The following is a 56,760-nucleotide window of genomic DNA, read 5'->3' on the forward strand; positions in this document are numbered from 1 at the left end:
ATATTAATTGTGCTGACCATTCCGCTGGTACTGAAGTTGATGCCAATTGTGCAAACGCGCTACATCATTGCGTTCGGCTTTACCTGCCTTGCCTGTGCCTTCTTCTACTCCTCCACGCTTACGCCTGACGTCGATTTCAAAACGTTGGTGATGATGCGAAGCGCGCAGTCAATCGGACTTGGCTTCCTGTTTGTGCCGCTCACCACCATTGCGTTTATTACCGTGCCGCAACGGTTAAATGCCGATGCCTCGGCGCTGTTCACTATGTTCCGTAACGTCGCCGGTTCGATCGGGATTTCGCTCTCAACCGCGGGGATTACGGAACGCATGCAGACGCAATCGGCAAACATGGTGCACAACATGTCGCCGCTGAATGAGCCTTACAACCTCACGCTACAACACTGGGCCGATGCCATCCGTAACTTCACCACGGCGGTAGGCGACCCGCTGACGCTGGCGGGCGGACAGCTCTACCAGGAGATGATTGCCCAGGCGCGTATTCTGGCGTATATCGACGTCTTTATGGGCTTGAGTATCGTGGCTTTGCTATTGATTCCATTTTGTTGGTTGCTTTCGCCGATTAAGAGCGAAGGCGGTGCAGGAGCACATTAAAATGAACAAGTTTTCGCGATTTCAGCCGTCGCTGACGTTGCTGGCGCTGTCATTGCTGCTGGCCGGTTGCGCCGTTGGGCCGGATTATCAGCCACCGCAGGCGCATACGCCGGGCGGTTACCATGACTTACCTTCACAACAGGCGTCAAAGCCGCTGGCGGCAGCGACCAATCCGCTGTGGTGGAAAAGCTTTAACGATCCCCAGCTGGACAGCCTGATTGAGCGCGCCATTGCCGGTAACTTAACGCTGCAGCAATCCGTGCTGCGCATTGCCGGCGCACGCGAACAGCTGGCGCAAGCGCGCGGAGGGTTATTCCCCTCGCTTAACGGCTCGGCAAAAGTCACGCGGCAGCAGTTGGGATTAAAAGGCCTGCTGAAGTCGAACGGCGTTTACGATCAGGTGGACAGCGATGTTGCTAATCAACTGAATGGATTAGATCACTCGGTCACCTTGTATCAGGGCAGTTTTGATGCCAGCTGGGAGCTCGATTTATGGGGCAAAGTTCGTCGCCAGATGGAAGCGGCGGACGCACAACAGCAGGCGGCTATCGAGCAGCGTAACGATGCGCTGGTTTCACTGGAAGCCGAAGTCGCGCGTGCCTATCTCCAGTTACGTGGTTCGCAGGCGGTGTTAACGACCTTGCAGCAACAGATTGCGGTGGCGCAGCAAACCTGGGAACTGACGCAAAGCCAGCAGAGGAACGGTTTGGCACCCACCACGGATGTGGAAAATGCCCGGGCACAGTTAGCCTCGCTTAACGCGCAGCTGCCGCAATACCAGGCGCAGCAGTTACAGGCGATGAACGGCCTGGCAGTGCTGCTGGGCAAAACGCCGGGGGCGCTGGATAACGAGTTAATGTCGGAAAAACCGCTGCCCGCGTTGCCGAAAATGGTGCCGGTCGGTATTCCTTCTACGCTGGCGCGGCGCCGTCCGGATATTCGTCAGGCGGAAGCCACGCTGCATGCACAAACGGCCAATATTGGCGTGTCGGTGGCCGATCTGTTCCCAAGCCTTTCGCTCACCGGGCAGCTCGGTGTGCGCAACACCGATGCCAGCTATCTGGATGACTGGAGCAGTCACTTCTTCAGCGTTGGGCCGTCACTCTCGATTCCCATCTTCCAGGGCGGGCGTTTAGTCTCCAGCGTTAAACTGGCGCGCGCTCAGCAGGCAAATGCGGCGCTGGACTATCGCCAAACGGTGTTAACCGCGCTGCAGGATGTTGAGAATGCGCTGGTGAGCTATCGCGCCGATCAGCAACAGGTCATCGCGCTGGATGAGACCACAGGTGCACTGCAACGCGCCTTCGATCTTGCCAGCGACAGTTATCGCCAGGGCATCTCAACCTTCCTTGATGTGTTAGATGCACAGCGTCAGCTGGCGCAGGCTAAAGCGCAATCGACGCAGGCGCGGATGCAAAGTGCGCTTGATCTGGTGGCGTTATATAAAGCGCTGGGCGGCGGCTGGGAGCCTTATCAAAACGTCAACCTTCCCGACTATTCTGTGTTTGGTCCTGCAACGGAAGTGCATTAATTTTTGTTTGATAGCCGGTTAACCACCGGCTTTTTTTCACCGCAACGAAAAAAAATGAGATTTCTCTCTCATCCTCCGCAATATAATAAACGCCTATATCATGGGGTTTTCCGTTACACCATTAATCCTTTTTTACCTTTATGCTCACTTATGCTGCAGCGCGCAATAGTAGCTAAATGGTTGTTTATAACCTGGGAATATTGGTTTGAAATCGATTCCAGTTCTGCTTAAGCAACAAAGAAGGCGTGTTAATTCATGGTTAATTAAAGCCAACCTCGTCGGCATAACCCTCAACGTAAGTAATATGTAAGCGACTTCAGATTAATCCAGGCTATAAAATTAATTTATTTTTTTATTTGAATTAGGTAATCTTGCCACTACAGTTTATTTAACCCCTTAAGCAAGGACATTGTGATGAGTGATGCATTTAAAGTTCTGAACAACATTCGCACATTACGTGCGCAAGCTCGTGAGCTGCCATTGACCGATCTGGAAGAAATTCTGGAAAAATTAACCGTTGTTGTGACCGAGCGTCGTGACGAAGTTCATGCAGAAGAAGCGCAGAACCGCGAAAAAGAAGAGAAACTGTCTAAATATCGCGAAATGCTGCTGGCTGATGGCATTGATCCGAACGAATTACTGGGCGCTTTAGAAGTTGGTAAAAAACGCGCTAAGCGTGCACCACGTCCAGCAAAATATTCTTACACCGACGAAAACGGTGAAGTAAAATCATGGACTGGCCAGGGCCGTACTCCAGCAGCGATTAAGAAAGCGCTGGATTCCGGTAAGAGCCTGGATACTTTCCTGATCAAATAATCCGCACAATCCTTGTAAGTGGGAGCCGAAGGCAAATGTCTTCGGCTTTTTTTATTTATTTAATTCACTTTATTCTTCACATTGCAGCTGTGTTAGCTGCAGATGCTCGTCCCTGTCGCTTACTGCTGCAAGCCCCCGGCGACTCACCTATGGTAACGCGAATTATTTTGTGTATCAGCTCAACACGTTCAGTGGATTACGCTCTCTGCTTCAGGCGCAGAGGTAGCGCCCAGGTGCCCGCTTCTGGCATAATGCCCGCTGTTTTTTCCTCCACTGCGTAACAAAGGTCAATGCCGTGTTAGTTTCCAGCAATATCACCATGCAGTTCGGCAGTAAGCCGCTGTTCGAAAATATCTCCGTTAAATTTGGCGGCGGTAATCGTTACGGTTTAATCGGTGCGAACGGCAGCGGTAAATCTACCTTTATGAAAATACTGGGCGGCGACCTGGTGCCGACGGGTGGAAATGTTTCCCTCGATCCGAATGAGCGTATCGGTAAGTTACGCCAGGACCAATTTGCCTTTGAGCAATATAGTGTGCTGGATACCGTTATCATGGGCCACAATGAATTGTGGGCGGTGAAGCAAGAGCGCGATCGTATATATGCCTTGCCAGAAATGAGCGAAGAGGAAGGCTATAAAGTGGCCGACCTGGAAGTCGAATACGGCGAGATGGATGGTTACAGTTCTGAATCACGTGCCGGCGAATTATTACTGGGCGTTGGCATTCCGGTGGAGCAGCATTACGGCCCAATGAGTGAAATTGCGCCAGGCTGGAAATTGCGTGTGCTGTTAGCACAGGCATTATTCGCCAATCCAGATATTTTGTTGCTCGATGAACCGACCAACAACCTGGATATAGATACCATTCGTTGGTTGGAGCAAGTGCTCAACGAACGTAACAGCACCATGATCATCATTTCGCATGACCGCCATTTCCTGAATATGGTTTGTACGCATATGGCCGATCTGGATTACGGTGAGCTGCGCGTTTATCCGGGTAATTATGACGAATATATGACCGCGGCGACCCAATCGCGTGAACGTTTATTATCAGATAACGCGAAGAAGAAAGCGCAAATTGCCGATCTGCAATCGTTTGTGAGTCGCTTCAGCGCCAACGCCTCTAAATCGCGTCAGGCGACTTCGCGTGCCAAGCAGATTGATAAAATTAAACTGGAAGAGGTAAAAGCATCCAGCCGTCAAAACCCGTTTATCCGATTTGATCAGGATAAAAAGCTGTTCCGTAATGCGCTGGAAGTCGAAGCGCTGACCAAAGGTTTTGATAACGGCCCGCTGTTTAATAAACTTAACCTGATGCTAGAAGTCGGCGAAAAATTAGCGATTTTGGGCGCCAACGGTATTGGTAAAACCACGCTGTTAAAAACGCTGGTGGGTGAACTGGCACCCGATAACGGCACGGTGAAATGGTCTGAGAATGCGCGTATTGGTTATTACGCACAGGATCATGCGGAAGATTTTGCCGATGATCTGACGGTGTTCGACTGGATGAGCCAGTGGAAGCAGGAAGGCGATGACGAGCAGGCGGTGCGCAGCATTCTGGGGCGTCTGCTGTTTGGGCATGATGAGATCAACAAGCCCGCTAAGGTGCTGTCAGGTGGTGAGAAGGGCCGCATGCTGTTTGGCAAGCTGATGATGCAGAAGCCGAACATCCTGATTATGGATGAACCGACTAACCACCTTGATATGGAATCGATTGAGTCGCTCAACATGGCGCTTGAGATGTATGAAGGTACGTTGGTCTTCGTCTCACATGACCGTGAGTTTGTCAGCTCGCTGGCTACGCGCGTAATGGAGATGAAAGGTGATCGTATTGTCGACTTCACCGGCAACTATGAAGATTACCTGCGCAGTCAGGGTATTGTGTAAACCGTAATAGCCAGGTGCGCAGAGATGCGCACCTGGCTATTGAATTATCGCCTCTTAACCCGATAAACGCGTTAACCGATTTGCCCAATATTCACATACTGGGTCTCAAGATACTCCTCCAGCCCAACGTCCGCACCTTCGCGTCCCAGCCCCGAGGCTTTCACGCCGCCAAACGGCGCCACTTCGGTGGATATCATGCCTTCATTCACCCCGACCATTCCGCTCTCCAGCTGCGGTGTAACGCGCAGCGCACGCGCCAGATCGCGGGTAAACAGATAAGCGGCCAACCCATAAGGTGTGTTATTCGCGCGCTTAATGACTTCCTCCTCCGTGCTGAAACGAAAACACGCGGCCACCGGACCAAAGGTCTCTTCCTGTGCCAAACGCATATTTTCATTCGCATCGGCTAGCACCGTTGGCTGGTAAAAATTGCCACCCAGCGCATGGCGTTCTCCACCGCAAACCAGACGCGCTCCCTGCTGCAATGCATCTTGCACATGTGCTTCAACCTTCTCGACAGCACGATGATGGATAAGCGGTCCCTGCTGCGCGTTGGGTGTCAGGCCGGGCGCGACCTTCAACGCACTCGCCGCATCAGCCAGCCGGGTGACGAAGCGATCGTAGATCCCATCCTGCAGGTAAAAGCGATTCACGCAGATACAGGTTTGGCCGCTGTTGCGGAATTTCGCCGCCATTGCGCTCTCCACTGCAGCATCAAGGTCGGCATCATCAAACACAATAAAGGGCGCGTTGCCACCGAGCTCGAGCGAGAGTTTTTTCACCGAACTCGCCGCATCACGCATCAGTAACTTGCCCACCGCTGTCGAGCCGGTGAACGATATCTTACGCACCACATCGCTATGGGTTAGCGTATGACCAATCTCCACCGTTTCGCCGCTGACTGCATTCAACACGCCCGGCGGCACGCCAGCCTGTTCGGCCAGTACCAGCAGAGCAAATGCCGAAAGCGGCGTTTCGTTGGCCGGTTTTACAACGGCGGTACAGCCAGCAGCCAGTGCTGGACCGAGTTTGCGCGTGAGCATCGCCAGCGGGAAATTCCACGGCGTAATCGCGGCGACAACGCCCACCGGTTGTTTCAGCGTCAGGATCAGGTTGCCCGGTTTGGTGGTGGGAATCGTTTTGCCGTTGGCCCGTTTGCCTTCTTCGGCAAACCACTCAATAAAACTGGCGGCATACAGCACTTCGCCACGCGCTTCTGCCAGCACTTTGCCCTGTTCCTGCACCACTAATTGGGCCAGCGCTTCCTGGTTTTCGACGATCAGCTGATACCAGCGCTGCAAAATAGCGGCGCGTGCTTTGGCCGTCTGCGCCCGCCAGGCGGGCAGGGCGGCGGCGGCAGCCTCAATGGCGCGCGTGGTCTCTGCTGCACCCACGCAGGCGACCTGCGCCACCCGGGTGTCATCGGCGGGGTTGGTCACTTCGTAAGTACGATCGCTCTCCAGCCATTGTCCATTGCAATACCAGCCGCTACGCAGCAGTGATGTTGTCATGCGAAACTCCTTGCAGATCGGGATTGGCAAACAGGGTGCGTGCTGCGCGGCTATGGCGCGCGATGCGTTTTCCTGCGGTGTAATCGTTGATGAGATCGCAAGGCGTATAATTGCGTTCCAGTTCAAAACGCTCCTCGCTATCCAGCGGGGTATGTAACGCCGCAATGGCGCTATCGAGTTGGGCGACGCTATCGGCTCCCACCAGCATCGCATCAACGCCGGGATGAGACAGCACCCACGCTTGCGCAACCTGCGCACTCGACATACCGCGCGCGGCGGCCACGCGAGCCACCGATTCTGCAATCTGCAACGAGGTTTCGTCGGCGTACATTTCGCGAGTGAAGAAGTCGGTTTGATTACGCACGGATTGCACATCGCCGCTGAGTAAGCCGCGCGCCAGCGGGCTGAACACCGACACGCCCAGTCCCTGATCGTGACAGAAGGGCATCATCTCGCGCTCTTCTTCACGGTAGGCGCAGTTAAGCTGTAGCTGCATATTGATTGGCTTGACGAAGCCGTTGCGCTCGCAGCACCACAGAATCTTCGCCAGTTGCCAGCAATACATGGTGGAGACACCCACATAACGCGCTTTACCACTGCGCACGATGCTGTTCATCGCCTCCCAGGTCTCTTCAATCGGGGTATTCACGTCGAAATAATGCAGCATGTAGATGTCGACATAATCGGTGCCGAGGCGGCGCAGGCTGCCGTCGATGCTATCGAGAATGTGCTTACGTGAATGGCCCTGATTATTCTGACCACCGCCCAGCGGATACCCGACTTTGGTGGTCAGCACCAGCTCATCGCGCTGGGCGAGGCGTTTAAGTACGCGGCCTACCACTTCTTCACCCGCACCGCTGGAGTAGAAGTCCGCCAGATCGATAAAGTTGATGCCCTTTTCCAGCGCGTGGCGAATGATAGGCTCGCTTTGCGCTTCGTCGAAAATCCACGGTTTCCAGTTTTTACTGCCCATGTTCATGGTACCGAGGCAGAGGCGTGATACCTTTAAACCGCTGTGGCCCAGTTTGATATATTCCATGGTTGCAACTCCTGTCACTTCGGGGAATAGAATGGATTGCCCAGCTCGGGCAACGCGCGGATCAGCTGCTGACGCCCCGGCAGTTTCTCCATCGCCGCCGCAATCGCCACCGTGCAGGCGCGATAATTATTGGCGAACACTTCATCCAGATCGCTACAGCCGGGATTGACCCAGTTGGCGGTAACGATGCACCACTCATCTTCGGCTTCCGGCGGCAGCGTGCCCTGCAGCTGAGCTTCGGTAACCGCTTTCGCAATTGCCGCTTGCGATGCGCCCCACGTGGCGTTGCCGTGTAAATCACTGTCGATGGCCGCTTTGTTGACATACAGCGTCATGGGTTTCGCGGGGACGTTGGGTTTGATCACCACCATAAACGGACAATGTCCCTGCGATGGCGTGGCCAGACTCGTGGCGAACGCCTGGCCCACCACGCCATTGCGCGGTCCAATCATGATATTGATGTGTGAGGCATTTACGCCGTCGCCTGCGAAGCCTTCACCGATATACATTTCCATCATTGCCTCTCGTTACAGATGTTGCGTTGAAGTTGAAGGGGGTGGATTGAGCGTAGGCTCAGCCGCTGGGGTTTCCTGCGATGCATCGGTGAGCGTCAACCCTTTGGTTTCCGGCGCCCAGGCAATGGAAACCAGCGCACCCAGAACCAGAATGGCGGCCAGCAGCGCCATGGTGCCGGCAATGCCATAATTGACGATGGCAAGTGGCAGCAGCAGCGTACCCACGGCCGAGCCGAGTCGACTCATTGACGTGGCGAAGCCTACGCCACGGGAGCGAACATCGGTGGGGAAGCTCTCGGCCGGGAAGACGCCAACCAGATTGCTTACCGCCGACATCACCAGCGTGAAAGCGGCAAACAGCACAATCAGCCAGATGCCCGCGCTGTTATGCAGCAGGCTCAGAAGCAGTAGGCAAGCCGCGAGAAACACAAATGAGCCAATCAGGAAACCGCGGCGAGAACAAAGCGCGGTCAACACAATGCCAAGCACGGCACCAACCAGCAGCAGGCCGCTCAGCAGCAGATCGGTTGCGAAGCCCTGATCCAGTCCCATCTGGCGCAAAATGGCCGGCAGAAAGGTGTAGATGGCGAAATAGGGGATCACCAGGCAAACAAAAAACAGGCAGTTAAATGCGGTGCGGCGGCGATAGCGCGGACGGAACAGGGCGCTCAGGCTGCCATCCTGGGTCTGTTGGCGCTCCTCCTGGAGCGTGACGTTTGGGCCGAAAAGGCGATGCACAATTTTCACTGCTTCGTCTCGACGGCCGCGCCGCAGCAGCCAGCGCGGTGATTCTGGCGTACCAATACGCAGCAGCAAAATGGCAAAGGCGGGCAGCGCCGACGATGCCAGCAGCCAGCGCCAACCTTCTGCGTCGGTTTGCAGCGCCAGATGGCCGACAAAACTTGCCGCCACGTAGCCGACAGTCCACAGCACGCTAAACGCGCCAAGCAGCACGCCGCGATGTTTGCGTGGTGCAAATTCAGCCAGAATGGTGTGGCCCACGGCGAAGTCTCCGCCGAGCCCAAAGCCGATCAGCATGCGTAACAGGAAAAGCTGTTCTGCCGACTCGACAAAAAACTGCATACCGGATGCCAGCGTAATAAGGATAAAGCTAAAGCAGAAGATCTTCTGGCGACCGACGGTATCGGCGATCCAGCCCAAAATCAGGCTGCCGAGAAACAGGCCTAGCAGCGCTGAACTGCCGATCATGCCTTGCCAGAACGGGGTCAGGGCCATCTGCGGCGTCATTTGCGTCAGCGCGAAGCCAACCGAACCGAGAATGTAGCCATCAGTAAGATGGGCGCCAAACGTCAGCCCGGTGATTTTCAGGTGAAAGCGATTTAAGGGTACATCATCCATCAGAGTCGTTTGCGTCATGTTCCTTCCTCCTTCGGGGAGAGATGGTTGTTATTTTATTGTTATCTGGATGAGAAATTACTGTGACACTTGCTTAAGGGGCAGGCCAGTGCGAAAAAGTCATACCCCTATTCCGCAATTTCCTGTGATTGCACTCATAAAATTGCATGTCGGTTCTCCGTGTTAGTAAGGGCTGTGATTAGATTGGCGCTCTGTTTTGCTGCCATGTCTGCCGGAGGCAGGGATGAGAAAATTACCTTCTCTCAGTATGTTGCGACTGTTTGAAGAGACCTGCCGCACGTTGAGTTTCAGTAAATCTGCCGATGCGTTGTTCATGACGCAAAGTGCCGCCAGCCGGCAGATGCGGCAGCTGGAGACCTTTCTAGGTAAGGATCTGTTCGTGCGCAGCCACAGCGGTTTGCTGCTTACGCCAGAAGCGATCCAGCTGCTGCCGGTGGTACGCCAGTCTTTGGATCTGCTGGAGGAGGGCGTGCGCAACGTACAGCAGCACAATCCGCGTCAGCATCTGCGTCTGCAGGTTGCGCCGACTTTTGCCACCCGCTGGTTGGCCCCGCGCCTGGTTACGCTGCGGCAACAGCATCGCCAGCTGCAAATTATGCTGATCAGTGAGGCGCGCCAGAAATACAGCGATTTCGATTGCGCCATCCGCTTTGGATCGCAGGAGGAAGCGCACGCGGCGGGCACCACCGGTGAGTGGCTGTGCCATGAAACGCTGGTGCTGGTGGGCAGTCCGCTGTTGATGCTGGATGGCCTGTGGCCAGAGATCAGCCTGATGCCGCAGCTGCACGTGCTGAATGGCGACAGCCGTCTGGATAACTGGTCGCGCTGGTATCAGGCGTGCGGTGCAGCCCCACCGCTGGAAGATAACGGGCTGGCTTTTAGCACGCAGGATCAGGTGATCAATGCCTGTGTGACCGGCGCCGGTTACGCGGTGCTCGATCGTGCGATGGTGCGCAATGAACTTAACAGTGGCGTGCTGGCGCTGGTATCGCCCCATTTGCTCTCCAGCGCCAATGGCTACTGGCTGGAAGTGCCGGGCGGCAAGCAAACGCTGCCGCGCGTCACGGTATTTCGCGACTGGTTGCTGGCGGAGATGCAGCGTTTTACCGCTGCGATGCCAGCGGCCAGTCTTACGCTTTAAACGAAAGGGTGGTGTGCAGTGGAGTTAATTGATTTGTTAAAGAACGCGCCAATGGTGGCAGCGGTAAAGGATGCTCAGAGCCTGCAACTGGCGCTTGATTCACCCTGCCAGGTGGTCTCGGTGCTCTATGGCAATATTTGCAACATTGGACGCATCGTCGGCCAGATCAAACAGGCCGGGAAAATCGCTTTCGTTCATGTCGATCTGCTGGAAGGCAGCTCGCGTCAGGAAGTGGTCATCCAGTTTTTGAAAATCGTCACCCAGGCGGACGGCATCATCAGCACGAAACCGGCGATGCTCAAAGCGGCGCGTCAGCATGGTTTTTGGGCTATTCACCGCCTATTTGTGCTGGATTCCATCTCGTTTAATAACATCGATAAACAGGTGGCGCAGTCGTCGCCGGATATCGTGGAGATCCTGCCTGGCTGTATGCCTAAAGTGCTGGGCTGGATCACTGAACGCATCAGCCAGCCAATTATTGCGGGCGGTCTGGTGTGTGATGAAGAAGATGCGCGGCTGGCGCTGGCGGCCGGGGCGCTGGCGGTGTCTACCACCAACGCCAGCGTTTGGCCGCTGGCGCAGCGGCGCTAAACGTTAGCCAGCGGGCTTAAGCGCTGAAGCAGCGGATCGAGTACCGCGTGCAGCTGCTGATAAACCTGCTGGTTAAGCCGTTGATAATGCGCATGATGGCGAGCATCTGGCGTAAAGGTCTCGCCAGGTTTCACCAGCGCCGCCACGGCATCCTGATAATTCTGCCAAACCCCAACGGCCATACCGGCATTGATGGCGCAGCCAATCGCCGCCGAGCTGCGCATGGCATTGCGCCGTGCCGGGACACCAAAGATGTCAGCAAACAGCTGCATAAACAGATCGCTGTTAGCACCACCACCTGAAATCACCAGTTGCGTTAACGGTCGATCAAGGGCTTGCATCATCGGATCCACATGGTTCTTCATCGTCAGTACAATGCCTTCGAGCAGCGAACGGAACAGGTGCGCCCGCGTGTGGCGTCCGTCAAAACCGATGATGGCGCCCTTGCGCCAGGGCGCTTCTGCTGGCGCGGCCCAGTCGTGCAGGGTGATCAAGCCATCACTGCCAGGCGGCACCGTGCTGGCCTCAGCACTGAGCAGGCTTTCGATATCCACGCCCTTATCGCGCGCATCCTGTACCGCAGCGGCACCAAATTGATCGCGGAACCAGCTGACGGTCCACATGCCACGCCGCACGCCCATGCATTCATAAAGAAACCGTCCCGGCAGCGCGGCCTGGAAGGGCCAGAAGCGATCGCTGCTGCGCGGTTCTGCGTCGCCATGCACCATTGCGCCAATGTAGGTGCCGAGTGATATCAGCGCTTCACCGCCTGCCAGCGCCCCGGAACCCAAAGCTTCTACCGCTTTATCATGCGCGGTGGCGATAATCGGTAACCCCGCGGGCAATCCACTGGCCTGCGCGGCGGCCGAGGTGACCTCACCCAGGATTTCGCCCGGCCGCACCACGTCGAACAGCTGAGCGCGCTGCAGGTTACACGCCGTCATTTTACCGGCATCCCAATCCTGGCGGAGATCGTCCATCGGCCACCAGCCAATGTAGTTGGCGCTGGTATCCTGCGTCTGGCCGGTTAAACGGTGCGTAATGTAACCTGAGGTGGTGGTCACCCAGCGCACGTTACCGTATTCATCGGCATGCTGATAAGGCTGATTAAGACGCGCATCCATCCAGTTGATGACCGGCCATGCCAGTTCGCCATCGGCACGCATTAATACGCGACAGCAACGAATGACGCATAATCCGGCGGCCAGCAGCTGATGGTCCTGGCCGCCCAGCTGATGAAAGCGAGCCATGGCTGCGCGACACGCCTGCTGCACCGCTGTCCAGAGATCGTCATCCGGATGCTCCGCACGGTTCGTCTGTGGAATTTCCAGCGTGCGAAGCGGCTGCTGCGCGCTGCACATCACGTCGCCATGAGTGTGGAAGATCACCACTTTGGCACTTTGGGTACCGACATCAATTCCCATTAAATAACGCGCTGACATAGTTACACTCCTTTTACTGGCGCGGTGCTAGCGGCGGGGCTTACCCGCTTAATCTGGCCCATCAATAATGCGGTAAACAGCAACACCAACAGGCAGGCAATGCCGCCCATCATCCACATATTTCGATAGGCGAGGGCGGGGGGCAATGCGTCCTGCCAGTAGCCAACGATGGGATAGACAAACACATCTGGCAAGAAGCCGATCACCGAGCAGATGCCAATGGTGGTGCCAAGAATCTGTTTTGGCGTATTCACTTCGCCGATGCAGGCAAAATAAAGGCCACGTGAGGCGTAACAGGTAAATCCCATCAGCAGGATTAAACCAATCGCCAGCGCCAGGCTCACGGGTGTCCGCGTGACCATATATAACAGTGCCACCACGACAAGGCAGATCGCGGCGAAAAATTGGATCACTCGCGTAGGTGAACGCCAGCGGCTGTAGCTGGTGACCATGCCGCCAAGCGGGCCGCAGATAGCGCGAAACACTTTGTTGATAATGATGCCCATATAGCTTGCCGCCACCAGAGACATACCATAGATTTCAGAGAGATAGTTGGTGGAGTAGCTGAGAATGGCGTAGATGGTATACACGCCAAAGATGATCATGCTGCAGTACCAGGTGGTCGGCATTTTCAACACCTGCAGCGCGTGCTGCAGGCTAAAGGCCGAAGTTTCTTCCTGCTCATCGGGGACAAAACCATCGCTCACCAGAAACCAGCAGGCGATCCCGAGCGCAATGTAGGTACCGCTGTAGATCAGAATGACCGCCTTTAAGCTGTTCGGATCGTCGGGATGAAACTGCGCGAAGACCCACACGGTAAACAGCGCCAGCCCCATGACGCCAACCCCACGCAGCCCCTCCATCCAGCCCATGATCTTGCCTTGCTCATCACGCGTGCCGAGTAACGATGCGGCTTTGATTGAGACCGCCCACAGCAGCAAAATGGTGGTAATGGCGAAGGCAACCTGAATTAACAACATTGCCCACAGCGGCGGATAGGTTGCCATCACAGCACCCAGAAGGCCGGTGGCGATCATCGCACCGGACATGACTTTTCGGTGCGAAAACTTATCGGAAATAATGCCGCCAGGCGCGTACAGCAAAATAGCGGTGATACCAAAGGTGCTCATAATGATACCGATTTCAGTATTCGAAAAGCCCATGAATTTTGCCATCGGAATCTGATAAATGTAGCGTAAATAGGCCAGGTCGAAGCTAATGCCGCCGCTGATGCTAATTACCGCCAACGTTAACCAGCGGGTAATATTTTGAGTTTGCATCTTCGATCCCCAAATTAAAAACAAAAAAAAGAGAAAAGCGTCCTCTCCGCTTTCGCGGAAAGTTACTTTTCTCTTCGTCTCAGACAGTAACGGACCGCATTTTTAACACGGCAGCCGAGAAAGGTGTTGTGAAGAAAATCACAAATTAAAAGGAAGTGTATATTTCAGCTTTTTCTTATTTCGCTTAATAAAATCCCAGCATTTTTTATGATTTTTATTCTGCCGGAATTTTGTGATGGCGATCGCTTTAAATTTAGAAAAGCCCATGTTAGCGTAATTAACAGTTACTCGAGATTAGGAGAAAAGTAACTTCTTCGCTTCACCGCGAAGGAGCTTGCTTTTCTCCTTTTTTATTGCCCGTTATTCAGCCAGGAGGTTAATAATGACGACGGAAGCGCTGGAGAGTTTTTCTCTCGACTTCTTTGGGTTGCATGGAAAAAGCGCGATTGTCACCGGTGGCAACAGCGGATTAGGCCAGGCATTTGCCGTGGCGCTGGCCAAAGCCGGCGCCAATGTGTTTATTCCTGACCTCGCCGCTGCCAATCCGGAAACACGCCAACTGATTGAAAATTGTGGTGTGCGTGCCGAATTCATGCAGGCCGATATCACTCAGGCCGGTGAACCGGCGCGCATTGTCGCGGAGTGTCTGGAGCGATTGGGTCAGCTGGATATTCTGGTGAACAATGCTGGGATCTGTAAGCTGAATTCCGTGCTGGAATTTGATCGCGCGGATTGGGATCCGATGATCCAGGTAAATCTTACCGCGGCATTTGAAATGAGCCATCAGGCCGCGAAAATAATGGTGCCGCAAAAGCACGGTAAAATTATTAATATTTGTTCCCTCTTTTCCTGGCTGGGTGGGCAAGGATCGCCCGCTTATGCGGCCACTAAACATGCTATTGCCGGCTTAACCAAAGCCTATTGTGATGAGTTGGGACAACACAATATTCAGGTCAACGGGATTGCTCCCGGTTATTACGCCACGCCTATTACGTTGGCGACGCGCAGTAATCCGGTTACTAATCAGCGCGTACTGGATCATATTCCCGCTAATCGCTGGGGAAATACGCAGGATTTAATGGGGGCGATGGTCTATTTAGCCAGTCGTGCATCAGATTATGTCAACGGCCATTTATTGGTGGTCGATGGTGGATATCGGGTTCGTTAATTTATACCCGTGATACTTGAAGATTTAGAGGAATATATTATGACGCTTTCACGTGAAGCCATTGTCGAGCAGTTAAAAGAGATCGCTGGCCCGCAGCAGATTATTACCGATGAGGCAGAGTTACGCCGCAGCAGCCATGACCGTTTTCGCAAATATGCCGATATTCACGGCGTTTATACCATGCCGATTCCTGCGGCGGTGGTGAAGTTGCAAAATACGCAGCAGGTCGCGGATGTGCTGGCGTTTATGAATCGTCACCAGATCAATGGTGTGCCACGCACCGGCGCCTCTGCCACCGAAGGGGGATTAGAAACGGCGGCACCGAATTCTGTGGTGCTGGACGGGTCCAGCATGAATAAGGTCATCAAGATCGACATTGAAAACATGCAGGTTACCGCGCAGTGCGGCGTGACGCTGGAGGTACTGGAGAATCAGCTGCGCGCGCAGGGCTATACCACCGGTCATTCGCCGCAGTCCAAACCGCTGGCGCAGATGGGCGGTTTGGTGGCAACACGCAGCATTGGTCAATTCTCAACGTTATACGGTGCGATTGAGGACATGGTCGTTGGTCTGGAAGCGGTGTTCCCCAATGGTGATATTACCCGCATCAAAAATGTGCCACGTCGTGCGGCGGGGCCGGATATCCGTCATGTGATCATTGGTAATGAAGGCGCGCTGTGCTTCATCACCGAGGTCACGGTGAAGATGTTCAAATACCAGCCAGAGAACAACCGCTTCTATGGTTATCTGCTTGATTCAATGAAAACCGGCTTCTCAATCCTGCGCGAAGTGATGGTAGAAGGTTATCGCCCTTCGATTGCGCGTCTGTACGATCCGGAAGATGCCAATCAGCACTTTAGCCACTTCTCGCAGAATAAGTGCGTTCTGATATTTATGGCAGAAGGGACGCGCGGCATCAGTGAAGCGACGGGCAAAGGGATTGAAGCGATAGTGGCGCAACATAAAGCGTGTCAGCCGGTCGAGAGCACGCTGATTCAGAACTGGTTCGAAAATCTCAACTGGGGACCCGACAAAGTGCAGGCCGAGCGCGACGTCATCTTGCGTACCGGTAATATGGGCTTCACCACCGAGGTGTCGGGAGATTGGTCAACCATCAACGCGATTTATGAAAACGTACTAAAACGCATCCGTACTGAATTTCCGCATGCGAAAGATATCACCATGCTCGGTGGACACTCCTCACATAGCTATATCAATGGTACCAATATGTATTTTGTCTATGACTACAACGTGGTGGATTGCCGCCCGGAAGAGGAGATGGCGAAATATCATGTACCGCTGAACGGCATGATTGTGGAAGAGACGCTGAAGCTGGGTGGCTCCATGGTGCATCATCACGGCATTGGTAAACATCGCGTACAGTGGGCGAAAGAGGAGCACGGCAGCGCATGGCCTATTTTGCAGGCGCTGAAAACCGCTTTCGATCCGAATGGGATTATGAATAAAGGCACCATCTTCCCGCATGAATAAAGATGAGCGAGTCGCTATGAATGGCGTAATGCTCGTCAGTTAAGCGTAAACCGGTCACCATCAATGGTGAGCCTACGTGGATATCGCCGGGTTTTCGTAGGGTGCGCATTCATGCGCACCTGCATAAAAAGGCATTTTTTTGCTTAGGTGAGCGGCATTACGCCATGTCTGGCGACCTATTTGCCGCAAACCTCGCAATGCGTATCCTGCGCCACGTTCATGCTGCGAAATTCTGCACTCATTGCGTCGTACATCAGCAACTTCGCGCTCGCGGGGGTGCCAAATCCAGTCAGTACCTTTAAGGTTTCCATCGCCTGCATAGCTCCGACGATACCCACCAGCGGTGCCATTACGCCCGCTTCGACACAGCTCAATACCTGATCGCCGAATAAACGGCTGATGCAGCGATAGCAGGGCTCGCCGGGTTGCCAGGTAAATACGCTCAGCTGACCTTCCATACGAATCGCTGCCCCAGAAATCAGCGGCACCTTGTGCTGAAAACAGAGACGGTTGATCTGCTCGCGCGTAGTAACGTTGTCAGTGCAATCCACCACCGCGTCGTGCCGTGCGATAAGTGCGCTTAGCTGTGCATCATCCAGCTGAGCATCAATCGCTTCCAGCTGGCAATGGGGATTGATGGCCGCCAGCTGCTGCTGCGCGGAGGCTACTTTCGTCACGCCAATTTTTGCATCGCTGTGCAGAATCTGGCGCTGCAGGTTACTCAGGCTGACGGTATCGAAATCGAGCAGCGTGAGATGGCCTACACCCGCCGAGGCCAGATAAGGTGCGGCTGCACAGCCCAGTCCGCCCAGCCCGACGACCAACACGCGTGCAGCCTTAAGTTTCTCCTGGCCGTCAAAATCGAAGCCGCGCAGCACGATCTGGCGGTTATAGCGCAGCATCTCTTCATCACTCAGCTCCATGTGCACTAGCCCTCCAGCAGACTGTTAAAGGCTTCAACCTCCACCCATTCGCCGGCTTCCACATCGCCGCGATCGCGCTCCAGCACCACAAAACAGTTAGCCAATGCAAACGAACTGAATACGTGTGAACCCTGCGCGCCGGTGCTGCGGACTTCCAGCACGCCGTCATCACCGCGGCTGAGAATCGCACGCTGGAAATCGAGACGACCCGGCGACTTTTTCAAACGCTGCGTGGCGCGCGCGCGTTGGCGCAGCGGCATGATGCGGGTGGTTTGCCCGGTCAACGTCGCCAGCAGCGGCTGTACCAGCTGATAGAACGTTACTGCCGCAGAGACCGGATTTCCCGGCAGGCCGCAGAACCAGCTGTTTGCCAGCCGTCCAAAGGCAAAGGGTTTGCCCGGCTTAATGGCCAGCTTCCAGAAGGTAATAGCGCCGAGCTCTTCCAACATCGACCGCGTGAAATCGGCTTCGCCGACCGACACGCCGCCGGTGCTGATCACCACATCGGCCTGGCGATCGGCTTCAGTAAAGGCATTACGCAGCGCAGCCTGATCGTCGGCAATCACACCCAGGTCGATCACTTCGCAGCCGAGTTTATTGAGCATCAATGCCACGGTAAAACGGTTGGTATCGTATATCTGACCCGCCGCCAGGGGGTGGCCAACGGCCTGCAATTCATCGCCGGTAGAGAAAATGGCGACGCGCAATTTGCGCAGCACATTCACTTCGGCGATGCCGAGAGAGGCCAGCAGCGGCAGTTCAGCGGCGCCGAGGCGTACGCCAGCGTCGAGAACCTGTTTTCCTGCCTGAATATCTTCACCGATGCGCCGGATATTCTGGCCCCGCTGCACGGGCGCGGTAATGACAATGCCACCGTCGCGCTGCTCAGTTTGCTCCTGCATGACCACGGCATCGCACCCGGCGGGAATGGGCGCGCCGGTCATAATGCGAATCACGCTGCCCGCTGGCCACTCGCCGTTAAAAGGGGCACCGGCGAACGCTTTGCCGGCAACCGGCAGCAGGCGCTCGGGTGCGATATCCGCCAGACGAACGGCGTAACCGTCCATGGCTGAGTTATCAAAAGAGGGCACATCGAGCGGTGAGTTAATCGGTTTAGCCGTGATGCGCCCGGCGGCTTCAAACAGCGAAACGTTGAGCGAATCGCTAATGGGCGTTAACTGCTGCAGCATCTTTTGCTGCGCGTCTTCGAGGGAGATTAATCCTGCGGTAAAAGGTTCCATGTCCATCTCTGCCTGGTTAATTTCAGATGCGGTCTATTATGGGTAATGCGTGGCCGTTAAGCGAGTGCGCACGTTACTCATTCACCGCCCATTCCGCAGCGGCGCGATTTATCGCGCAATAAATTGTGTCGCTACGATGCGTGCGATCTGTGATATCGCTTGTCTTGGTTTGCAACTATGCAGCGAGTAAACACATAGCGACCAAAAAAGCATAATCCACAATAAAAGGTTATGACCGTGAAGGCAGTTTCTGCTTTACAAGATGAGGGGGGCTTTCTATAGTCGAAAATTGCCAAAAAAAGATGAAAACCATTCTAAATCAGTGTTTTTGGTTCTGATTCCTTTACAGGGTACCGGTTATGGCCAGAGCAGTTATCGCAATTCACGGCGGCGCGGGCGCGATTACGCGTGCGGCAATGAGCGCCGAAAAAGAGCAGCACTATCGTCAACAACTGAACGCAATCGTTACCGCCGGCCAGCAGATTCTGGCGGCCGGCGGCAGTGCGCTGGATGCGGTGACAGAAGCCGTACGCCTGCTGGAAGAGTGCCCGCTGTTCAACGCGGGTAAAGGTGCGGTCTTCACGCATCAGGGCAGCCACGAACTGGATGCCAGCATCATGGATGGCCGCACGCGGGCCGTAGGTGCCGTGGCGGGCGTCAGCCATATCCGCAATCCGATCCTGGCGGCGCGTAAGGTGCTGGAAAACAGTCCGCACGTTCTGTTTATTGGTGCAGGCGCAGAAGCGTTCGCCGCAGAACAGGGCTTAACGCCGGTTGAGGCCGATTACTTCTCCACGCCGGAGCGCTGGGAACAGCTGCAGCGCGCGCTGCACAGCCAGCAGATGGTGCTCGATCACGACGGCGAAGCCAGCGGTCACAGCGACGATCCGCTCGATCCGGATCGCAAATTCGGTACGGTTGGCGCAGTCGCGCTCGATCTTCAGGGTAATCTGGCAGCCGCCACTTCCACCGGCGGTATGACCAATAAACAGGCCGGGCGCGTTGGTGACTCACCGTTGGTCGGCGCGGGCTGTTACGCCAGCAACGACAGCGTTGCTGTCTCTTGCACAGGCACCGGTGAAGTGTTTATCCGTACGCTCGCCGCCTATGACGTGGCGGCGCAGATGCACTACGCCGGACGCTCGCTGCAGCAGGCCACCGCCAATGTCATTCACGACAAAGTGCAGGAACTGGACGGCAGCGGCGGGCTGATTGCGGTGGATGCCGCAGGTAATGTCGCGCTGCCGTTTAACAGCGAAGGTATGTATCGCGGATTCGCCTATGTTGATGGCGATGTTGAGGTAGCGATTTACCGCGACAGCTAAGGAGCAGGCATGACGGACCAACAGCTGCAGTTTGCGCCGGAGCAGGTTCTGGCGGTGCGCGATCTTAACGTGCGCTTTGAGCATGAAGGACGCATTACCGAAGCGGTGCGCAACCTGTCGCTCGACCTGCATCGCGGTGAAACGCTGGCGCTGGTGGGTGAATCGGGTTCGGGCAAATCCGTCACCTCACTGGCGCTGATGCGTTTAATCCAGCAGGCCGGTGGCGAGGTGAGCGGTGAAATCCAGCTACGTCGCCGTAATGGCGACGTGCTGGATGTGATGCGCGCTTCCAGCGGTCAGATGCGCAAGGTGCGCGGCGCTGATATGGCGATGATTTTTCAGGAGCCGATGACCTCGCTTAACCCGGTTTTTACCGTGGGCGAACAGATTGCGGAATCCATCCGTTTGCATCAGGGCAAAAGCCACCAGCAGGCGCTGGCCGAAGCGCGCCGCATGCTCGACCTGGTGCGTATTCCGGAAGCGCAAAATGTATTGGCACGCTATCCCCATCAACTTTCCGGCGGTATGCGCCAGCGCGTGATGATCGCCATGGCGCTGTCGTGCAAACCGGCGCTGCTGATCGCCGATGAACCCACCACCGCGCTCGACGTCACTATCCAGGCGCAAATTCTGCAGCTGATCCGCGTGCTGCAAAAAGAGATGCAGATGGGGGTGATTTTTATCACCCACGACATGGGTGTGGTGGCAGAGATGGCCGATCGCGTGCAGGTGATGTATCGCGGCGATGTGGTGGAGCGCGCACCGGTACAGCAGCTATTTGCCGATCCGCAGCAGCCATATACCCGCGCATTACTGGCGGCGGTACCAAAGCTCGGTGCCATGCACGGCCAGCCGTTACCGGCAAAATTTCCCTTACTGCATGCTAACGGTCGCGAAGAAATTGCAGCACCGCAGGATACGGTACGCCACGATCGACCGCCGATTTTACAGGTTCGCGATTTGGTTACGCGTTTCGATATTCGCGGCGGGTTGCTCAATCGCGTGAAGCGTCGCGTGCACGCGGTGGAGAAAGTCAGTTTCGATCTCTACGCCGGTGAAACGCTGGCGCTGGTGGGCGAATCCGGCTGTGGTAAATCTACTACCGGACGTTCACTGCTGCGGCTGGTAGCCAGCCAGGGCGGCACGATTACCTTTGATGGCCAGCGCATTGATGCGTTGCAGGGCAATGCGCTGGCGTCGCTGCGCCGTGATATTCAGTTTATCTTTCAGGATCCGTACGCCTCACTCGATCCGCGGTTAACCGTGGGTTTTTCCATTATGGAACCGCTGCTGGTGCATCAAACGATGGATCGCCGTCAGGCGGAGAAGCGCGTCGCCTGGCTATTGGAACGTGTTGGCCTGCTGCCGGAACATGCGCAGCGCTATCCGCACGAGTTTTCCGGCGGGCAGCGGCAGCGCATCTGCATTGCGCGTGCGCTGGCGCTCAATCCCAAAGTGGTGATTGCCGATGAATCGGTGTCGGCGCTGGATGTGTCAATTCAGGCGCAGATCATCAACCTGATGCTCGATTTGCAGCGCGAATTTGGTATCGCCTTCTTATTTATCTCGCACGATATGGCGGTAGTAGAACGTATCAGCCATCGCGTGGCGGTGATGTATCTTGGACAGATTGTGGAGATGGGACCGCGCCAGGCCGTGTTCGAACAGCCGCGTCATCCTTACACCAAAAAACTGATGGCCGCGGTGCCGGTGGCCGATCCGGCCCACCGGCATCGTGAGCGGGCGCTGATGGTGGATGAGATCCCCAGCCCGATTCGCCCGCTGGGCGATGAGCCGGAAGTGGCGCCCTTACTGGAAGTGGCACCGGGCCATTTTGTTGCCCGCCACGCAATTAGCGGCGCCTGAGCAGCAAATAACCGCACATCTTTGGATGTCGCGCATGACAGGGATTACAGGAGAACGATAACGATGCACCATATTATGCGAAAAGGGGTTATCACTGCCGGTTTGTTGAGTTCGGCGCTGGCGCTGCCCGCGTGGGCGGCGAAAGATGCGGTGATTGCGGTGGCCTCAACCTTTACCACGCTCGATCCTTACGATGCCAACGATACGCTGTCGCAGGCGGTAGCGAAGTCTTTCTATCAGGGCTTATTCGGCTTTGATAAAGACATGAAGCTGACCAACGTACTGGCGGAGAGCTATCAGGCGAGCAGCGATGGCCTGACGTACACCATCAAGCTGCGTTCCGGCGTGAAATTCCAGGATGGTACCGATTTCAATGCCGAAGCGGTGAAAGTTAACCTCGATCGCGCCAGCAATCCGGATAACCACCTCAAGCGCTATAACCTGTTCAAATATATCGCCACTACCGAAGTAGTTGATCCGAGCACGGTGAAGATCACCCTGAAACAGCCGTTCTCAGCCTTCATCAACAACCTGGCGCACCCGGCGGCGGTGATGATTTCACCGACCGCGTTGAAGAAATATGGCAAGGATATTGGCTTCCATCCGGTGGGTACCGGCCCGTTTGCCTTTGATACCTGGAATCAGACCGACTTCGTGAAAGTGAAGAAGTGGGATGGCTACTGGAAAAAAGGCTATCCGAAGCTGGATAGCATTACCTGGCGTCCGGTGGTGGATAACAACACCCGCGCGGCAATGCTGCAAACCGGTGAAGCAAGCTTTGCTTTCCCGGTACCCTTTGAGCAGGCCAAACTGCTGCAAGGCAACAGCAAGCTCGATGTGGTGACCACGCCGTCGATCATGCAGCGCTATATCAGCCTCAACGTCACGCAAAAGCCGTTTGATAATCCGAAAGTGCGTGAAGCGTTGGAGTACGCGATTAACCGTCAGGCGCTGGCGAAAGTGGCCTTTGCCGGTTACGCCACGCCAGCTACCGGCATCGTGCCGCCAACCATCGACTTTGCCCAGAGCTATCCGGCGATCAAATACGATCCGGCTAAAGCGCGTGAATTGCTGAAAGAAGCCGGCTTCCCGAACGGCTTCGAAACCACCTTGTGGTCATCGCATAACCACAGCACCGCGCAGAAAGTGCTGGAGTTCACTCAGCAGCAGCTGGCGCAGGTGGGCGTGAAGGTGAAGGTGACGGCGATGGATGCCGGTCAGCGCGCGGCTGAAGTCGAGAGCAAAGGGCAGAAAGAGAGCGGTGTACGCATGTTCTACACCGGCTGGTCCGCTTCAACGGGTGAAGCCGATTGGGCGCTGACGCCGCTGTTCGCCACCACGTCCTGGCCGCCAGCGATCTTTAACACCGCGTTCTACAGCAATCCGCAGGTGGATAAAGATCTCGCCGATGCGCTGAAAACCACCGATCGCGATCAGAAGGCCAAACTGTATAAAGACGCGCAGGATCGCATCTGGAACGATCATCCGTGGATCCCGCTGGTGGTCGAGCAACTGCTGTCTGCCAACAATAAAAACCTCAGCGGTTTTTATGTCATGCCCGATACCTCATTCAATTTTGATGAGGCCGATCTGAAGTAACAGACGCGGCCAGCCCTGCGGGGCTGGCCAATGCTGCGCAGGACTTTGCATGCTCAACTATTTTCTCAAACGATTACTGGGATTGATTCCCACGCTGCTGATTGTTGCGGTGCTGGTATTCCTGTTTGTTCACCTGCTGCCGGGCGATCCGGCGCGCCTGATTGCCGGCCCGGAAGCGGATGCTTCAGTGGTGGCGCTGGTGCGTCAGGATCTCGGCCTCGATCAGCCGCTGATCAAACAGTTCTGGCACTTTATGCTCAACGCGGTGCAGGGCGATTTTGGTCATTCGCTGGTCTCGAAGCGACCGGTTATCGACGAAATTGCCGCACGCTTTTTCCCCACGCTGTGGCTGACGCTGAGCAGCATGGTGTGGGCGGTAATTTTCGGTATGGCGATTGGCATTACCTCCGCGGTATGGCGCAATCGCTGGCCGGATCGTATCGGTATGACGCTGGCGGTGTCGGGCATCTCGTTCCCGGCGTTTGCGCTCGGCATGCTGCTGATGCAGGTGTTTTCGGTCGAACTCGGGTGGTTACCGACCGTGGGCGCAGATAGCTGGAAACACTACATTTTGCCGTCAATCACGCTGGGTGCCGCGGTGGCGGCGGTGATGGCGCGCTTCACCCGCGCCTCGTTCGTGGAGGTGATGCAGGAAGATTATATGCGCACCGCGCGCGCCAAAGGGGTACGCGAATCGCTGGTGGTGGTAAAACATGGTCTGCGTAATGCGATGATTCCGGTGGTGACCATGATGGGCCTGCAGTTCGGTTTCCTGCTGGGCGGCTCAATTGTGGTGGAAGTGGTGTTCAACTGGCCTGGCTTAGGCCGCTTGCTGGTGGATTCGGTAGAGATGCGCGATTACCCGGTGATTCAGGCCGAAGTATTGCTGTTCTCGCTGGAGTTCATCCTGATTAACCTGATTGTCGATGTGCTGTACGCGGCAATCAACCCGGCAATTCGCTACAAGTAAGGAGTCGCAATTGAAGAACTGGCGACGTGCCGCGGCATTAAAAACTCTGCCGACCATCACTGAAAACCGGGTGCGCACGCCGTGGCGTGAATTCTGGCGGCGCTTTCGCCGGCAACATGTGGCGCTGCTGGCCGGACTGTTTGTACTGCTGCTGATTGTGGTGGCGTTTATTGCGCCGATGATTGCGCCGTTTGATGCGGAAAACTATTTCGATTACGACCGGCTGAATGAAGGACCGTCGCTGATGCACTGGTTTGGCGTCGATTCGCTGGGGCGCGATATTTTCAGTCGTGTGCTGGTGGGAACGCGCATCTCGTTGATTGCGGGTTTCTTTTCCGTGGCGATTGGCGCGCTGATTGGCACGGTGTTGGGTTTGCTGGCGGGCTATTACGAAGGCTGGTGGGATCGCATCACCATGCGTATTTGTGACGTGCTGTTTGCCTTTCCCGGCATTCTGCTGGCGATTGCGGTGGTGGCGATCATGGGCAGCGGCATGAGCAACGTCATTGTCGCGGTGGCGATTTTCAGTATTCCGGCGTTTGCCCGTTTGGTACGTGGCAATACGCTGGTGCTGAAACATCAAACCTATATTGAGTCGGCGCGCAGTATTGGCGCGTCGGATTGGACCATCATCATGCGACATATCTTACCCGGCACGGTGTCGTCGATTGTGGTCTATTTCACCATGCGTATCGGTACTTCGATTATCACTGCGGCGAGCTTGTCGTTTCTGGGGTTGGGCGCGCAGCCGCCTACGCCTGAGTGGGGGGCGATGCTCAATGAAGCGCGCGCCGATATGGTGATTGCGCCGCACGTGGCGATTTTCCCCAGCCTGGCGATTTTCCTCACCGTACTGGCGTTTAACCTGTTGGGCGATGGTTTGCGTGATGCGCTCGATCCGAAACTGAAAACTTGATGTGAGATTGGATCGCCATGAATGACGACCCTACAAAAATGTGCTGATTTCAGCCGCACAATACCTGCATCGATCATCCGTAAGGTCGCTATTTATGGCGACCTTTTCATCAACTGTAAGATAACTGCTTTAGAACGTTTCCCAGTTATCGTTACTGTGTGCTGCCACCGCAGGCAGCGCGCGGGTAGGGGTAAGTGCAGGTTTTACCGCTTTGGTAGCAGGCTCCGTTGCTTGACGCGTGCCGGTATTGAAGCGCGAAACCGCAGAGGAGAGGCTGCTCGCCTGCTGCTCCAGAGATGCCGAGGCGTTAGCGGATTCCTGCACCAGCGTGGCATTCTGCTGCGTGACGCGATCCATCTCATTCACCGCCTGACCAATCTGATCAATGCCACGGCTCTGCTCATCAGACGCTGAAGCAATCTCGCCCATGATATCGGTGACGCGCGTGACGGCGCTGACGATCTCCTGCATCGTATCGCCTGCGCTGCTCACCTGCTGTGAACCGATATTCACGCGCTGCACCGAATTTTCAATCAGCAGTTTAATCTCTTTCGCCGCCTGTGCGCTGCGCTGCGCCAGATTACGTACTTCACCGGCCACCACGGCAAAGCCGCGGCCCTGTTCACCGGCGCGCGCCGCTTCTACCGCCGCGTTCAGTGCCAGAATGTTCGTCTGGAAAGCAATGCCGTCAATGACGCTGGTGATGTCGGCAATTTTCTTCGAGCTATCGGCGATGTCGCGCATGGTTTTCACCACGCCATCAACCACATTGCCACCTTTGTCGGCCGTTTCTGACGCTGTTTTTGCCAGTTGCGTAGCCTGACGCGCGTTATCAGCGTTCTGTTTAACGGTTGCGGTTAGCTCTTCCATGCTTGCCGCTGTCTCTTCCAGCGACGCCGCTTGCTGCTCGGTACGCGAAGAGAGGTCGTTATTACCGGTCGCGATTTCGCTGGCGCTGCCGAAAATGGCATCAGCACTATCACGTACGTTGTTGATGGTGTTGCGCAGCGCCTGCTGCATATGGTTAAGGCTGGCGGCGATCGACGCCATTTCGCTGCGTCCTTCCACCTGCAAGCTGGCGGAGAGATCGCCGTCAGCAAAACGCTCCAGCTGCTGCTGAACCTGTTTCATCGGGGCCAGCAGAATACGGCGTACCAGCACCCACACGGCAATCAGCAACAGCAACACCACGGCGATCATGACGCCCACCATCACCAACATCTGCTGATAGGTGCTATTGTTTTCTGCATTACGTTCCGCTAGCAGTTGAACATTCTGCTCGCGCCACTGTTTGTAAGCGGCTTCCAGATCGTCCTGTGCCTGCTGTGCATCCAGATTGCCGTAGGCGGCATAGTCATTTGCCTTCAGGAACACGGCGGACTGTTTCAGTATGTCAGCGAAAGCGGTGAACTTAGCCTCAATGACGCTGGCTGCGTCGGCGCTTTGTCCCGGCAGGCGCGGCATGGTTTTATACAGCTGATAGTGCTGATTAGCTTCATCAAGCGACGCGCCTGCGGACAGCAGCAGTTTATTGATCGCCGCAAGTGATGACTCATCAGTTTGATTTTTCAGAATACGAATAGCGACGCGGTTAATGATGACGCGCGTTTTCACCAGCGTTTGCCAGCCATCGGCCACTTCACGCTGCTGCTGTGACAGTTGATTGCTGGTCGTGAAATTATGCTGCCCGGCAATCAGGGATGATAAAAACAGCGAGCCGGAAATCGCCTGCATCGCGGTGAAAACCACCAGAATCATCATGATGGCGGTCACAATTTTCATTCGTTTAAACATAGGGGCATCTCTGAGGAAGTAGGCTGATAGTTATGTTATCGGTGTAAAAGCAAATCGCTTAAGCGCCGTCTGGAAATAATTACGTCACGGGACGATGAAAGGTGGGAAAAACAGATGAAACCGTTTGATTATGAGCAGGATTTCAAGCACATCGATTTTCGTCGCCAGCCCGAGTTATATCAGGTGGGACGCGGTGAGCAGGGCGTGCTGATGGTTGAGCCCTACAAAAGTGAAATTCTGCCGCACTGGCGTTTTCGCACCGTGGAGCTGGCGCAGCACTCTTCGCAGCAGATTATGCAGATGTTTGAGGCGTATCGCGCGCAGGATGATTTTGTCGGCATGGACATGGCGCGTAAATATATTCAAATGGGTTATACGCGAGCACGCCGCTACAGCAATCATCAGGGCGGACGCAAATATGATGGGGAGGGCAAGGTATTGCCGCGCACCACAGAAAAAGAAAAGGCCGCTGCGGCGGCCGTTTTTAAAGCATGCTGGGACAAGATAAGGGCAGATACTGACTATCTGGCGCGCAAACGCGCGCACCAGCAGAAGTATGGTTAAACGCGCGTGCCCCAAAGATCGTATTCGTCGGCGTGTTCCACTTTAACGCGCACCACGTCGCCGACTTTTACCTGACGATCGCCATTCAGATATACCGCGCCATCGATTTCTGGCGCATCCGCCATGCTGCGGCCAACTGCGCCTTCTTCGTCGACTTCATCGATGATCACCAGCACTTCGCGGCCAATTTTCTCCTGCAGACGTTCACTGGAGATTTTCTGCTGCAGCTGCATAAAGCGGTCAAAGCGCGCTTGCTTCACGTCATCCGGTACCTGGTCCGGCAGCTGGTTGGCGGTGGCGCCTTCAACCGGGCTGTACTGGAAGCAACCGACGCGATCGAGGCGTGCTTCCTGCAGGAAGTCGAGCAGCATCTGGAAATCTTCTTCGGTTTCACCCGGGAAGCCGACAATAAAGGTTGAGCGCAGCGTCAGCTCCGGGCAAATTTCGCGCCAGCGCTTGATGCGTTCCAGCGTACGTTCTACGGCGCCTGGACGCTTCATCAGCTTGAGGATGCGCGGACTGGCGTGCTGCAGCGGAATGTCCAGGTACGGCAGAATCTTGCCTGCTGCCATCAGCGGGATGACGTCATCCACGTGCGGATAGGGATACACGTAGTGCAGACGCACCCACACGCCGAGCTTGGCTAACTGCTCGCACAGGCTGACCATGCTGGTTTTCACCGGTGAACCGTTCCAGAAACCGGTGCGGTGTTTAACATCCACGCCGTAAGCCGAGGTGTCCTGCGAGATCACCAGCAGCTCTTTCACGCCGGCTTCCACCAGACGTTTGGCTTCGTCGAGTACCGATCCAATTGGGCGGCTATCGAGATCGCCACGCATCGAAGGAATAATGCAGAAGGTGCAGCGATGGTTGCAGCCTTCAGAAATTTTCAGATAAGCGTAATGGCGCGGTGTTAGTTTGACACCTTGCTCCGGCACCAGGCTGAGGAACGGGTTGTGTTCCGGCTTTGGCACATAAGTGTGCACGTGCGACAGCACTTGTTCGTAGCTGTGCGGGCCGGTGATCTCCAGTACCTTGGGGTGCACTTCGCGGATCTGATCCACTTTGGCACCGAGGCAGCCGGTGACGATCACTTTGCCGTTTTCGTTCAGCGCTTCACCAATCGCTTCCAGGGATTCCTGTACGGCGCTATCAATAAATCCACAGGTGTTAACGATGACAATCTCTGCATCGTCGTAGCGTGGTACCACGTCATAGCCTTCCGTACGCAGTTCCGTCAGGATGCGTTCAGAGTCGACAAGGTTTTTCGGACAGCCGAGGGAGACGAATCCCACGCGTGGTGGATTTTTGACATGGCTCATAAGGATAAAAATTCATCATAATTAGTGTGGATAGGGGGGCGATTGTACAGAGGTTGCGGAGGAAAATGTATAGGCTGTGTAAGAATCTCCTTATGGGGCAACCAATGTGCTGTGATTGTGCTTAACTCAATTGGCGAGGCGGCCAAATCGTTGTGGCACAGCGCTTAGATACCCGGCGGCAAACGGTCATCCGAGTTGTGTAAAGAGGCGTGTTTTGCTTAAATGTTGGGTCGGTGAATGTAAGTTGTTATCTTCACTGCAAATTTCAAATCGCGCTGACGGTGAATCCTCACTGCCAGGGCAGAAGTGGATAATGTGAGAGCAAACAAATGCAAGAGATCGTCAAAGGTTTTCTGAATTTTCAACAGAATGTGTTCCCTGAAAGGAAGGATCTTTTCAAAAGTTTGGCATCCAACCAAAATCCCAAAGCCCTGTTTATCTCCTGTTCCGACAGTCGTCTGGTGCCGGAGTTGGTCACGCAATCGGAGCCGGGTCAGCTGTTCGTGATCCGTAACGCCGGTAACATCGTGCCGCCGTTTGGTCCAGAGCCAGGCGGCGTGTCGGCCACCATCGAGTACGCCGTGTTGGCGCTGGGCGTGACCGAAATTATTATCTGCGGCCACTCCAACTGTGGGGCGATGAACGCGATTGCTTCCAATGCCGATCTCGAGACGATGCCTGCGGTCGATCACTGGTTGCACTACGCCAATGCGGCGAAAGCAGTGGTGGAAGAACGCAACTATGACTCCGTAGAGAAACGCCTCAATGAGATGGTGAAAGAGAACGTGATTGCGCAGCTGCACAATATCAAAACACACCCTTCCGTGGCAGTGGCGCTGCGTAAAGGCAAAGTGCGTCTGCACGGGTGGGTTTATGATATTGAGAGCGGCGGAATTATCGCCCTGACAAAAGGCGGTGAATCCTTCATTTCGCTGTCGGAAAACCCGGAAACCTGCTTCGAGTAATTCCCGCCTAACCACCTGCAATGCAGGTGGTTTTTCCTCGCATTTCGCGAAAATATCTCCCCTCGCTCATAACCAGCCTCTACACTTGAGAAGCAATTACCTCTATTAAGGGCTTTCTCATGCGATTTTCCCTTTCTGTTCCTGTCTTAACGCTGGCGTTGCTGGCGGCGGGATGTACCTCTCATGTTGCTGACAAAAAACAATATTCCGGCTTTCTCGGTGATTACAGCCAGCTGCAGTCGGCGCAATCACCGAGCGGCAAACCGACGCTGCGCTGGGTCTCTCCCGACTATCATGACGCCGATTACCGTGGCGTGGTGTATACGCCGGTGGTTTATTACCCGGTGCCGCATCCTACTGAGCGCGTTAGCCAGCAAACGCTGGATCAAATACGCGCCTATACCGATAGCCAGCTGAAGCGCGCAATCTCTGAGCGCAAACCGCTGGTGGCGCAAAAAGGCCCACACACGCTGGTGGTGAAAACGGCCATCACGGCAGTCTCTGCGGAAAATGAAGGCATGCAGTTCTACGAAGTGGTGCCGATTGCGGCGGTAGTCGCCAGCACCATGGCGGCCACTGGACATCGCACGCAGGAGAGCGCGCTGTTCCTCGAAGTGGAAGCGGTAGATGGGCAAACTGGCAAGCCGCTGATCAAAGTGGTGCGTAAAGCCTTTGGTAAGCCATTGCCGAATAGCAGCGCGCCAATCACGCTCAACGATCTCCGCCCGGGGATTGATGAGATGGTGCGCGATGCGGTGGCGTTTTCCGCACCGTAACGCTGAGCCCGGCTTCGCGCCGGGCTTAATGTTTTGTAAATCCTGCACATCCTTTATCACACGCTGACTACCCTTAACGGCAGACTGTGATCAAGGAGAATGCCATGCGTTTACTGCCCGCCGCGCTGCTGTTTGGCGCCTTAAGCTCTTCATTGCCGTTATTTGCCGCCGAAGTACAGGTCCAGGTTTTGCAGGATAAGCTCGATCATCCGTGGTCAGTCGCATTTCTGCCCGACAATCAAACGCTGTTAATTACTGAACGATCTGGTCAGCTGCGCAGTTGGCAGCCGGGCAAAGGCTTGTCACAGCCGATTGGCGGTGTGCCGAAAGTGTGGGCCAATCGACAAGGTGGTTTGCTGGACGTGGTGCTGGCGCCGGACTTTGCCCAGAGCCGTCGCGTATGGTTGAGTTATACCACCGCCGATAACACAGGGCGCGCGGGTGGCGTAGTGGGCTATGGGCGACTCAGTGATGACAATCGTCAGTTAAGCGATTTTAAGGTGGTACTGGAGCAAATGCCGAAGCTCTCGAGCGGCGCAAACATGGGGACGCGTCTGGCCTTTGATCATCAGGGTTTTCTCTATATCGCGTTTGGTGACAACTTTGCCAGCAGCAGTGCGCAGCAGTTGGATAAGCTCTCCGGCAAAATCATCCGTCTGACCCAGGATGGCGCCATTCCTCAGGACAATCCGTTTGTTGATCGCAAAAATGCCCGCGCGGAAATCTGGTCATACGGCATGCGCAATCCGCAAGGTCTGGCGCTCAATCCGTGGACGCAGCAAATGTGGGAAAGCGAGCATGGTCCACGCGGCGGCGATGAGGTGAATATCCCGGAAAAAGGCAAAAACTATGGTTGGCCGCTCGCCACCTATGGTATCGATTACAGCGGTGAAAAAGTGCCAGAAGCGCAAGGTACGGCCGTTGAGGGCACGCAACAGCCGCTGCATTACTGGAAAGTCTCACCTGCCATCAGCGGCATGGCGTTTTACAACAGCGCACGCTTCCCGCAGTGGAAAAATTCACTGTTTATCGGTGCCTTGAAAGAGAAAAGCCTGATTCGTTTGCAGGTTAATGGTGAGAAGGTGATAGAAGAGCAGCGACTGCTGGAGGACCGCGGTGAGCGCATTCGCGATGTCCGTCAGGGGCCGGATGGCTATTTGTATGTGCTGACCGATGAAGCCAACGGTAAGCTACTGAAAGTGGGGCTGACGGATGATGCCAGCACCCCGCGCGGTTAACTCAGCGTACCCAGTTACACACTTCCCAACCGCGCTGCTGCGCTTCCTGCAGCAGAAGCGGGTTGGGATTAATCACCCAGGCATGATCGGCATGCGCCAGCAGCGGCAAATCATTCATTGAATCGCTGTAGGCCCAGGTGCGTTCGAAGTGCCGATCCTGCTGTAGCGCCTTCCAGTCACGCAGGCGTGTCACTTTACCTTCGCGGTAGGTCATGGTGCCGTAGGTTTGGCCGCTGTAGCGTTCATCGACCACTTCCACGCCAATTGCTAATGCACCGTGCACGCCAAGGCGATTGGCAATCGGCACGGCCAGATGATCGCCGCTGGCGGTGATGATCATTACCGTGTCGCCGCGCTGCTGGTGCCACTCAATACGCTCGCGCGCGGCAGGGAAGACGCGGGGCATAATGTCGCGATGAATAAAGCGTCGCACCCAACCTTCAACGGTTAACGTTGCCATGCCAGCTAACGGGGCCAGCGTGGTGTTCATATACTCTTCAATTGATAGCGTACCGGCGTGATATTTTTCCATCAGGGTTTGCTCCTGCTGGATGATTGCTTCAGGGGCAAACCCCTGAGAAACCAGCCAGCGCAGCCATAGGCTGGTGCTGTCTTCACAAATCAGGGTTTCGTCCAGATCGAAAATGGCTAAGTCCATCGCGGCTCTCCTCAGGCAGACTGAAATCAGGTTAGCGGAAAAATGTGACTGGCTTAACTGTTCTGCGAAAAATCGGAATTACACGCAATTTTTATTGGCGGGTATTGGAGCAAAAGTGGCGACGCTACGCGGTTGGTGCCAGGGTTACTCTAATAAACTCTATAAAACTTTACGATTGGACGGTTTTTTTCGCTGGCGTGAACCGTTAGCGTTGGGCAAGACATGTCTTGCCTGCAAGAAAACCAAGATTTAACAAGGACAATCTGGTCACGCTCATGAGAAAAAACACCTTCGCTTCTGTCTGGCGGCCGCTGGCCGCCTCTTCACTGCTATTGCTTATTATTCCCGCCACCACGCTGGCTGAACAGGCGCCTGCGGCACCGCAAATTGATGCCAAAGCCTGGATTTTAATGGACTACAACAGCGGCAAAGTGCTGGCGGAGTCTAATGCCGATCAGCGTCTCGATCCGGCCAGCCTGACCAAAATGATGACCAGCTACGTGGTGGGCCAGGCGCTGAAGTCGGGCAAGATAACTAACGACGATATGGTGACCATCGGCCAGGATGCCTGGGCAACCGGTAATCCAAAGCTGCGCGGTTCGTCGCTGATGTTCCTGAAACCGGGCGATCGCATTCCGGTTTCGGAGCTTAATAAAGGTGTGGTGATTCAGTCCGGCAACGATGCCTGTATCGCTCTGGCCGATTACGTGGCGGGCAGTCAGGATTCGTTCATCGGCCTGATGAACAACTACGTCAAAGCCTTTGGCCTGCAAAACACGCACTTTATGACGGTGCATGGATTAGATGCCGACGGACAGTACAGTACCGCACGCGACATGGCGATCATTGGCCAGCGTCTGATCAGTGATGTGCCAGAAGAGTATGCGATTAACAGTGAAAAAGAGTTCACCTTCAATAAGATCAAGCAGATGAACCGCAATCGCCTGCTGTGGAGCTCTAATCTGAAGGTGGATGGCATTAAAACCGGTCATACGTCAGGTGCCGGCAATAATCTGGTGGCATCGGCAACTGAAGGTGATATGCGCCTGATTTCCGTGGTGCTGGGTGCGGCGACCGATGCGACGCGTTTCCGTGAAAGTGAGAAGCTGCTGACGTGGGGCTTCCGTTTTTATGAAACCGTCACGCCGATTAAAGCCGATAAGCCGTTTGCCCAGCAGCGCGTATGGTTTGGCGAGCATAGCCAGGTCAATCTTGGCGTCGCTAAAGACGCGGCCATTACCGTGCCGAAAGGACAGATGAAAAATCTCAAAGCCAGCTTTACGCTGAATTCACCACAGCTGGAAGCACCGCTGGAGAAAAATCAGGTCGTTGGCACCATCGACTTCCAACTGGATGGCAAAACCATTGAGCAACGTCCGCTGGTGGCGATGGAAGCGGTGCCGGAAGGTGGGTTTATTGGCCGGATTTGGGATTTCGTGATGATGAAATTTCACGGCTGGTTCGGGAAGTGGTTTAGTTAAGTGTCAGGAAATAAATGGTGCGCATCAATGCGCACCTTTAACATTTGTAGGGTCGCCATTCATGGCGACCACATCGCTCACTCGCGAATCCAGCCCTTCTTAATCGGCATGGCGAACAGCGCGCGATACACCTGATGCGTAAACGCCAGCATCCGCTCACCATACAGCTGCCACGCCATGTGCGATGCCAGACAACCCAGCATGCCCACCAGGAATCCACCCAGCATATCCAGCGGCCAGTGCACGCCGAGATAGACGCGTGACCAGGCAATGGCGCTCCCCACCACTAACAGCAGCACACCCGACCACATGCGATGCCAGAAGATAAATGCCAGTGCAAACGTGAAAATAGTGGTGCCATGATCGCTTGGGTAGGAGTCATCGGGTCGATGTGACAGGAACTGATGGCCGAAACCAATGGCGAACGGACGCGGATGCGGCAGCAGTTGCCCAACGCACCACGAGATACTCAGCGCATAAAGCAGCGCCATACCGGTTTTCAGCACCAGCGCGCGCTGTGACTGCACCTGTTCGCGCGGTCCCCACAGCCAAAGCGTTACGATGAGCAGCGGCACAATGGCAATCACATCTTTGGCGATAAATGTCGCCAGAACGATCAGCCACTGTGGCGAATCCTGCGTGGCGTTGATCCATAAAAAAAGCGTGTGGTTAAGTGCTTCCATCACGATGGCGTATCCTCGACTTGTTTACCCAAACAACACCAGCATAAAAATTGCCAGCAAAATAAAGCTGATAGCCTAAAAGCGCGCGCCTCTGGAATAAATAGTCGCGCTCTTAATCTTATTGCGGGTTGTTGGAGTGTTTAACTTTGATGAAAGTTGCATGAATATTGGAAAATAGCGTTAGCGCTGGGAAGGATGACAATTTTCGCTGAAGAGAACCTTAAGCCACAGGATCGAGAGCCATAAAAAAACCCGCAAGTCAGTGACCGGCGGGCTCCACAATTTGGGGATTTCAAAGAAAAGCAGTGGCACTTATTCAGACTGCGTCCCCTAAAGAAAGTTCTTTACGCTTGTAAATATATTTTTTAGAAGGGCAGCAGCGGCCAAACAATCACGATCAACGTGCCTGCCAGTGTTAACAGCACATTGGCAATCGCGTAGGTTCCCGCATAGCCCAGAGCAGGAATGCTGCTTCGCGCAGTATCGCTAATGATTTCCATTGCAGGTGCACAGGTGCGGGCTCCCATGATGGCACCAAACAGCAGCGCCCGGTTCATGCGCAGTACGTAAGCGCCAAACAGATAGCAGATTACCACCGGCAGCAAACTCACCAGTAAACCGCTCAGCAACATCAGCGCACCCGCGCTGCCAAAACCATGCTGCAAGCCGCTGCCCGCGCTCAGGCCAACGCCGGCCATAAAGACCATCAGTCCGAACTCTTTCACCATGGTTAGCGCACCCTGCGGAATGTAGCCAAACGTGGGGTGGTTGGCGCGCATAAAGCCGAGCATGATGCCGGCAAACAGCAACCCGGCGGCATTGCCGATGCCGAAACTAAAGTTGCTGAACTGGAAAGTGATCATGCCGATCATCAGACCAACAATAAAGAAGGCGCAGAAGGCGAGGAGATCGGTAATTTGGCTATGAATAGCGATAAAGCCAATGCGATCGGCAAGGCGCTTCACGCGACGTGCTTCACCGCTTACCTGCAATATATCGCCTTTGTTCAACATGATGCTGTCGTCGATGGGCATCTCAATCTGGCTGCGGATCACGCGGTTGAGGAAGCAGCCGTGATCGGTCAGTTTAAGATGGCTGAGACGTTTGTTTACCGCATTGTGGTTTTTCACCACAATCTCTTCGGTAACAATACGCATATCGAGCAGATCACGATCAAACACTTCTTTGCCGTTACGAAAGCTGGGATCAAGACGGGCGTGCGCATCGGGATAGCCAACCAGTGAGATATCATCGCCCAATTGCAGCATCGCATCACCATCCGGGCTGGCAAGAATGCCATTACGGCGCAGACGCTCAATGTAGCAGCCGGTTTGACGATGAATGCCCAGCTCGCGCAGATTTTTGCCCCCGCTCCACTCCACCAGTTCAGGACCGACGCGATAGGCGCGGATGACCGGTAGAAACACTTTGCGCTGACTGTCGGCATCCAGGCCGCGCTCGCGGGCAATTTGTTGCGCGCAGGTGGGCAGATCCTGATGCTGCAGGCGCGGCAGATAGCGCGCGCCAAAAATCAGGCTGACTAAACCGACCAGATAGGTGAGGGCATAACCGAGGCTGAGATTATCCTGCATCAGCGTAAGTTGATGGCTATCGGTGATGCTTTGCCGCAGTGTATCGCCGGCACCGACCAACACTGGCGTCGAGGTCATCGAACCGGCTAGCATGCCTGCGGTTAAACCAATGTCCCAACCGAACAATTTGCCAAGCGTCAGAGCGATTAATAACGCACTCACCACCATTACAATCGCCAAAAAGAAGTAGTTTTTACCGTCACGGAAAAATATGGAGAAAAAGTTTGGCCCGGCTTCTACACCGACACAAAAAATAAACAACATAAAGCCCAGACTTAAGGCATCGGTATTAATGGCGAAGTGCTGCTGGCCTAAAATCAATGAAACAACCAGGACTCCAATAGAATTACCGAGTTGAACTGAGCCAAGGCGTAATTTACCTAAGCAGAGTCCGAGCGCTAAAACGACAAATAATAACAGAACGTCATTTCCGCTTAACAATTCTGCGACGTTAATGTTCACTGTTTAACTTCTTCTTTACCTGTAACGGGTTGATGAGAGAGGCTTTTTTCGCTATCTTGTGCCGAACGCAAAGCGACGTGCAACAATATAGCGCAAGCAAATTCTAAAGCGGCGTATTCTAATCATAATTAACACCTTCAGCTATCGGCAGTTTTCATTCCTTCCACAGCCAGCTGTTTCTTTTTATTTCCACCTTGCGCATCAGGGCCGTAAAAGTTTCATAATTGTTAACATCAAAGTTGAGGATAATTATGTTGCAGCGCAATAATCGCTGGCCAGCATCAATTCTGGGCGTGGTGCTTTATACGCTGGTGTTTATTTATGCACATCATTTCTGGGGCGCAGCCAGTGAACAGGCCGTGCGTGGACAACCAGAATTGCTGCTATTTTTATTGCCGGGCATTTTTATGGCGCTATTACAGCCGGAAAGGCCCCTGCTCAGTACGTTATGGGTGGCATTGGGCGGTACGCTGCTGGGGATGCTGTGGTTAATACTGGCGACGCCAATGATACATAGCGGTTTGCTGATGGTAGCCTGGAGTTTAAGTGCGCTGTTTTGGGCGGGCTGCGGTGCGCTGCTGATCCGTTTGCTGCGGATTATGCTGGCGATGCGTGCCGGATAGCCGCATCAAAAACGGGCCCGCAGGCCCGTTATCTTATGCTTCGATACCCAGATTTTCTTTCGTCCAGGCAGCAAATTCGGTGTAACCACCGATGTGCCGATCGTCGAGGAAAATCTGCGGCACGGTGGTGACCGGTTTGCCGGCGCGCGCTTCCAGATCGGCTTTGGTGATGCCGGTGGCCTGAATGTCCACGTACTGATAGTTAAAATCGTCGCGCTCGCTGGTCAGCTTAGTAGCCAACTCTTTTGCACGTACGCAGTAAGGGCAGCTAGAACGGCCAAAAATCACTGCAATCATTGCTTCTCTCCTTCCGCTGCTGTTTTGTGACTAGAATCACATCACAGCGTGAATAATGCGTAACATCATGCCCGCCCATCCTGCTTAAAGGAAGAAGAATATACCTGTTACTCTAATACTTACCGCCTATACATTGGGTAAAAATGCGGTTAACGCTGATAGAACAACTGAGGAACCATCGCATGCGTAATCTCGCCACATTACCCAAACCCGTGTTACTGCTCGAAGTGCTCGGCGTGCTTGCCGTCATCGGTGCGCTACTGCTGACTAACGACTGGGTGAGCGCCCCCGATTTTATGGCGAAAAAGCCGCTGGCGACGCTACTGTTTTTTCTCGGTATTGCGTTGATGCTGCCAGCTGCATGGATGATGATGTGGCGGACGGCGAAGGCGATGGCACCGCAATTGTTTCATCAATCTAACAAAAAGAAGTAACCACCGGAGAGGATTATGACGCCGACTATCGATTTACTGTGCAGCCACCGTTCCATTCGCGCCTTTACTGAACAGGGCATTGAAGAGGCGCAACGCAGCGCCATTATCAGCGCGGCACAAGCGGCCTCAACCTCTAGCTTTTTGCAGTGTTCCTCCATTATTCGCATTACCGATCGGCAAAAGCGCGAGCAGCTGGTACAGCTAACTGGCGGCCAGCCATGGGTCAGCGCTGCGGCGGAATTTTGGGTATTCTGCGCTGACTTCAATCGTCATCAGCAAATCTGCCCGGATGCGCAGCTGGGACGTGCTGAACAGCTGCTGCTCGGCTGCGTTGATACGGCGTTAATGGCGCAAAATGCCATGATTGCGGCGGAATCGCTTGGCCTTGGCGGCGTGTTTATTGGTGGCATTCGTAATAGCATCGCTGAGGTAACCGCGTTACTCGAGCTGCCAAAGTTCGTGCTGCCGCTGTTCGGCTTCTGCATCGGCCATCCGGCAGATACGCCAGACGTTAAACCGCGTATGCCACAGGCGATGCTGGTGCATGAGAATCACTATCAGCCCGTCGATAAACGCGTGCTGGCACAGTACGATGAGCAACTGACCGCCTATTATCAGCAGCGCGACAGTAACCAGCGATCCGAAACCTGGAGCCAGCTGATACAGCGTCTGATTATTAAAGAAACACGTCCGTTTATGCTGGATTACCTGCATCAGCAGGGTTGGGCGACACGCTAAGCACAAGGAACTCTGCAATGAAGATGGCCATTCTCACCCGCGATGGATCGATTTATTCGTGTAAACGTCTGCGCGACGCTGCGGAAGAGCGTGGTCATCAGGTGCAGATCATCGATCCGCTCTCCTGCTACATGAATATCAACTCTGATTCCCCTGCAGTGCACTATCGCGGTGAGACGCTGGGACACTTTGATGCGGTGATCCCGCGTATCGGCACCGCCACCACTTTTTACGGCACGGCCGTTCTGCGCCAGTTTGAGGTGCGTGGCAGCTATCCGCTGAATGAATCGGTGGCGATCACCCGCGCGCGCGACAAACTGCGGTCGCTGCAGCTGCTGGCGCGTGAAGGGATTGATATGCCGATTACCGGCTTTGCCTCCTCGCCGGATGATACCGATGATTTGATCGCCATGGTGGGCGGAGCGCCGCTGGTAGTGAAACTGGTGGAAGGCACGCAGGGCATTGGTGTGGTGCTGGCGGAAACGCGTCAGGCGGCGGAGAGCGTGATCGATGCCTTTCGTGGCCTTAACGCGCATATTCTGGTGCAGGAGTTCATCAAAGAAGCGCAGGGGCGCGATATCCGCTGTCTGGTGATTGGCCATGAAGTGGTGGCGGCCATTGAGCGCGAGGCGAAAGAGGGCGATTTTCGTTCCAATCTGCATCGCGGCGGCAAAGCCCGAGCGGTAGCCATTACTGATAAAGAGCGGGAAATCGCGGTGAAAGCCGCCAGCACGCTCGGCCTCGAAGTCGCCGGCGTGGATATTCTGCGTGCCCATCGCGGGCCGCTGGTGATGGAAGTGAACGCCTCGCCAGGGCTGGAAGGCATTGAGGGCATTACCGGTTTAGATATCGCGACGATGATGATCCAGTGGATAGAGCTGCATGCTTGCCCCGGCTATCGTCCTAAAACCGGCGGCTGACCTGCGCTTTTCAGCGGTTTTCGTGGCATCCAGATCGGTTTTTCCGTAAGCTAAGGCGCTCATTTCTTCACCCCACAGGATATAACGATGGATTCACTGGTCGTTCCGGACATTGACGTGCTGCGTCGCTGGCTGGATCAACAAAATATCACCTGGTTCGAATGCGATGCCTGTCAGGCACTGCACCTGCCGCACATGCAGAATTTTGACGGGGTGTTTGATGCAAAAATCGACCTGGTGGATAACGTTATCCTCTTCTCCGCGCTGGCAGAAGTAAAACCCACGGCGCTGATTCCGCTGGTGGGCGATCTATCGCAGATCAACGCCAGTTCGCTCACGATTAAAGCTTTCGTTGATATTCAGGACGACAATCTGCCGAAGCTGATTGTCTGCCAGTCGATCAGTACCACCGCCGGACTCACCTTCGGTCAGTTCTCGCACTTTATGAAGCAGAGTGAAGAGGGCGTTTCCATGGTGATTATGGAGGCCTTCGCTAACCACCTGCTGATTGTGGAAGAGGAAGAGGAGCGACAACCCAGCTCCAGCAGCCACGCGATGCTGCATTGAGTTCCCCGCCTCGCTAACTGCCGCTTTTTGCGGCAGTTTTCATTCTAGCCCCACCGCTTTTTATTCTGCACTTTGCCCTTTATTGCCAGATATTAGTCGTGCTTTATGCCGCTAATGCCAAACCCCATAGCAGAAACATGCATAACTTATCGCGAAAAGGCGTTTTTTAAGCTGAGATCTGGTGCGGTGGGTAAGGGGGGGCTATTCTTGCGGGGCTGCTTGGGACGTACCACTTCAGCACATGTATAGGTTTTTGCTATTAAACTCCCGCTGAATATTGATTCATTGTGTGCCTGTAATTTTTACAGAAAACGCAACGTTCGGATCGCGTGTATACAGCGTTGTAATGACCCGCTCAGGAGGAAGGAAAACATGTTCAACCAACGTCAAAAATGGTTGCCAGGTGTGGTTGCTGGTGTGCTGATGGCTGCGGCCGCTGGTGCTCAGGCAGAAGATAAAACGCTGCATGTATATAACTGGTCAGATTATATTTCGGCTGACACGGTGCCGAATTTTGAAAAATTGACCGGTGACAAAGTGGTCTACGACGTCTTTGATTCCAACGAAGTGCTGGAAGGCAAACTGATGGCCGGTAGCACCGGTTATGACGTGGTGGTGCCGTCGTCGAGCTTCCTGGCGCGTCAGCTGCAATCCGGTGTGTTCCAGGAGTTGGATAAGAGCAAGCTGCCGAATTACAAAAACCTCGATCCCGATCTGATGGCGAAAGTGGCCCAGCACGATCCGGGCAATAAATACGCGATTCCTTATCTGTGGGGCACCACCGGTATCGGCTACAACGTCGATAAAGTGAAAGCCGCACTGGGGGCCGATGCGCCAGTGGATAGCTGGGATCTGGTGCTGAAACCCGAAAATCTGGAAAAACTGAAAAGCTGCGGTGTCTCCTTCCTTGATGCGCCGGAAGAGATTTTCGCCACTGTGCTGAACTACCTTGGCAAAGATCCAAACAGTTCTGATGCGAAAGATTACTCTGGCGCCGCCACTGATTTGCTGTTGAAACTGCGTCCGAACATCCGTTACTTCCACTCGTCGCAGTACATCAATGACCTGGCCAACGGCAACATCTGCGTCGCAATTGGCTGGTCGGGCGACATCCTGCAGGCGAAAGATCGTGCCGATAAAGCCAACAACGGCGTGCATCTGGGCTACAGCGTGCCGAAGCAGGGCGCACTGGCCTTCTTCGACATGATGGCAATTCCAAAAGACGCGAAGAATCTGGACGCGGCTTACCAATGGCTGAACTACATCATGGATCCGAAAGTGATCGCTGATGTGTCCAATAAGATGAACTACGCCAATGGCAACAAAGCGTCGCTGCCGCTGATCAATGCTGATGTGCGGAATAATCCGGGCATCTTCCCGACGCCGGAGGTGATGGCGAAGCTGTTTGTGCTCAAGGTCCAGGATCCGAAACTGGATCGTGTGCGTACGCGCTCATGGACTAAAGTAAAAAGTGGTAAGTAACTCGTTCTGAACGAGTATTGCCTGAAGACGACGACAGAGGTGCTGTACTGGCCTCTGTTGTGCCATTTTTAGCGGCTGGCTGTGCCGCGCGATTGTAGCGCCGGAGAAATGTTAGTGAACGACGCGATTCCCCGCCCCCCAAATAAAACGGCTAAGGCGTTGACGCCGCTGCTGGAAATTCGCAACCTGACCAAATCGTTTGACGGCCAACACGCCGTGGATGATGTCAGTCTAACCATTTACAAAGGCGAGATTTTTGCGCTGCTGGGTGCCTCCGGCTGTGGCAAATCGACCTTGCTGCGCATGCTGGCGGGATTTGAACCGCCGACCAGCGGCCAGATTGTGCTGGATGGCCAGGATCTCTCGCACGTGCCACCCTATCAGCGCCCGATCAACATGATGTTCCAGTCTTACGCGCTGTTCCCGCACATGACGGTAGAGCAAAACATCGCCTTTGGCCTGAAGCAGGACAAATTGCCGAAAGGCGAAATTAACAGCCGCGTCGAAGAGATGCTGTCGCTGGTGCATATGCAAGAGTTTGCCAAACGTAAACCGCATCAGCTGTCGGGCGGTCAGCGTCAGCGTGTAGCGCTGGCGCGCAGTCTGGCGAAGCGCCCTAAGCTGTTACTGCTCGACGAACCGATGGGCGCGCTGGATAAAAAGCTGCGTGACCGCATGCAGCACGAAGTGGTTGATATTCTTGAGCGCGTTGGCGCCACCTGCGTGATGGTGACGCACGATCAGGAAGAGGCGATGACCATGGCGGGCCGCATTGCCATCATGAACCGCGGCAAATTCGTGCAGATTGGTGAACCGGAAGAGATTTATGAACATCCCACCAGCCGTTACAGCGCTGAATTTATCGGCTCGGTGAATGTGTTCGACGGGTTACTGCGTGAGCGTGGCGAGGATGCATTGATCATTGATGCGCCTGGCCTGGTACATCCGCTAAAAGTGCAGACCGATGTGTCCGTCGTCGATAACGTGCCGGTGCACGTCGCGCTGCGTCCGGAAAAAGTCATGCTGTGCGAAGAGGTGCCGGCCGATGGCTGCAACTTTGCCGTGGGAGAAGTGGTGCACATTGCCTATCTTGGCGATCTGTCGATTTACCACGTGCGTCTGCGCAGCGGCCAAATGATTAGCGCACAGCTGCAAAACGCCCATCGCTACCGCAAAGGCGCACCAACCTGGGGCGATGAAGTCCGCCTCTGTTGGGACGCCGACAGCTGTGTGGTTCTGACGGTTTAAGGGGGCGATATGAGCCAGATTTCTCAACGCAGCGCGCCAGAAGTGGTGGGCACGCCGCTGCAGCGCTGGGCCACACGCATTAAAATGCAGCACGGTCGCAAGCTGGTGATTGCACTGCCTTATCTGTGGCTGATTCTGCTGTTCCTGCTGCCGTTCCTGATCGTGCTGAAGATCAGCTTCGCTGATATCGCGCGCGCCATTCCGCCGTATACCGATTTGGTCACCTGGGCGGATGGTCAGCTCAATCTGGTGCTCAATCTCGGCAACTACTTTACGCTGACCGACGATCCGCTCTACGCCGATGCGTATCTGACGTCGCTGAAAGTGGCGGGCATTTCGACCATCATCTGCCTGATGATTGGCTATCCACTGGCGTGGGCGGTGGCGCACAGTAAGCCTTCAATGCGCACCATTCTGCTGCTGCTGGTGATCCTGCCGTCGTGGACCTCGTTCCTGGTGCGCGTTTATGCATGGATGGGGCTGCTCAACAACAACGGCATTCTTAACCGTTTCCTGATGTGGCTCGGCGTGATCGATCACCCGCTGGTGATTCTCTATACCAATACCGCGGTGTATATCGGTATCGTTTACTGCTATCTGCCGTTTATGGTGCTGCCGATTTATACCGCGCTGACGCGAATTGATTATTCGCTGGTAGAAGCCTCGCTGGATCTCGGCGCGCGTCCACTGAAGACCTTTTTCAGCGTGATTGTGCCGCTGACCAAAGGCGGGATTATTGCTGGTTCGATGCTGGTGTTTATTCCGGCGGTGGGCGAGTACGTGATCCCCGAACTACTCGGCGGTCCGGACAGCATCATGATTGGGCGTATTTTGTGGCAGGAGTTCTTTAACAACCGCGACTGGCCGGTGGCGTCCGCGCTGGCGGTGATCATTTTGCTGATCCTGATTCTGCCGATCATCTGGTTCCATAAGCATCAAAATCGTGAAATGGGAGAGAAGGAATGAGCCAGTTACCGACCATTCGCTCTCCGTGGCGCAGCGTAATTCTGGTGCTGTGCTTTATGTTCCTGTATGCGCCGATGCTGCTATTGGTGGTGTACTCCTTCAACAGTTCGCAGCTGGTGACGGTGTGGGAGAGCTTCTCGTTCCACTGGTACAACGTGCTGTTCCAGGATCAGGCGATGCTGGATGCGGTGGGGCTTAGCCTGACCATCGCCGCGCTCTCGGCCACCATGGCGGTGGTGCTTGGTACTATGGCGGCGGTGGTGATCGTGCGCTTTGGCCGCTTCCGCGGGCATAACGGCTTTGCTTTTATGCTGACGGCACCGCTGGTGATGCCGGACGTGATCACCGGCTTGTCACTGCTGCTGCTGTTTGTGGCGATGGGCAATACGCTGGGCTGGCCAAGCGATCGCGGCATGCTGACTATCTGGCTGGCACACGTGACCTTCTGTACCGCTTACGTGGCGGTGGTGATCAACTCGCGTCTGCGTGAACTGGATCGCTCGATCGAAGAAGCCGCAATGGATCTTGGCGCCACGCCGGTGAAAGTGTTCTTCGTGATCACTGTGCCGATGATCGCACCCGCGATTGTTACCGGCTGGCTGCTGGCGTTTACCCTGTCGCTCGACGATTTGGTGATCGCCAGCTTTGTCACCGGCCCAGGCGCTACCACGCTACCGATGGCGATCTTCGCCACCGTACGTCGTGGTGTGAATCCGGAAATCAACGCCTTAGCTTCGCTGATTCTGTTTGTCGTCGGTTTAGTCGGTTTTATCGCCTGGCGCTTTATGGCGCACGAAGAAAAGCAGCGATTACGCGATATTCAGAAAGCAAAACGTGGCTGAACATCGTAACATTTGCCACCATAAGAACGGGCTGATTATTTCGGCCCGTTTTATTATGGTGACGGAGCTAAACCATGTCGGAAACCCTGAAAAACGGTTCAATGATTAACAGCACGCCGGTGCCAGTGATGGTTGCGGGCTGTGCCATCATCATTACCCGCTGCCTCAGCGTGTTGATGCTGGCTAACGAACTGGGTTTCGACGAACTCGCCAACTTTGTGCATCGTAGCGTGCAAGCCTGGGATTCCACGCTGATTTTTATCGCCAGCCAGCTGATTTTCCTGTTTGAACTGCGCTGCGCCTTTACGCTGATGCGCGGCAGCAACCGCGGACGCTGGGGCTATGTTGCCACGCAAATCGTTGTGCTGATCTATATGTTGATGGCCTCCGTGGGGTGGATCTACCCGGAGATTTTTAGCATTCCCGGCGAAAGCAATGCGCAGATTATTCATCACACCCTGCTGCAAAAGCTGCCGGAGGTGCTGGTTCTGCTGCTGCTGTTTGTGCCTGCCAGCAGCCGCGCTTTTTTCCGAAACCGGTGATACAATCGCCCCCCATTTTTTTCTCCCGATTCTGAATACAGGCCAAGCTATGCATTGCGCGCTTTATGATGCCGGCCGCTGTCGCTCTTGCCAGTGGCTGGAAAAACCCTACCCGCAACAGCTCAATGATAAGCAGTCGTTGCTGGAGCAGCTGCTGGCGGACAGGCCAGTCGCCGAATGGCTGCCGCCGGTGGCATCCGGGCAGCAGGGGTTTCGTAATAAAGCCAAAATGGTGGTCAGTGGCAGCGTTGAGCGGCCCCTTCTCGGCATGATGGCGCGCGACGGTGAACCGGTTGATCTTTGCGCCTGTCCGCTCTATCCCGCTAGCTTTGGCGCGGTGTTTGAGGTACTTAAACCCTTTATCGCGCGTGCGGGTTTAACACCCTACAACGTAGCGCGCAAACGCGGTGAGCTGAAGTTTCTGCTGCTGACCGAAAGCACGCAGGGCGGCATGATGTTGCGTTTTGTACTGCGCTCCACCAGTAAGCTGGCGCAGTTGCGTGCGGCACTGCCCTGGCTGCAGCAGCAGTTGCCGCAGCTGAAAGTCATCTCCGCCAATATTCAGCCGGTGCATATGGCGATTCTTGAAGGGGATGAAGAGATTGCGCTGACACCAGATCAGGCGCTGGCGGAAAAATTTAATCAGGTGCCGCTCTATATTCGCCCGCAAAGCTTCTTCCAGACCAATCCCCATGTTGCCGCGGATCTGTATGCCACCGCACGTGATTGGGTCGCACAGCTGCCGGTGAGCAGTATGTGGGATCTGTTTTGTGGCGTCGGTGGATTTGGTTTGCACTGCGCCACGTCTGAGATGCAGCTGACCGGCATCGAAATCAGCGCCGAAGCCATTGCCTGCGCGCAGCAGTCGGCGCAGCAATTGGGTCTGGAGAAGGTGAGTTTTGCCGCACTGGATTCAACGCAGTTTGCGACATCACGCGAAGCCGTGCCGCAGCTGGTGCTGGTCAATCCGCCGCGTCGCGGCATTGGTGCTGAGTTGTGTGCTTATCTTACTGAGATGGCACCCGATTACATACTTTATTCCAGCTGCAATCCGGCCAGCATGGCGCAGGATATCGCGCGTCTGGCGGATTACGGCGTTAGCCGCGTGCAGCTGTTCGATATGTTTCCGCATACCGCGCATTTTGAAGTGCTGTGTTTGCTCAGCAAATAACGCTTATTCCGGGAACCACTTCTGATTGATCTGCTGCCAGGTGCCGTTGGCCTTCAGCGCGACTAACGCACTATTCAGCTCGTTCAGCAGCGGTTCGTTGCCTTTACGTACCGCAATGCCTAAGCCGGTGCCGAAGAAGTCGGTATCGGTGATGTGCTCGCCCACCGCACTGAGATCGTCATTGGCCTTTAGCCACTGATTGACCACCGCCGTATCACCAAACACGCCATTCAGGCGACCATTTTTCAAATCGAGAATCGCGTTTTGATAGCTGTCATAGGCCACCGCGATCACTTCAGGGTGTTTCTCCAGCAGGTATTTCTGATGCGTGGTGCCGTTCTCCACGCCGACGCGCTTGCCTTTCAGCTGGCTGAAGTCGGTGAACTGACCTTTATGGGCAATAACGATGGCGGAGTTAGCATAATAAGGCTGGGTGAAATCGACCTGCTTGCTGCGATCGGCAGTGATATCCATACCTGAAATTACTGCGTCATAGCGGCGGAATTTCAGCGACGGAATCAGGCTATCAAAGGCGTTGTTGGTGAAGGTGCAATCCGCTTTCATTTGCTGGCACAAGGCTTTTGCCAGATCGATATCAAAACCCACAATCTGGTTGTCATGATCGAGGGATTCAAATGGCGGGTAAGTTGCGGAAGAGGCAAAGCGGATTTTTTCGGCCGCATAAGCATTCATTGCCAGAGTTGCCAGTGCAGCAGCAACGATCCATTTTTTCATTATATAACTCCTGTAAACCATGCCAGAGACGGAACGGGTTACACGATGCCAGTAAATGAATTTGTATGCAATATTTTTGCTTAAAGATATCATTGGGCGGGTGCGTTAATTTGCACCCGCTTGGTACATCAGTTGCGACGTTCAAACGCCAGCGCGCGCTTCTCTACCAGGCGCATCATCAGCGTCAGCAAACCGTTAACCACCAGATAGATCAGGCCCGCGGCAGCGTACACCGAGATATCGTAGGTGCGGCCATACAGCAGCTGCCCGTGCCCCATCACTTCCATCAGCGTAATGGTGTAAGCCAGTGAAGTACTTTTAAACACCAGCACTACTTCGTTGGAATAAGACGAAAGGGCGCGCTTGAAGGCATACGGCAGCAGAATACGCAGCGTGTCTTTGCGATTCATTCCCAGCGCAGCGCAGGATTGCCATTGACCGGATGGAATGGCGCGCACCGCACCGTAAAACAGCTGGGTGGTGTAGGCGGCACTGTTAAGCGACAGCGCCAGCAGCGCACACAGCCAGGGTTGCGACAGCAGATGCCACAGCCACGGAATATTCTGGATGCTGGGGAACTGTCCGGGTCCGTAATAAATCAGGAAGATCTGCACCAGCAGCGGCGTGCCGGTAAACAGCGTGATATAGCCTTTCACCAGCCAATTCAGTACCGGGACTTTGAGTGCCAGTACAATGGTGCACAGCACGGACAGCACCAGCGCAGCAATCAACGAGGCCACGGTCAGCGTTAGGCTGGTATGCAGCCCTTTAAGCAGCTCGGGTAAATAATCCAGCATGCGTTAGGCCCCCCGCTCGAAACGCGTGGTGCGCAATTCAATACGGCGCAGCACTGCCTGACTGAACAGGGTAATAATCAAATAAATCGCCGCCGCCACCAAATACCAGGTAAAAGGTTCTTGCGTGCGCGTGGCAATGCTTTTGGTTTGCAGCATCAAATCGTTAACGCTGATCAGCGAGACTAACGCCGTATCTTTCAGCAGCACCAGCCATTGGTTACCGAGGCCAGGTAAGGCGTGACGCCACATCTGCGGCATAATCAGGCGCAGGAAAATTGCCGATTTTTTCATGCCGAGCGCCTGGCCCGATTCCCATTGTCCTACCGGCACCGCTTTAAGCGCGCCGCGCAGGGTTTGTGACGCATAGGCGGAATAGAGCATCGCCAGCGCAATCACGCCACACAGGAAGGGACTGACGTCGAAGTTCTCGATCTGCACCTGCACCGGGATGTTGAACAGGCCAAGATTAATGTGGAAGCCATCGGACAGGGTGAGCAGCAGCTGTGATGCACCGAAATAGATAAACAGCACCACCAGAATTTCCGGCAGGCCACGAATCAGTGTCACCAGGCCAGTACCGATCCACGCCAGCGGTTTCCAGCGCACCGATTCCCAGCCAGCAAAAATCATCGCCAGCACAAGGCCGGCGATCAGTGCACAAACGGCAAGGCCGACGGTCATGCCGGCGGCGCTTGCGAGTGGAATCATTTCATTCATTTGAAATTACTGCTGGAACCATTTGCTGTAGATGGTTTTGTAAGTGCCGTCCGCTTTGATCTTCTCAAGCGCGGCGTTGAACTTGCCCTGCAGCTCAGTGTTGCCCTGACGCACGGCAATGCCCAGGCCGGTGCCGAAGTACTCTTTGTCGGTGACTTTCTCACCCAGCGGTGCAAGATTGGTGTTCTGTTTCAGCCACTCATTCACGACGGCAGTATCACCGAAGACGGCATCGATACGGCCATTTTTCAGGTCCAGCACCGCATTCTGGTAGCTGTCGTAAGGAACGACGGTGATGTCGCTGTGCTTGTCAGACAGGTATTTCTGATGCGTGGTGCCATTCTGCACGCCAACACGTTTGCCTTTCAGCGCGGCTACGTCTGCCACTTTGCCTTTCTGCGCGATGAAGATGGCAGAGTTATCGTAGTAAGGCTTGGAGAACAGCACTTGTTTTTCGCGGTCTGGCGTGATGTCCATTCCGGCCATCACCGCGTCAAAACGACGGAATTTCAGGCTCGGAATCAGGCTGTCGAAGGCCTGGTTAGTGAAGGTGCAGGTGGCATCCATCTCTTTACATAGCGCGTTCGCCAGATCGACGTCAAAGCCCTGAATTTTGTTATCGGAATCGACAAACTCAAAGGGAGGATAAGAAGCCTCAGTAGCGAAACGCAGCGTCTGCGCAGCAGAAGCGCTCAGGCTCAGACCAGCAAGTAATGCAGCAAGTACAACTTTTTTCATTAGAAGCATCCTGACTTAATGCGAAAGATAATTAGCAAACGCGTCGGTTTGCGGCTGTGTAAAGTGGCTGGCATCGCCTTGCTCAACAATATGACCGTTTTCCATGTACACCACGCGGCTGGCGGTTTTACGCGCCACTTCCACTTCATGTGTCACGATCACTTGCGTGATGTTGGTCTGTGCCAGCTCACGAATAATGCTCACGATCTGGGCGGTGATTTCCGGGTCGAGCGCGGCAGTCGGCTCATCGAACAGCAGCACCTGCGGCTCCATCATCAGCGCACGCGCAATGGCGACGCGCTGCTGCTGACCGCCAGAAAGGTGCAGCGGAAAGCGATCGGCATAGGGCGTCAGACGCAGGCGATCCAGCAGCTTTTCAGCACGCGCACGCGCGGCATCCTTGCTAAGGCCGAGCACGCGGCAGGGCGCCTCAATCAGGTTTTGCACCACGCTAAGATGCGGCCACAGATTGTATTGCTGAAACACCATGCCGACATTCTGGCGCAGTTCACGAATGGCGCTGTCAGAAGGTGGTTTGGCGAAATCGAATTGGTTACCGGCAATGTGCAGGCTGCCGGAGCGCGGCTGCTCCAGCAAATTAAGGACGCGCAGGAGCGAACTTTTACCCGCGCCACTCGGGCCGAGCAACACCAGCGTTTCTCCCTGCGGACAAGCCAGGTTGATATCGAACAGTGCCTGGTGGGCACCGTAAAAACAGTTTATGGCGTTTAGTTGAATACTCATGCGCAAAAAATGAATAGTAATTAGTGTCGTGAATCTTAACGTCACCAGAATAGTTATGCAATTGCGGTGGGTTAAAATTTATTTAACAGCAGTAAAACTCCCAAAGCGTAGCACATTATCGCGCCACTCACGGCGGGTAAGGGCTGAGGAGGCGAATGTAGTTCACAAAATATAAACAAAAAGCGCCGCAAGGATGCGGCGCGCTAATCATTAGAACTGAGTGCTGGAAAAGTGAACGACTACTTTTTCGCTTCCAGCAGCTGCGTCAATGAACCGCCATTGACGTGCGGTACATCACTGACATAACGCACGTCATCAACCACCCAGCAGGTGCCTTCGTGGATCATCAGTACTTCGTCATGCCACTTTTTATCGTCGCGACTCAAATCCACGCGCAGCGGGATATTGCGCGCGTCGCGATTAGGAATGGAAGAGGCGCTGGCCACATCGGCCGACGTCGGGCCTTGCGCGAGGCTGGAGAACAGGTCGCCGCTGGTCCACGCCGCCGGTTTCGGGTTCTGGCTGCTGGCACTCAGCAGTTTCTGATACAAACGATCGCTCAGGTAAGGGCGGTATTTCGCCAGCTGGGTGCTATCCGGTAAGCCCTGTGTTGGCTGGCTGACGCGTAAATCGTAGAACTGCTGCGCCACGCTATCCGGGCCGCCATCAATACAGGCCGCGGTGCGCGGGCCATTATCCTTAATGACCGGTTCTACGGTGGTACAAGCACTTAGCAGCAACGCCGCGGGAATAAGCAGCGCAAAGGCATGGGTTCTCATCTCGATTTCCTTATTGTTCACTGGCAAAGCGCCATTTTTAGCATAGAGTATAGCCTTGCTTTTACGCCGTAAGAGCTATAACTCGCTGATTCAGAAAAGGAGAAGTTGATGAAGTTTTCCACTACGCCAACGCTGGAAGGGCACAGCATCAGTGAATATTGCGGTGTCGTCGCTGGGGAAGCGATTCTGGGGGCCAATATCTTCCGCGACTTCTTCGCGGGTATCCGCGATATCGTGGGTGGGCGCTCGGGGGCTTACGAAAAAGAGTTGCGCAAAGCGCGGCAGATCGCCTTTCAAGAGCTGGAAGAGCAGGCCAAAGCGCTTGGCGCCAATGCGGTGGTAGGTATCGATATTGACTACGAAACGGTAGGTAAAGAAGGCAGCATGTTGATGGTGAGCGTTACCGGCACAGCCGTGATTATTCGCTAATGCGCGGAGTGGTCCTGCTGGTGATGGCGCTATTGTTGAGCGCTTGTCACTCATCGATTGAAGCGCGTCACGGGTATTGGGTGGATACCGCTCATCCAGCCCAGGGCGCGCGGCCGCGCATTAAAGTGGTGGTCATTCATTACACCGCTGAGGATTTTTCCAGTTCACTGGCAACGCTGACCGATCGTGAAGTTAGCGCGCATTACCTGATTCCGCAGCATCCTCCGCAGAAAAAAGGCCAGGGCGTGATCTGGCAACTGGTGCCGGAGAGCCAGTTAGCCTGGCATGCGGGGCCCAGCTTCTGGCGCGGCGCAACGCGCATCAATGACACCTCGATTGGCATTGAAATGGTTAATAGCGGCTACCGCCGTACCTTAACGGGGTTACAGTGGCAGCCTTTCACTCCGACGCAAATCAGTGCGCTGGTGGCGCTGGTGCAAGATATTACCCAGCGCTACGGTATCACGCCGGAAAATGTGGTGGGTCACAGCGATATTGCGCCGCAGCGCAAGCAAGATCCGGGGCCACTTTTTCCCTGGCAGCAGCTGGCGGAACATGGCCTGGGTGCCTGGCCAGAGCCCGGAACGGTAAAGCGTTATCTGTATGGTCGTGCAGCGGAAGACGCAGTGGATCAAGCAGAATTACTGGATGCGCTGCAGCGCTATGGTTACGATGTCTCGGCAGCGACAACGCCACAGATGCAGCGCAAGCTGATTGCGGCGTTTCAGATGCATTTCCGCCCGCGTGATTATCGCGGTAGCGCCGATGCCGAAACTCTGGCGATTGCCCGCGCGTTATTAGCGAAGTACGGTGCGGCGCAGTGATGTAGTGCAAGGGGCGCCATCATTGGCGACCCTTGCAGCATTGATGCGTACCAGGATTTACTGCTGCAGGAATGCCTGCCAGTGCGCCACCAGCCGTTGCAGATCCTCACGGCTGACATCCAGATGCGTCACGATGCGCGTTACCGGCCCGACGCTGATGAGCACGTCGCCCGATTGCATCCAGCTCTTCAGTGCTTCAACGTTCTCTGCCGGCACTTTCACAAACAGCATATTGGTGTGCTGATTGACCACCTCAACGCCGATGGCGCTTAGCTGCTCGCCCAGCCACGCAGCGTTATCATGATCGTCCTTAAGACGCGCCACATTATGCTTTAATGCATACAGCCCCGCTGCGGCCAGAATGCCGGATTGACGCATGCCGCCGCCGGTCATTTTGCGCCAGCGGCGCGCTTCTTCAATATAGGCTTCACTGCCACACAGCAGCGAACCGATCGGCGTACCAAGGCCTTTTGACAGGCAAATAGTTAAGGTGTCGCAATAGCGCGCAATCGCTTCCAGCGCAACATTCTGCGCCACCACGGCGTTAAAAATACGGGCGCCATCAATGTGCAGCGCCAGCTTACGCTCGCGGGTGAATTTCCACGCCTGCTCCAGATAGCTCAGCGGCAGTACTTTACCGTGATGGGTATTTTCCAGGCTCAACAGGCGCGTACGGGCGAAGTGGAAATCATCGGGTTTGATGGCGGCAGCCACGTCGGCCAGCGGCAGTGACCCATCTTCAGCATGCAAAATCGGCTGGGGCTGAATGCTGCCAAGTACCGCTGCGCCGCCGGCTTCATATTTGTAGTTGTGCGCCTGCTGGCCAACGATGTATTCATCTCCGCGCTGGCAGTGACACAGCAGCGCAACCAGATTCGCTTGCGTACCGGTGGGGAAGAACAGGGCAGCGGCTTTGCCGCTCAAACGTGCGGCTTCAACTTCCAGTGCGTGAACGGTAGGATCATCACGGTAGACATCATCGCCGGTTTCGGCCGCCATCATGGCATCCAGCATGGCGGCACTGGGGCGGGTTACGGTATCACTGCGTAAATCGATCACGTCGCTCTCCTGAAATAAAAAAGCGGGCGAAGCGCCCGCGTTATCATCATATTTGGCTTGAATTGTTTTACCTTAGCCAGTTGGTTTTCGCTAGCTCCACGATCTCATCACCGCGCCCATTCAGAATGGCGCGCATCATGTACAGGCTGAATCCCTTGGCCTGTTCGGCTTTGATCTGCGGCGGCATTGACAACTCTTCCTTCGCGGTAATCGCGTCAATCAGCACCGGACCATCATGGGCAAAGGCTTCCTGCAGCGCGCCGTTCAGTTCGGAGGCTTTCTCCACACGGATACCTTTAATGCCGCAGGCGGCGGCAATGGCGGCAAAATCCGGGTTCTCCAGATCGGTGCCATCGGTGAGATAGCCACCGGCTTTCATCTCCATCGCCACAAAGCCCAGCACGCTGTTATTGAAAATCACCAGTTTCACCGGCAGTTTCAGCTGTGCCACTGAAATGAAATCACCCATTAGCATGCTAAATCCACCGTCACCGCATAGCGCAACCACCTGACGCTGCTTATTCAGCGCTTGTGCGCCTAATGCCTGGGGCATGGCGTTGGCCATTGAACCGTGATTGAACGAGCCAATCAGGCGACGCTTACCGTTCATCTTCAGATAGCGCGCTGCCCACACGGTAGGCGTACCGACGTCGCAGGTAAATATGGCGTCATCATCGGCATATTCACTGATTTGCTGTGCCAGATACTGCGGGTGAATCGGCAGTTTATCGTTGGCGGTTGCCAGCTCGTCGAGCCCTTTACGCGCATCGACATAATGCTCCAGTGCTTTGTCCAGATGCTGACGATCGGTTTTGCTGGTGAGCTGCGGTTGCAGCGCATGCAGGGTCGTTTTGATATCGCCGACGAGTGCCATATCGACATGGCTGTGCGAGCCGAGACTGCCAGGATTGATGTCAATCTGAATGATTTTGGCATCCGCAGGATAGAACGCGCGGTAGGGGAATTGTGTTCCAAGCAGCACCAGCGTGTCGGCGTTCATCATCGCGTGGAAGCCGGACGAAAAGCCGATCAGGCCGGTCATGCCGACATCATAAGGATTATCGTATTCAATGTGCTCTTTACCGCGCATTGCATGCACCACCGGCGCTTTCAGCGTCTCCGCCAGCTTAACCACTTCGGCGTGCGCACCAGCGCAACCGCTGCCGCACAGCAGGGTAATATTTTCCGCCGCGTTCAGCGTTTCGGCTAAGCGCGCCACTTCGCTGGCGGACGGCACCACATGCGGCAGCTGTGGCGGATACCATTCGCTACGTGCGCTTTCCGGCGCAGGCTGCAGCGCGACATCGCCGGGGATCACAATCACCGACACGCCGCGATTGAGAATCGCTTTACGCATCGCAATACCCAGCACCTGCGGCAGCTGCTCTGGATTGGAGACCAGTTCACAGTAATGACTACACTCGCGGAACAGCTCTTGCGGATGGGTTTCCTGGAAGTAGCCGCTACCAATTTCGCTGGAGGGAATATGCGCGGCAATCGCCAGCACCGGGACGTGGTTGCGGTGACAATCAAACAAACCATTAATTAAATGCAGGTTGCCCGGACCACAGGAACCGGCGCACACCGCCAGTTCACCGCTGATTTGCGCTTCAGCGCCGGCCGCAAAGGCGGCTACTTCTTCATGGCGTGTGGGCATCCATTCGATGGTTCCCATACGATTCAGGCTATCGCTTAGCCCGTTGAGCGAGTCACCGGTGACGCCCCAGATGCGTTTTACGCCAGCGCTTTCGAGTGTTTTCGCCAGCAGTGAGGCCACAGTTTGCTTCATCGTTTGCTCCTTTCTGGTGTTGAGCCATCCATGCCGATGGCGGAAACGTGTCAGTCAGAAAGCGTAGACGATGTCGCTGGGGCGCAGCCGTGAAAAAATGCGCTTCACTATTCAGGCTGAGAAAAGCGCAATCAGGATAGGGGCCAGCAGGCTCATAATAAAACCGTGCACAATCGCAGCCGGGACAATTTCTATACCACCGGTGCGTTGCAGGATTGGCAGGGTGAAATCCATTGAGGTTGCGCCGCTCAGTCCCAGCGTCATGCTGCGCTGGCGGGTGATCAACAGCGGGATGAATATTATGGTGATCAGTTCACGTAATAGATCGTTAAAGAAGGCCGCACTACCCACCACCGGGCCGAACGATTCGCTGATCAAAATCCCTGAAAGCGAATACCAGCCAAAACCGCTCGCCAGCGCCAGACCGGTTTTGATCGGCAAATCCAGCAGAAATGCGGCAAGGATGCCGCCAAACAGCGCGCTGCATAGCGACACCATTGCCACCACCATCCCGCGACGGTTAAGGGTGATTTGACGCAGCGTCATACCGCTGCTGCGCAGTTGAATACCGACCAGCAACAGCATCAGCATTAAAGCATATTCGCTGATGGTGGTGGCGTGACGCAGCGGATCCCATTGGCTCAACCCCAGAAGAAAACCCGCCAGCACCGATGCGCAAAGCTTGAGTGATTCCAGTGCCATATGCAGGCGCGACGGCAGCGTCTGGGGTTTGTGCTGATGATGCCACGGCCAGCGTCGTTCCAGTAGCCACAAAGCCAGCAGCGAACAGGCAAGAATGCTCATCATGCTGACGAGCGCGATGTGGAAAATAGTGAGCAAATTGCTGCTGAGGTTATCCAGAAAGGCCAGGCTGGTGCCCATGAAGAACAGAATGATATACACCAGCGCACTTAATGTGCGGGCGACGGCGTGCAAAAGGGTGGTATTCCGCAGCGGCAGCAGGTAGCCGAGAATCAGCGGCAAAAGGATGATGATCAATCCGTACATGTTGGGTTTCTATCCATGTGTGAAGGGTTGCCACGCTAGCGAAAAACAGTTGAAGTGTAAACCTTTTCCCCCGGTACTGACTTGACCAACGCCACGCGGCGGACCATGCTCAGGCAAAGCAGCGGATGGATTGTATGATGATTCTGGAACATATCGAAATTCACGGTTTTCGCGGTATTAATCGGCTGTCATTGCCGCTCACCGCTACCAATTTGTTGATTGGGGAAAATGCCTGGGGTAAATCGAGCCTGCTGGACGCGCTGACGCTATTGCTGGCACCGGCCGCTGAACCTTATCAATTCACCGAGCACGACTTTCATTTCCCGCCTGGCGATGTGGATGCCCGCATGCGGCAGTTGCAGCTGATATTTTGTTTTCGCGCCCAGAGCAACGAGGAAGACGCTGTGTTTCAGCCCTTCTGGCAGCGCGATGAGCAGGGACGCTTTATCCGTTTTAGTACGCGCGCTAAACGTCAGGATCAGGGGGTAAAAACCTCGTGGCGTTTTATCGATCAACGCGGTGATGTGTTACCCA

General features: G+C 55.0%; 55 protein-coding genes (2 of these 55 cut by a window edge). 32 read left to right on the forward strand and 23 right to left on the reverse strand.

The features are described from left to right. The 4 genes from AC07WB_RS06370 to AC07WB_RS06385 all read left to right on the forward strand — a co-directional run. On the forward strand, positions 1-612 hold the 3' portion of the coding sequence (locus AC07WB_RS06370; RefSeq protein WP_097094434.1) for a DHA2 family efflux MFS transporter permease subunit. Its footprint begins 957 nt before the window's first position; 612 of the gene's 1,569 nt are visible here — the last part of the coding sequence; the start codon falls outside the window, past its left edge; the stop codon is at positions 610-612. A 1-nt stretch (position 613) separates the two neighbouring features. Next, on the forward strand, positions 614-2,143 hold the full coding sequence (locus AC07WB_RS06375) for an efflux transporter outer membrane subunit (RefSeq protein ID WP_097094433.1): 1,530 nt from the start codon (positions 614-616) through the stop codon (positions 2,141-2,143). 414 nt (positions 2,144-2,557) lie between these two features. Continuing rightward, positions 2,558-2,959, forward strand: coding sequence for an H-NS family histone-like protein (locus AC07WB_RS06380; protein WP_097094432.1), 402 nt, complete (start codon positions 2,558-2,560; stop codon positions 2,957-2,959). Positions 2,960-3,254: 295 nt separating this feature from the next. Beyond that, positions 3,255-4,847 carry an ABC-F family ATPase gene (locus AC07WB_RS06385; RefSeq protein ID WP_345827002.1) on the forward strand — a complete coding sequence of 531 codons (1,593 nt, stop codon included), beginning with the start codon at positions 3,255-3,257 and terminating at the stop codon, positions 4,845-4,847. Positions 4,848-4,918: 71 nt separating this feature from the next. Here AC07WB_RS06385 and AC07WB_RS06390 read toward each other — a convergent pair whose 3' ends face one another. The 4 genes from AC07WB_RS06390 to AC07WB_RS06405 are packed head-to-tail and all read right to left on the reverse strand — an operon-like array spanning position 4,919 to position 9,289. After that, positions 4,919-6,358 carry an NAD-dependent succinate-semialdehyde dehydrogenase gene (locus tag AC07WB_RS06390; RefSeq protein WP_097094430.1) on the reverse strand — a complete coding sequence of 480 codons (1,440 nt, stop codon included), beginning with the start codon at positions 6,356-6,358 and terminating at the stop codon, positions 4,919-4,921. Further along, a complete protein-coding gene (locus AC07WB_RS06395; RefSeq protein ID WP_494940204.1) occupies positions 6,336-7,397 on the reverse strand; it encodes an aldo/keto reductase in 1,062 nt (353 codons plus the stop codon). The genes AC07WB_RS06390 and AC07WB_RS06395 overlap by 23 nt, the downstream gene beginning before the upstream one ends. 14 nt (positions 7,398-7,411) lie before the next feature. Then, positions 7,412-7,912: a formaldehyde-activating enzyme gene (fae, locus tag AC07WB_RS06400; protein WP_097094428.1), complete on the reverse strand. Its 501-nt coding sequence runs from the start codon at positions 7,910-7,912 to the stop codon at positions 7,412-7,414. Positions 7,913-7,924: 12 nt separating this feature from the next. After that, complete coding sequence (locus AC07WB_RS06405) at positions 7,925-9,289, reverse strand: MFS transporter (protein WP_097094427.1); 1,365 nt, start codon at positions 9,287-9,289, stop codon at positions 7,925-7,927. Between the two features lie 223 nt (positions 9,290-9,512). Between AC07WB_RS06405 and AC07WB_RS06410 the strand changes: the two genes are divergently transcribed. Together AC07WB_RS06410 and AC07WB_RS06415 are read left to right on the forward strand one after the other, a co-directional pair. Beyond that, on the forward strand, positions 9,513-10,430 hold the full coding sequence (locus tag AC07WB_RS06410; RefSeq protein WP_345827000.1) for a LysR substrate-binding domain-containing protein: 918 nt from the start codon (positions 9,513-9,515) through the stop codon (positions 10,428-10,430). Between the two features lie 51 nt (positions 10,431-10,481). Continuing rightward, the gene (locus AC07WB_RS06415; protein WP_494941055.1) at positions 10,482-11,021 is read left to right on the forward strand and encodes a glycerol-3-phosphate responsive antiterminator; all 540 of its coding nucleotides are present in this window, start codon (positions 10,482-10,484) and stop codon (positions 11,019-11,021) included. On the opposite strand, the gene AC07WB_RS06420 is transcribed toward AC07WB_RS06415, so the two are convergent. Beyond that, a complete protein-coding gene (locus AC07WB_RS06420; protein ID WP_494940205.1) occupies positions 11,018-12,463 on the reverse strand; it encodes an FGGY-family carbohydrate kinase in 1,446 nt (481 codons plus the stop codon). The genes AC07WB_RS06415 and AC07WB_RS06420 overlap by 4 nt on opposite strands. A gap of 2 nt (positions 12,464-12,465) precedes the next feature. After that, entirely contained in the window at positions 12,466-13,743 is a 1,278-nt protein-coding gene (locus AC07WB_RS06425; RefSeq protein WP_494940206.1) for an MFS transporter, read from the reverse strand. A gap of 382 nt (positions 13,744-14,125) precedes the next feature. On the opposite strand from AC07WB_RS06425, the gene AC07WB_RS06430 reads away from it, so the two are divergent. Then, positions 14,126-14,911 carry an SDR family oxidoreductase gene (locus AC07WB_RS06430; RefSeq protein WP_494940207.1) on the forward strand — a complete coding sequence of 262 codons (786 nt, stop codon included), beginning with the start codon at positions 14,126-14,128 and terminating at the stop codon, positions 14,909-14,911. A 39-nt stretch (positions 14,912-14,950) separates the two neighbouring features. Continuing rightward, entirely contained in the window at positions 14,951-16,402 is a 1,452-nt protein-coding gene (locus AC07WB_RS06435; RefSeq protein ID WP_494940208.1) for an FAD-binding oxidoreductase, read from the forward strand. Between the two features lie 176 nt (positions 16,403-16,578). Here the strand turns inward: AC07WB_RS06435 and moeB are convergent, their stop codons facing one another. Together moeB and moeA are read right to left on the reverse strand one after the other, a co-directional pair. Next, the gene (gene moeB, locus AC07WB_RS06440) at positions 16,579-17,325 is read right to left on the reverse strand and encodes a molybdopterin-synthase adenylyltransferase MoeB (RefSeq protein ID WP_494940209.1); all 747 of its coding nucleotides are present in this window, start codon (positions 17,323-17,325) and stop codon (positions 16,579-16,581) included. Positions 17,326-17,330: 5 nt separating this feature from the next. Further along, positions 17,331-18,566, reverse strand: coding sequence for a molybdopterin molybdotransferase MoeA (gene moeA, locus AC07WB_RS06445; RefSeq protein ID WP_494940210.1), 1,236 nt, complete (start codon positions 18,564-18,566; stop codon positions 17,331-17,333). Positions 18,567-18,925: 359 nt separating this feature from the next. Here moeA and AC07WB_RS06450 point away from each other — a divergent pair, with 359 nt between their 5' ends. From AC07WB_RS06450 to gsiD, 5 genes are all read left to right on the forward strand, one after another. Next, entirely contained in the window at positions 18,926-19,891 is a 966-nt protein-coding gene (locus AC07WB_RS06450; protein ID WP_494940211.1) for an isoaspartyl peptidase/L-asparaginase family protein, read from the forward strand. Positions 19,892-19,900: 9 nt separating this feature from the next. After that, complete coding sequence (gsiA, locus tag AC07WB_RS06455) at positions 19,901-21,757, forward strand: glutathione ABC transporter ATP-binding protein GsiA (RefSeq protein WP_494940212.1); 1,857 nt, start codon at positions 19,901-19,903, stop codon at positions 21,755-21,757. 63 nt (positions 21,758-21,820) lie between these two features. After that, positions 21,821-23,356, forward strand: coding sequence for a glutathione ABC transporter substrate-binding protein GsiB (gsiB, locus tag AC07WB_RS06460; RefSeq protein WP_494940213.1), 1,536 nt, complete (start codon positions 21,821-21,823; stop codon positions 23,354-23,356). A 49-nt stretch (positions 23,357-23,405) separates the two neighbouring features. Continuing rightward, positions 23,406-24,326, forward strand: a complete 921-nt coding sequence (gene gsiC / locus AC07WB_RS06465; RefSeq protein WP_097094415.1) for a glutathione ABC transporter permease GsiC — start codon at positions 23,406-23,408, stop codon at positions 24,324-24,326. Between the two features lie 10 nt (positions 24,327-24,336). Then, complete coding sequence (gsiD, locus tag AC07WB_RS06470) at positions 24,337-25,242, forward strand: glutathione ABC transporter permease GsiD (protein ID WP_097094414.1); 906 nt, start codon at positions 24,337-24,339, stop codon at positions 25,240-25,242. Positions 25,243-25,371: 129 nt separating this feature from the next. Here gsiD and AC07WB_RS06475 read toward each other — a convergent pair whose 3' ends face one another. Beyond that, positions 25,372-27,036 (reverse strand): methyl-accepting chemotaxis protein, encoded by a 1,665-nt coding sequence (locus AC07WB_RS06475; protein ID WP_494940214.1) that lies wholly within the window; start codon positions 27,034-27,036, stop codon positions 25,372-25,374. A gap of 114 nt (positions 27,037-27,150) precedes the next feature. Between AC07WB_RS06475 and AC07WB_RS06480 the strand changes: the two genes are divergently transcribed. Beyond that, positions 27,151-27,600: a DUF4385 domain-containing protein gene (locus tag AC07WB_RS06480; RefSeq protein WP_097094412.1), complete on the forward strand. Its 450-nt coding sequence runs from the start codon at positions 27,151-27,153 to the stop codon at positions 27,598-27,600. Here the strand turns inward: AC07WB_RS06480 and rimO are convergent. Then, a complete protein-coding gene (gene rimO, locus AC07WB_RS06485; protein WP_097094411.1) occupies positions 27,597-28,922 on the reverse strand; it encodes a 30S ribosomal protein S12 methylthiotransferase RimO in 1,326 nt (441 codons plus the stop codon). The two genes, AC07WB_RS06480 and rimO, sit on opposite strands and share 4 nt — an antisense overlap. A gap of 329 nt (positions 28,923-29,251) precedes the next feature. Here rimO and AC07WB_RS06490 point away from each other — a divergent pair, with 329 nt between their 5' ends. From AC07WB_RS06490 to AC07WB_RS06500, 3 genes are all read left to right on the forward strand, one after another. After that, positions 29,252-29,887: a carbonic anhydrase gene (locus tag AC07WB_RS06490; RefSeq protein ID WP_097094410.1), complete on the forward strand. Its 636-nt coding sequence runs from the start codon at positions 29,252-29,254 to the stop codon at positions 29,885-29,887. Positions 29,888-30,006: 119 nt separating this feature from the next. Next, entirely contained in the window at positions 30,007-30,663 is a 657-nt protein-coding gene (locus AC07WB_RS06495; RefSeq protein WP_400455219.1) for a DUF3313 domain-containing protein, read from the forward strand. 104 nt (positions 30,664-30,767) lie between these two features. After that, complete coding sequence (locus tag AC07WB_RS06500) at positions 30,768-31,901, forward strand: PQQ-dependent sugar dehydrogenase (RefSeq protein ID WP_494940215.1); 1,134 nt, start codon at positions 30,768-30,770, stop codon at positions 31,899-31,901. 1 nt (position 31,902) lies between these two features. On the opposite strand, the gene AC07WB_RS06505 is transcribed toward AC07WB_RS06500, so the two are convergent. Next, positions 31,903-32,559, reverse strand: a complete 657-nt coding sequence (locus AC07WB_RS06505; RefSeq protein WP_097094407.1) for an HAD family hydrolase — start codon at positions 32,557-32,559, stop codon at positions 31,903-31,905. A 275-nt stretch (positions 32,560-32,834) separates the two neighbouring features. Here AC07WB_RS06505 and AC07WB_RS06510 point away from each other — a divergent pair, with 275 nt between their 5' ends. After that, the gene (locus AC07WB_RS06510) at positions 32,835-34,040 is read left to right on the forward strand and encodes a serine hydrolase (protein WP_097094406.1); all 1,206 of its coding nucleotides are present in this window, start codon (positions 32,835-32,837) and stop codon (positions 34,038-34,040) included. Positions 34,041-34,117: 77 nt separating this feature from the next. On the opposite strand, the gene ybjG is transcribed toward AC07WB_RS06510, so the two are convergent. Next, positions 34,118-34,723: an undecaprenyl-diphosphate phosphatase gene (ybjG, locus tag AC07WB_RS06515; protein ID WP_097094405.1), complete on the reverse strand. Its 606-nt coding sequence runs from the start codon at positions 34,721-34,723 to the stop codon at positions 34,118-34,120. 365 nt (positions 34,724-35,088) lie between these two features. Beyond that, positions 35,089-36,777: an aspartate:alanine antiporter gene (locus tag AC07WB_RS06520; protein ID WP_345826991.1), complete on the reverse strand. Its 1,689-nt coding sequence runs from the start codon at positions 36,775-36,777 to the stop codon at positions 35,089-35,091. Positions 36,778-37,028: 251 nt separating this feature from the next. Between AC07WB_RS06520 and ybjM the strand changes: the two genes are divergently transcribed. Then, on the forward strand, positions 37,029-37,400 hold the full coding sequence (ybjM, locus tag AC07WB_RS06525; protein WP_345826990.1) for an inner membrane protein YbjM: 372 nt from the start codon (positions 37,029-37,031) through the stop codon (positions 37,398-37,400). Positions 37,401-37,433: 33 nt separating this feature from the next. Here the strand turns inward: ybjM and AC07WB_RS06530 are convergent, their stop codons facing one another. Further along, complete coding sequence (locus AC07WB_RS06530; RefSeq protein WP_097094402.1) at positions 37,434-37,697, reverse strand: GrxA family glutaredoxin; 264 nt, start codon at positions 37,695-37,697, stop codon at positions 37,434-37,436. Positions 37,698-37,879: 182 nt separating this feature from the next. Here AC07WB_RS06530 and AC07WB_RS06535 point away from each other — a divergent pair, with 182 nt between their 5' ends. The 10 genes from AC07WB_RS06535 to rlmC all read left to right on the forward strand — a co-directional run bounded on the left by AC07WB_RS06535 (position 37,880) and on the right by rlmC (position 46,607). Then, positions 37,880-38,131 carry a DUF1418 family protein gene (locus tag AC07WB_RS06535; protein WP_097094401.1) on the forward strand — a complete coding sequence of 84 codons (252 nt, stop codon included), beginning with the start codon at positions 37,880-37,882 and terminating at the stop codon, positions 38,129-38,131. Between the two features lie 15 nt (positions 38,132-38,146). After that, positions 38,147-38,869, forward strand: coding sequence for an oxygen-insensitive NADPH nitroreductase (gene nfsA, locus AC07WB_RS06540; RefSeq protein WP_097094400.1), 723 nt, complete (start codon positions 38,147-38,149; stop codon positions 38,867-38,869). Between the two features lie 17 nt (positions 38,870-38,886). After that, positions 38,887-39,789, forward strand: coding sequence for a 30S ribosomal protein S6--L-glutamate ligase (gene rimK, locus AC07WB_RS06545; protein ID WP_400455230.1), 903 nt, complete (start codon positions 38,887-38,889; stop codon positions 39,787-39,789). 87 nt (positions 39,790-39,876) lie between these two features. Continuing rightward, positions 39,877-40,356, forward strand: a complete 480-nt coding sequence (locus tag AC07WB_RS06550) for a YbjN domain-containing protein (protein WP_097094398.1) — start codon at positions 39,877-39,879, stop codon at positions 40,354-40,356. 372 nt (positions 40,357-40,728) lie between these two features. Continuing rightward, positions 40,729-41,838, forward strand: coding sequence for a spermidine/putrescine ABC transporter substrate-binding protein PotF (gene potF, locus AC07WB_RS06555; RefSeq protein WP_097094397.1), 1,110 nt, complete (start codon positions 40,729-40,731; stop codon positions 41,836-41,838). 114 nt (positions 41,839-41,952) lie between these two features. After that, entirely contained in the window at positions 41,953-43,086 is a 1,134-nt protein-coding gene (gene potG, locus AC07WB_RS06560; RefSeq protein WP_176519190.1) for a putrescine ABC transporter ATP-binding subunit PotG, read from the forward strand. 9 nt (positions 43,087-43,095) lie between these two features. Further along, complete coding sequence (gene potH / locus AC07WB_RS06565; RefSeq protein ID WP_345826987.1) at positions 43,096-44,052, forward strand: putrescine ABC transporter permease PotH; 957 nt, start codon at positions 43,096-43,098, stop codon at positions 44,050-44,052. Beyond that, positions 44,049-44,894: a putrescine ABC transporter permease PotI gene (gene potI, locus AC07WB_RS06570; protein WP_097094394.1), complete on the forward strand. Its 846-nt coding sequence runs from the start codon at positions 44,049-44,051 to the stop codon at positions 44,892-44,894. Before potH ends, potI begins: the two co-directional genes overlap by 4 nt. Before the next feature lie 74 nt (positions 44,895-44,968). After that, a complete protein-coding gene (locus AC07WB_RS06575; RefSeq protein WP_494940216.1) occupies positions 44,969-45,436 on the forward strand; it encodes a YbjO family protein in 468 nt (155 codons plus the stop codon). A gap of 49 nt (positions 45,437-45,485) precedes the next feature. Then, on the forward strand, positions 45,486-46,607 hold the full coding sequence (gene rlmC, locus AC07WB_RS06580) for a 23S rRNA (uracil(747)-C(5))-methyltransferase RlmC (protein WP_494940217.1): 1,122 nt from the start codon (positions 45,486-45,488) through the stop codon (positions 46,605-46,607). Positions 46,608-46,610: 3 nt separating this feature from the next. Here rlmC and artJ (AC07WB_RS06585) read toward each other — a convergent pair whose 3' ends face one another. From artJ (AC07WB_RS06585) to AC07WB_RS06610, 6 genes are all read right to left on the reverse strand, one after another. Further along, on the reverse strand, positions 46,611-47,342 hold the full coding sequence (gene artJ / locus AC07WB_RS06585) for an arginine ABC transporter substrate-binding protein (RefSeq protein ID WP_097094391.1): 732 nt from the start codon (positions 47,340-47,342) through the stop codon (positions 46,611-46,613). A gap of 128 nt (positions 47,343-47,470) precedes the next feature. Further along, positions 47,471-48,139: an arginine ABC transporter permease ArtM gene (artM, locus tag AC07WB_RS06590; protein WP_008102451.1), complete on the reverse strand. Its 669-nt coding sequence runs from the start codon at positions 48,137-48,139 to the stop codon at positions 47,471-47,473. A 3-nt stretch (positions 48,140-48,142) separates the two neighbouring features. Further along, positions 48,143-48,856 (reverse strand): arginine ABC transporter permease ArtQ, encoded by a 714-nt coding sequence (artQ, locus tag AC07WB_RS06595; RefSeq protein ID WP_007887649.1) that lies wholly within the window; start codon positions 48,854-48,856, stop codon positions 48,143-48,145. A 6-nt stretch (positions 48,857-48,862) separates the two neighbouring features. Beyond that, complete coding sequence (gene artJ / locus AC07WB_RS06600; RefSeq protein ID WP_097094389.1) at positions 48,863-49,594, reverse strand: arginine ABC transporter substrate-binding protein; 732 nt, start codon at positions 49,592-49,594, stop codon at positions 48,863-48,865. A 15-nt stretch (positions 49,595-49,609) separates the two neighbouring features. Further along, positions 49,610-50,338, reverse strand: coding sequence for an arginine ABC transporter ATP-binding protein ArtP (gene artP / locus AC07WB_RS06605; RefSeq protein WP_494940218.1), 729 nt, complete (start codon positions 50,336-50,338; stop codon positions 49,610-49,612). Between the two features lie 239 nt (positions 50,339-50,577). Next, a complete protein-coding gene (locus AC07WB_RS06610) occupies positions 50,578-51,117 on the reverse strand; it encodes a lipoprotein (protein ID WP_345826982.1) in 540 nt (179 codons plus the stop codon). 108 nt (positions 51,118-51,225) lie between these two features. Here AC07WB_RS06610 and AC07WB_RS06615 point away from each other — a divergent pair, with 108 nt between their 5' ends. Together AC07WB_RS06615 and AC07WB_RS06620 are read left to right on the forward strand one after the other, a co-directional pair. Further along, positions 51,226-51,546, forward strand: coding sequence for a heavy metal-binding domain-containing protein (locus AC07WB_RS06615; protein ID WP_097094386.1), 321 nt, complete (start codon positions 51,226-51,228; stop codon positions 51,544-51,546). Further along, positions 51,546-52,370, forward strand: a complete 825-nt coding sequence (locus tag AC07WB_RS06620; RefSeq protein ID WP_097094385.1) for an N-acetylmuramoyl-L-alanine amidase — start codon at positions 51,546-51,548, stop codon at positions 52,368-52,370. Before AC07WB_RS06615 ends, AC07WB_RS06620 begins: the two co-directional genes overlap by 1 nt. A gap of 57 nt (positions 52,371-52,427) precedes the next feature. Here AC07WB_RS06620 and ltaE read toward each other — a convergent pair whose 3' ends face one another. The 3 genes from ltaE to AC07WB_RS06635 form a co-directional block, all read right to left on the reverse strand. Further along, the gene (gene ltaE, locus AC07WB_RS06625; protein WP_345826981.1) at positions 52,428-53,429 is read right to left on the reverse strand and encodes a low-specificity L-threonine aldolase; all 1,002 of its coding nucleotides are present in this window, start codon (positions 53,427-53,429) and stop codon (positions 52,428-52,430) included. Positions 53,430-53,496: 67 nt separating this feature from the next. Beyond that, positions 53,497-55,218: a ubiquinone-dependent pyruvate dehydrogenase gene (gene poxB / locus AC07WB_RS06630; RefSeq protein ID WP_097094383.1), complete on the reverse strand. Its 1,722-nt coding sequence runs from the start codon at positions 55,216-55,218 to the stop codon at positions 53,497-53,499. A gap of 111 nt (positions 55,219-55,329) precedes the next feature. Next, complete coding sequence (locus AC07WB_RS06635; RefSeq protein ID WP_097094382.1) at positions 55,330-56,226, reverse strand: LysO family transporter; 897 nt, start codon at positions 56,224-56,226, stop codon at positions 55,330-55,332. A gap of 137 nt (positions 56,227-56,363) precedes the next feature. Between AC07WB_RS06635 and AC07WB_RS06640 the strand changes: the two genes are divergently transcribed. Continuing rightward, on the forward strand, positions 56,364-56,760 hold the 5' end (the start) of the coding sequence (locus AC07WB_RS06640; RefSeq protein WP_097094381.1) for a DUF2813 domain-containing protein. It continues 1,244 nt past the right edge of the window; only the first 397 of its 1,641 coding nucleotides appear in the window; the start codon lies at positions 56,364-56,366; its stop codon lies beyond the right edge, outside the window.

Source organism: Pantoea sp. GW821-FHT03E06, from assembly GCF_059420725.1.

Coding starts and splice junctions, on each gene's coding strand:
- AC07WB_RS06375 (WP_097094433.1), top strand. CDS start 614: ATGAACAAGTTTTCGCGATTTCAGCCGTCGCTGACGTTGCTGGCGCTG.
- AC07WB_RS06380 (WP_097094432.1), top strand. CDS start 2,558: ATGAGTGATGCATTTAAAGTTCTGAACAACATTCGCACATTACGTGCG.
- AC07WB_RS06390 (WP_097094430.1), bottom strand. CDS start 6,358: ATGACAACATCACTGCTGCGTAGCGGCTGGTATTGCAATGGACAATGG.
- AC07WB_RS06395 (WP_494940204.1), bottom strand. CDS start 7,397: ATGGAATATATCAAACTGGGCCACAGCGGTTTAAAGGTATCACGCCTC.
- fae (WP_097094428.1), bottom strand. CDS start 7,912: ATGGAAATGTATATCGGTGAAGGCTTCGCAGGCGACGGCGTAAATGCC.
- AC07WB_RS06405 (WP_097094427.1), bottom strand. CDS start 9,289: ATGACGCAAACGACTCTGATGGATGATGTACCCTTAAATCGCTTTCAC.
- AC07WB_RS06410 (WP_345827000.1), top strand. CDS start 9,513: ATGAGAAAATTACCTTCTCTCAGTATGTTGCGACTGTTTGAAGAGACC.
- AC07WB_RS06415 (WP_494941055.1), top strand. CDS start 10,482: ATGGTGGCAGCGGTAAAGGATGCTCAGAGCCTGCAACTGGCGCTTGAT.
- AC07WB_RS06420 (WP_494940205.1), bottom strand. CDS start 12,463: ATGTCAGCGCGTTATTTAATGGGAATTGATGTCGGTACCCAAAGTGCC.
- AC07WB_RS06425 (WP_494940206.1), bottom strand. CDS start 13,743: ATGCAAACTCAAAATATTACCCGCTGGTTAACGTTGGCGGTAATTAGC.
- AC07WB_RS06430 (WP_494940207.1), top strand. CDS start 14,126: ATGACGACGGAAGCGCTGGAGAGTTTTTCTCTCGACTTCTTTGGGTTG.
- AC07WB_RS06435 (WP_494940208.1), top strand. CDS start 14,951: ATGACGCTTTCACGTGAAGCCATTGTCGAGCAGTTAAAAGAGATCGCT.
- moeB (WP_494940209.1), bottom strand. CDS start 17,325: ATGGAGCTGAGTGATGAAGAGATGCTGCGCTATAACCGCCAGATCGTG.
- moeA (WP_494940210.1), bottom strand. CDS start 18,566: ATGGAACCTTTTACCGCAGGATTAATCTCCCTCGAAGACGCGCAGCAA.
- AC07WB_RS06450 (WP_494940211.1), top strand. CDS start 18,926: ATGGCCAGAGCAGTTATCGCAATTCACGGCGGCGCGGGCGCGATTACG.
- gsiA (WP_494940212.1), top strand. CDS start 19,901: ATGACGGACCAACAGCTGCAGTTTGCGCCGGAGCAGGTTCTGGCGGTG.
- gsiB (WP_494940213.1), top strand. CDS start 21,821: ATGCACCATATTATGCGAAAAGGGGTTATCACTGCCGGTTTGTTGAGT.
- gsiC (WP_097094415.1), top strand. CDS start 23,406: ATGCTCAACTATTTTCTCAAACGATTACTGGGATTGATTCCCACGCTG.
- AC07WB_RS06475 (WP_494940214.1), bottom strand. CDS start 27,036: ATGTTTAAACGAATGAAAATTGTGACCGCCATCATGATGATTCTGGTG.
- AC07WB_RS06480 (WP_097094412.1), top strand. CDS start 27,151: ATGAAACCGTTTGATTATGAGCAGGATTTCAAGCACATCGATTTTCGT.
- rimO (WP_097094411.1), bottom strand. CDS start 28,922: ATGAGCCATGTCAAAAATCCACCACGCGTGGGATTCGTCTCCCTCGGC.
- AC07WB_RS06490 (WP_097094410.1), top strand. CDS start 29,252: ATGCAAGAGATCGTCAAAGGTTTTCTGAATTTTCAACAGAATGTGTTC.
- AC07WB_RS06495 (WP_400455219.1), top strand. CDS start 30,007: ATGCGATTTTCCCTTTCTGTTCCTGTCTTAACGCTGGCGTTGCTGGCG.
- AC07WB_RS06500 (WP_494940215.1), top strand. CDS start 30,768: ATGCGTTTACTGCCCGCCGCGCTGCTGTTTGGCGCCTTAAGCTCTTCA.
- AC07WB_RS06505 (WP_097094407.1), bottom strand. CDS start 32,559: ATGGACTTAGCCATTTTCGATCTGGACGAAACCCTGATTTGTGAAGAC.
- AC07WB_RS06510 (WP_097094406.1), top strand. CDS start 32,835: ATGAGAAAAAACACCTTCGCTTCTGTCTGGCGGCCGCTGGCCGCCTCT.
- ybjG (WP_097094405.1), bottom strand. CDS start 34,723: ATGGAAGCACTTAACCACACGCTTTTTTTATGGATCAACGCCACGCAG.
- ybjM (WP_345826990.1), top strand. CDS start 37,029: ATGTTGCAGCGCAATAATCGCTGGCCAGCATCAATTCTGGGCGTGGTG.
- AC07WB_RS06530 (WP_097094402.1), bottom strand. CDS start 37,697: ATGATTGCAGTGATTTTTGGCCGTTCTAGCTGCCCTTACTGCGTACGT.
- AC07WB_RS06535 (WP_097094401.1), top strand. CDS start 37,880: ATGCGTAATCTCGCCACATTACCCAAACCCGTGTTACTGCTCGAAGTG.
- nfsA (WP_097094400.1), top strand. CDS start 38,147: ATGACGCCGACTATCGATTTACTGTGCAGCCACCGTTCCATTCGCGCC.
- rimK (WP_400455230.1), top strand. CDS start 38,887: ATGAAGATGGCCATTCTCACCCGCGATGGATCGATTTATTCGTGTAAA.
- AC07WB_RS06550 (WP_097094398.1), top strand. CDS start 39,877: ATGGATTCACTGGTCGTTCCGGACATTGACGTGCTGCGTCGCTGGCTG.
- potF (WP_097094397.1), top strand. CDS start 40,729: ATGTTCAACCAACGTCAAAAATGGTTGCCAGGTGTGGTTGCTGGTGTG.
- potH (WP_345826987.1), top strand. CDS start 43,096: ATGAGCCAGATTTCTCAACGCAGCGCGCCAGAAGTGGTGGGCACGCCG.
- potI (WP_097094394.1), top strand. CDS start 44,049: ATGAGCCAGTTACCGACCATTCGCTCTCCGTGGCGCAGCGTAATTCTG.
- AC07WB_RS06575 (WP_494940216.1), top strand. CDS start 44,969: ATGTCGGAAACCCTGAAAAACGGTTCAATGATTAACAGCACGCCGGTG.
- rlmC (WP_494940217.1), top strand. CDS start 45,486: ATGCATTGCGCGCTTTATGATGCCGGCCGCTGTCGCTCTTGCCAGTGG.
- artJ (WP_097094391.1), bottom strand. CDS start 47,342: ATGAAAAAATGGATCGTTGCTGCTGCACTGGCAACTCTGGCAATGAAT.
- artM (WP_008102451.1), bottom strand. CDS start 48,139: ATGCTGGATTATTTACCCGAGCTGCTTAAAGGGCTGCATACCAGCCTA.
- artQ (WP_007887649.1), bottom strand. CDS start 48,856: ATGAATGAAATGATTCCACTCGCAAGCGCCGCCGGCATGACCGTCGGC.
- artJ (WP_097094389.1), bottom strand. CDS start 49,594: ATGAAAAAAGTTGTACTTGCTGCATTACTTGCTGGTCTGAGCCTGAGC.
- artP (WP_494940218.1), bottom strand. CDS start 50,338: ATGAGTATTCAACTAAACGCCATAAACTGTTTTTACGGTGCCCACCAG.
- AC07WB_RS06610 (WP_345826982.1), bottom strand. CDS start 51,117: ATGAGAACCCATGCCTTTGCGCTGCTTATTCCCGCGGCGTTGCTGCTA.
- AC07WB_RS06615 (WP_097094386.1), top strand. CDS start 51,226: ATGAAGTTTTCCACTACGCCAACGCTGGAAGGGCACAGCATCAGTGAA.
- AC07WB_RS06620 (WP_097094385.1), top strand. CDS start 51,546: ATGCGCGGAGTGGTCCTGCTGGTGATGGCGCTATTGTTGAGCGCTTGT.
- poxB (WP_097094383.1), bottom strand. CDS start 55,218: ATGAAGCAAACTGTGGCCTCACTGCTGGCGAAAACACTCGAAAGCGCT.
- AC07WB_RS06635 (WP_097094382.1), bottom strand. CDS start 56,226: ATGTACGGATTGATCATCATCCTTTTGCCGCTGATTCTCGGCTACCTG.